Source organism: Pseudomonas huaxiensis (genome assembly GCF_003231275.1).
GTDB lineage: Bacteria > Pseudomonadota > Gammaproteobacteria > Pseudomonadales > Pseudomonadaceae > Aquipseudomonas > Aquipseudomonas huaxiensis.
On record NZ_QKVL01000038.1, the window covers coordinates 1 to 54205 of the forward strand.

54 protein-coding genes are annotated in these 54205 nt (G+C 56.5%); 7 read left to right on the forward strand and 47 right to left on the reverse strand.

Annotated elements, in window-relative coordinates:
- Positions 1-185: 185 nt before the first annotated feature.
- The 5 genes from DM374_RS26345 to DM374_RS26360 all read right to left on the reverse strand — a co-directional run bounded on the left by DM374_RS26345 (position 186) and on the right by DM374_RS26360 (position 7301).
- Positions 186-2663, reverse strand: a complete 2478-nt coding sequence (locus DM374_RS26345; protein ID WP_225422593.1) for a hypothetical protein — start codon at positions 2661-2663, stop codon at positions 186-188.
- A gap of 343 nt (positions 2664-3006) precedes the next feature.
- Entirely contained in the window at positions 3007-3402 is a 396-nt protein-coding gene (locus tag DM374_RS33275; RefSeq protein ID WP_157969750.1) for a HEAT repeat domain-containing protein, read from the reverse strand.
- A 236-nt stretch (positions 3403-3638) separates the two neighbouring features.
- Positions 3639-4649 (reverse strand): S1C family serine protease, encoded by a 1011-nt coding sequence (locus DM374_RS26350; protein ID WP_110972514.1) that lies wholly within the window; start codon positions 4647-4649, stop codon positions 3639-3641.
- Positions 4650-4661: 12 nt separating this feature from the next.
- A complete protein-coding gene (locus DM374_RS26355) occupies positions 4662-6308 on the reverse strand; it encodes an NlpC/P60 family protein (RefSeq protein WP_110972515.1) in 1647 nt (548 codons plus the stop codon).
- 300 nt (positions 6309-6608) lie between these two features.
- Positions 6609-7301, reverse strand: a complete 693-nt coding sequence (locus DM374_RS26360; RefSeq protein WP_110972516.1) for an SOS response-associated peptidase family protein — start codon at positions 7299-7301, stop codon at positions 6609-6611.
- A gap of 99 nt (positions 7302-7400) precedes the next feature.
- On the opposite strand from DM374_RS26360, the gene DM374_RS26365 reads away from it, so the two are divergent.
- Together DM374_RS26365 and umuC are read left to right on the forward strand one after the other, a co-directional pair.
- Positions 7401-7829, forward strand: a complete 429-nt coding sequence (locus tag DM374_RS26365) for a LexA family protein (protein WP_110972565.1) — start codon at positions 7401-7403, stop codon at positions 7827-7829.
- Positions 7819-9096: a translesion error-prone DNA polymerase V subunit UmuC gene (umuC, locus tag DM374_RS26370; protein ID WP_110972517.1), complete on the forward strand. Its 1278-nt coding sequence runs from the start codon at positions 7819-7821 to the stop codon at positions 9094-9096. The genes DM374_RS26365 and umuC overlap by 11 nt, the downstream gene beginning before the upstream one ends.
- A gap of 72 nt (positions 9097-9168) precedes the next feature.
- On the opposite strand, the gene DM374_RS26375 is transcribed toward umuC, so the two are convergent.
- The 6 genes from DM374_RS26375 to mobH all read right to left on the reverse strand — a co-directional run bounded on the left by DM374_RS26375 (position 9169) and on the right by mobH (position 14693).
- Positions 9169-10014 (reverse strand): GNAT family N-acetyltransferase, encoded by an 846-nt coding sequence (locus DM374_RS26375; protein ID WP_110972518.1) that lies wholly within the window; start codon positions 10012-10014, stop codon positions 9169-9171.
- Positions 10015-10272: 258 nt separating this feature from the next.
- Positions 10273-10989, reverse strand: coding sequence for a hypothetical protein (locus tag DM374_RS26380; RefSeq protein WP_110972519.1), 717 nt, complete (start codon positions 10987-10989; stop codon positions 10273-10275).
- Between the two features lie 310 nt (positions 10990-11299).
- On the reverse strand, positions 11300-11668 hold the full coding sequence (locus tag DM374_RS26385) for a histone-like nucleoid-structuring protein, MvaT/MvaU family (RefSeq protein WP_110972520.1): 369 nt from the start codon (positions 11666-11668) through the stop codon (positions 11300-11302).
- 251 nt (positions 11669-11919) lie between these two features.
- Positions 11920-12171, reverse strand: a complete 252-nt coding sequence (locus DM374_RS26390) for a hypothetical protein (RefSeq protein ID WP_110972521.1) — start codon at positions 12169-12171, stop codon at positions 11920-11922.
- Positions 12172-12461: 290 nt separating this feature from the next.
- Positions 12462-12761, reverse strand: a complete 300-nt coding sequence (locus DM374_RS26395) for a hypothetical protein (RefSeq protein ID WP_110972522.1) — start codon at positions 12759-12761, stop codon at positions 12462-12464.
- A 114-nt stretch (positions 12762-12875) separates the two neighbouring features.
- Entirely contained in the window at positions 12876-14693 is a 1818-nt protein-coding gene (gene mobH, locus DM374_RS26400) for a MobH family relaxase (protein WP_191985320.1), read from the reverse strand.
- Between the two features lie 143 nt (positions 14694-14836).
- Between mobH and DM374_RS26405 the strand changes: the two genes are divergently transcribed.
- Complete coding sequence (locus tag DM374_RS26405; protein WP_110972524.1) at positions 14837-15196, forward strand: DUF3742 family protein; 360 nt, start codon at positions 14837-14839, stop codon at positions 15194-15196.
- Positions 15197-15201: 5 nt separating this feature from the next.
- Here DM374_RS26405 and DM374_RS26410 read toward each other — a convergent pair whose 3' ends face one another.
- Genes DM374_RS26410 through DM374_RS26425 form a run of 4 tightly spaced genes read right to left on the reverse strand, consistent with a single transcriptional unit; the run spans position 15202 to position 19374 of the window.
- Complete coding sequence (locus DM374_RS26410; protein ID WP_110972525.1) at positions 15202-16704, reverse strand: conjugal transfer protein TraG N-terminal domain-containing protein; 1503 nt, start codon at positions 16702-16704, stop codon at positions 15202-15204.
- On the reverse strand, positions 16701-17051 hold the full coding sequence (locus tag DM374_RS26415; protein ID WP_110972526.1) for a hypothetical protein: 351 nt from the start codon (positions 17049-17051) through the stop codon (positions 16701-16703). The genes DM374_RS26410 and DM374_RS26415 overlap by 4 nt, the downstream gene beginning before the upstream one ends.
- The gene (locus tag DM374_RS26420; protein WP_110972527.1) at positions 17048-18424 is read right to left on the reverse strand and encodes an integrating conjugative element protein; all 1377 of its coding nucleotides are present in this window, start codon (positions 18422-18424) and stop codon (positions 17048-17050) included. Before DM374_RS26420 ends, DM374_RS26415 begins: the two co-directional genes overlap by 4 nt.
- The gene (locus tag DM374_RS26425; RefSeq protein ID WP_110972528.1) at positions 18421-19374 is read right to left on the reverse strand and encodes a TIGR03756 family integrating conjugative element protein; all 954 of its coding nucleotides are present in this window, start codon (positions 19372-19374) and stop codon (positions 18421-18423) included. Before DM374_RS26425 ends, DM374_RS26420 begins: the two co-directional genes overlap by 4 nt.
- Positions 19375-19799: 425 nt before the next feature.
- Here DM374_RS26425 and DM374_RS26430 point away from each other — a divergent pair, with 425 nt between their 5' ends.
- The 3 genes from DM374_RS26430 to DM374_RS26440 are packed head-to-tail and all read left to right on the forward strand — an operon-like array spanning position 19800 to position 23478.
- Positions 19800-20294 (forward strand): SMI1/KNR4 family protein, encoded by a 495-nt coding sequence (locus DM374_RS26430; protein WP_110972529.1) that lies wholly within the window; start codon positions 19800-19802, stop codon positions 20292-20294.
- Between the two features lie 39 nt (positions 20295-20333).
- Positions 20334-21887, forward strand: a complete 1554-nt coding sequence (locus DM374_RS26435; protein WP_110972530.1) for a hypothetical protein — start codon at positions 20334-20336, stop codon at positions 21885-21887.
- 1 nt (position 21888) lies between these two features.
- The gene (locus tag DM374_RS26440; protein WP_110972531.1) at positions 21889-23478 is read left to right on the forward strand and encodes a coiled-coil domain-containing protein; all 1590 of its coding nucleotides are present in this window, start codon (positions 21889-21891) and stop codon (positions 23476-23478) included.
- Positions 23479-23695: 217 nt separating this feature from the next.
- On the opposite strand, the gene DM374_RS26445 is transcribed toward DM374_RS26440, so the two are convergent.
- The 32 genes from DM374_RS26445 to DM374_RS26600 form a co-directional block, all read right to left on the reverse strand.
- Complete coding sequence (locus DM374_RS26445) at positions 23696-24190, reverse strand: JAB domain-containing protein (protein ID WP_404821383.1); 495 nt, start codon at positions 24188-24190, stop codon at positions 23696-23698.
- Between the two features lie 230 nt (positions 24191-24420).
- Entirely contained in the window at positions 24421-27270 is a 2850-nt protein-coding gene (locus DM374_RS26450; protein WP_110972533.1) for a conjugative transfer ATPase, read from the reverse strand.
- Position 27271: 1 nt separating this feature from the next.
- Positions 27272-27691, reverse strand: coding sequence for a TIGR03751 family conjugal transfer lipoprotein (locus DM374_RS26455; RefSeq protein WP_110972534.1), 420 nt, complete (start codon positions 27689-27691; stop codon positions 27272-27274).
- Positions 27672-29060: a TIGR03752 family integrating conjugative element protein gene (locus tag DM374_RS26460; protein ID WP_110972535.1), complete on the reverse strand. Its 1389-nt coding sequence runs from the start codon at positions 29058-29060 to the stop codon at positions 27672-27674. The genes DM374_RS26455 and DM374_RS26460 overlap by 20 nt, the downstream gene beginning before the upstream one ends.
- Positions 29050-29901, reverse strand: coding sequence for a TIGR03749 family integrating conjugative element protein (locus DM374_RS26465; protein WP_110972536.1), 852 nt, complete (start codon positions 29899-29901; stop codon positions 29050-29052). Before DM374_RS26465 ends, DM374_RS26460 begins: the two co-directional genes overlap by 11 nt.
- On the reverse strand, positions 29898-30569 hold the full coding sequence (locus tag DM374_RS26470) for a PFL_4703 family integrating conjugative element protein (protein WP_110972537.1): 672 nt from the start codon (positions 30567-30569) through the stop codon (positions 29898-29900). Before DM374_RS26470 ends, DM374_RS26465 begins: the two co-directional genes overlap by 4 nt.
- Complete coding sequence (locus DM374_RS26475; RefSeq protein WP_110972538.1) at positions 30566-30964, reverse strand: TIGR03750 family conjugal transfer protein; 399 nt, start codon at positions 30962-30964, stop codon at positions 30566-30568. The genes DM374_RS26470 and DM374_RS26475 overlap by 4 nt, the downstream gene beginning before the upstream one ends.
- 8 nt (positions 30965-30972) lie before the next feature.
- Positions 30973-31311 (reverse strand): TIGR03745 family integrating conjugative element membrane protein, encoded by a 339-nt coding sequence (locus tag DM374_RS26480; protein WP_110972539.1) that lies wholly within the window; start codon positions 31309-31311, stop codon positions 30973-30975.
- 16 nt (positions 31312-31327) lie between these two features.
- On the reverse strand, positions 31328-31561 hold the full coding sequence (locus tag DM374_RS26485; RefSeq protein WP_110972540.1) for a TIGR03758 family integrating conjugative element protein: 234 nt from the start codon (positions 31559-31561) through the stop codon (positions 31328-31330).
- On the reverse strand, positions 31558-31845 hold the full coding sequence (locus DM374_RS26490) for an integrative conjugative element protein, RAQPRD family (protein ID WP_263854302.1): 288 nt from the start codon (positions 31843-31845) through the stop codon (positions 31558-31560). Before DM374_RS26490 ends, DM374_RS26485 begins: the two co-directional genes overlap by 4 nt.
- 147 nt (positions 31846-31992) lie before the next feature.
- Positions 31993-32730: a TIGR03747 family integrating conjugative element membrane protein gene (locus tag DM374_RS26495; protein ID WP_110972541.1), complete on the reverse strand. Its 738-nt coding sequence runs from the start codon at positions 32728-32730 to the stop codon at positions 31993-31995.
- The gene (gene traD, locus DM374_RS26500; RefSeq protein WP_110972542.1) at positions 32723-34861 is read right to left on the reverse strand and encodes a type IV conjugative transfer system coupling protein TraD; all 2139 of its coding nucleotides are present in this window, start codon (positions 34859-34861) and stop codon (positions 32723-32725) included. Before traD ends, DM374_RS26495 begins: the two co-directional genes overlap by 8 nt.
- A gap of 1 nt (position 34862) precedes the next feature.
- Complete coding sequence (locus DM374_RS26505; RefSeq protein ID WP_225422596.1) at positions 34863-35246, reverse strand: integrating conjugative element protein; 384 nt, start codon at positions 35244-35246, stop codon at positions 34863-34865.
- A 32-nt stretch (positions 35247-35278) separates the two neighbouring features.
- Positions 35279-35833 carry a transglycosylase SLT domain-containing protein gene (locus tag DM374_RS26510; RefSeq protein WP_110972544.1) on the reverse strand — a complete coding sequence of 185 codons (555 nt, stop codon included), beginning with the start codon at positions 35831-35833 and terminating at the stop codon, positions 35279-35281.
- Positions 35818-36519, reverse strand: coding sequence for a TIGR03759 family integrating conjugative element protein (locus DM374_RS26515; RefSeq protein WP_225422594.1), 702 nt, complete (start codon positions 36517-36519; stop codon positions 35818-35820). Before DM374_RS26515 ends, DM374_RS26510 begins: the two co-directional genes overlap by 16 nt.
- Positions 36520-37172: 653 nt before the next feature.
- Entirely contained in the window at positions 37173-37679 is a 507-nt protein-coding gene (pilL2, locus tag DM374_RS34530; RefSeq protein ID WP_110972547.1) for a PFGI-1 class ICE element type IV pilus protein PilL2, read from the reverse strand.
- A gap of 94 nt (positions 37680-37773) precedes the next feature.
- A complete protein-coding gene (locus DM374_RS33280) occupies positions 37774-39006 on the reverse strand; it encodes a hypothetical protein (protein WP_157969751.1) in 1233 nt (410 codons plus the stop codon).
- A 169-nt stretch (positions 39007-39175) separates the two neighbouring features.
- Entirely contained in the window at positions 39176-39481 is a 306-nt protein-coding gene (locus DM374_RS26530) for a hypothetical protein (RefSeq protein ID WP_110972548.1), read from the reverse strand.
- 112 nt (positions 39482-39593) lie between these two features.
- Positions 39594-40067, reverse strand: coding sequence for an STY4534 family ICE replication protein (locus DM374_RS26535; protein WP_110972549.1), 474 nt, complete (start codon positions 40065-40067; stop codon positions 39594-39596).
- A gap of 257 nt (positions 40068-40324) precedes the next feature.
- A complete protein-coding gene (locus DM374_RS26540) occupies positions 40325-41407 on the reverse strand; it encodes a DNA cytosine methyltransferase (RefSeq protein ID WP_110972550.1) in 1083 nt (360 codons plus the stop codon).
- A 534-nt stretch (positions 41408-41941) separates the two neighbouring features.
- Positions 41942-42226, reverse strand: a complete 285-nt coding sequence (locus DM374_RS26545; protein ID WP_110972551.1) for a HigA family addiction module antitoxin — start codon at positions 42224-42226, stop codon at positions 41942-41944.
- Positions 42227-42236: 10 nt separating this feature from the next.
- Positions 42237-42515 carry a type II toxin-antitoxin system RelE/ParE family toxin gene (locus tag DM374_RS26550; protein WP_110972552.1) on the reverse strand — a complete coding sequence of 93 codons (279 nt, stop codon included), beginning with the start codon at positions 42513-42515 and terminating at the stop codon, positions 42237-42239.
- A gap of 411 nt (positions 42516-42926) precedes the next feature.
- Complete coding sequence (locus DM374_RS26555) at positions 42927-43319, reverse strand: single-stranded DNA-binding protein (RefSeq protein WP_110972553.1); 393 nt, start codon at positions 43317-43319, stop codon at positions 42927-42929.
- Complete coding sequence (locus DM374_RS26560) at positions 43316-43834, reverse strand: DUF3158 family protein (RefSeq protein ID WP_110972554.1); 519 nt, start codon at positions 43832-43834, stop codon at positions 43316-43318. Before DM374_RS26560 ends, DM374_RS26555 begins: the two co-directional genes overlap by 4 nt.
- Positions 43831-44616, reverse strand: coding sequence for a PFL_4669 family integrating conjugative element protein (locus tag DM374_RS26565; RefSeq protein ID WP_110972555.1), 786 nt, complete (start codon positions 44614-44616; stop codon positions 43831-43833). The genes DM374_RS26560 and DM374_RS26565 overlap by 4 nt, the downstream gene beginning before the upstream one ends.
- Before the next feature lie 170 nt (positions 44617-44786).
- Positions 44787-45962: an STY4528 family pathogenicity island replication protein gene (locus DM374_RS26570; RefSeq protein ID WP_157969752.1), complete on the reverse strand. Its 1176-nt coding sequence runs from the start codon at positions 45960-45962 to the stop codon at positions 44787-44789.
- The gene (locus DM374_RS26575; RefSeq protein WP_110972557.1) at positions 45959-46525 is read right to left on the reverse strand and encodes a DUF2857 domain-containing protein; all 567 of its coding nucleotides are present in this window, start codon (positions 46523-46525) and stop codon (positions 45959-45961) included. Before DM374_RS26575 ends, DM374_RS26570 begins: the two co-directional genes overlap by 4 nt.
- 15 nt (positions 46526-46540) lie before the next feature.
- Complete coding sequence (locus DM374_RS26580; protein WP_110972558.1) at positions 46541-48004, reverse strand: ParB family protein; 1464 nt, start codon at positions 48002-48004, stop codon at positions 46541-46543.
- Positions 47985-48851 (reverse strand): ParA family protein, encoded by an 867-nt coding sequence (locus DM374_RS34105; protein ID WP_110972559.1) that lies wholly within the window; start codon positions 48849-48851, stop codon positions 47985-47987. The genes DM374_RS26580 and DM374_RS34105 overlap by 20 nt, the downstream gene beginning before the upstream one ends.
- A 10-nt stretch (positions 48852-48861) precedes the next feature.
- Positions 48862-49080, reverse strand: coding sequence for an AlpA family phage regulatory protein (locus DM374_RS26590; protein ID WP_110972560.1), 219 nt, complete (start codon positions 49078-49080; stop codon positions 48862-48864).
- A 306-nt stretch (positions 49081-49386) separates the two neighbouring features.
- Entirely contained in the window at positions 49387-50316 is a 930-nt protein-coding gene (locus tag DM374_RS26595) for a LysR family transcriptional regulator (protein WP_110972561.1), read from the reverse strand.
- Between the two features lie 636 nt (positions 50317-50952).
- Positions 50953-52815: a hypothetical protein gene (locus tag DM374_RS26600; protein ID WP_110972562.1), complete on the reverse strand. Its 1863-nt coding sequence runs from the start codon at positions 52813-52815 to the stop codon at positions 50953-50955.
- Between the two features lie 308 nt (positions 52816-53123).
- Here DM374_RS26600 and DM374_RS26605 point away from each other — a divergent pair, with 308 nt between their 5' ends.
- Positions 53124-53750, forward strand: coding sequence for a hypothetical protein (locus tag DM374_RS26605; protein ID WP_110972563.1), 627 nt, complete (start codon positions 53124-53126; stop codon positions 53748-53750).
- The last annotated feature ends 455 nt before the right edge of the window (positions 53751-54205 follow it).

Sequence of the window (54205 nt, forward strand, 5' to 3'; positions counted from 1 at the left end):
ACCCTTACCGGACATCCGCGAAAGCCCGCAGTTGGCCAAAAGCGGACTGTCCTCCATTGTGGGAAATTGGCTTTAACCAAAACGGCTGTTTGGGTAGATTTGGACAGAGCTCGACTGTCAGCCTTGAGTTATGGCAGATAGCAAGTGATTACCGCGCCCTGTCTATTACAGGATTACCCTCATGATCACCTGCCTCGCCTGCTGTCGCGCGGCAAGCCAGGTGAAAGGTGCCTGGCAACCGTTTGGAAGGTTTCATCCTGACTGATTAGCAATGCAGAGAAGTCAAAGTAGTTGACCGTGAAGTTTGCGGCATGCCATTGGCTTTCGAGATAGTCTTTAAAGGCCGCTGTTTTCTTGTACCTGTCGGAGATAGCAAAAGAGGCTGCAAATTTTGAGACCTCTCCCCGGGTTGCTTCATCAAAAATCGGAGTGTCAGTGGACATGGCGTCAAGGAAGGCGAACGAACCTGCCCAGTACCTGATGTGATAGATCCCGATTGACGTTGCCCTAAAATAGAAGTTTTCAGGGTCTTCGCTGTCCTGAACGTGAATTTCTCTGTAGTGACCATGCGGTGTTTCAATTAATCTGCGCTTTGCCAGTCCTTTCAGCGACTTCGCAATTTGGTCGCTGATGAAGCCTTGAGTTGCGACTTCAGCACCGATTGTCCTCCCGCTTACGAAGCCATCGTTGTCAGCTACCCCTTGGCTTGAAGCTAGATAGGCGACAATCAGCGATGCTAGAAAGTGCTCTCGGGGATCTGCCGTGCTTTGAATATCAAATAGGTTGCAGGCAACAAACGAAGACTGTGCGTTGAAATATGCATATTCACCCAGCAAGGCGTGTTTGGTGAATTCGTGCAACGGTATTCGATAGTTTCCTCGTTGCTCTTCAATGTCGATGATCTTCTGCGAGTCGACGTTGGGGCTCCCAAAAAAGCCAGTGATCAGCTCGATCACCGAGCGGGTATTGCCACCTGTGACGTTGCTCAGAAATGTTTTGATCTGATCGTTTGCCCGTATCGAGCGGAGCGTGGCGTTTAAGAAAGCCACAACGCTAGTCAGGTGCACCCTTATATCAGTCAAGGTCGCTGGAGCAACGCTCCCTTCCGCGACACGGCCAGCAAATATCAGACGTTTCTGCACTACCTCGTCAGCGGGCGGCGGGGAGATCGTCAACACTTTGTTTTGATACCCGGACAGCGCCCCCGTCGTCTTCGAGAGAAAAAAAGTGCTCGGGCGTAAGGCCACAAAAACAAGCAAATTGCGCGTCGAAGCGAATTCCTGTGCGATCAGGAAGGTTTCCTGCTGAACCTCGAATGATCGCTGATCAGCATTGTCGAGGACTAGAATTATCTGTTTTCCTCGCCCTCTTGATAAATGACCTAGCGATGCGCGCAGGTGCATATCCGTTTTCTTGGTCAAGTCGATCAGAAAGCTGGCGCGTTCATCGTCATACTTGGCGCGATTGGTTTCCTTAAGTCGACCAGGCGTTGTTTTATCGAAGTCGAGCAAGTCACGATGATAAATGGACTCAACAAAGGACGCTTCGTAAATATCTAATGCGTAATGTTCTTTCAGGGCGCGCGGTATTTCTGACAGCAAAAAATCTTTGACCGAAGAGCTGAGTGTCGCCTTGTTCCCTAGGTTAAGGTTCAGAAAGTAAGTTTGAGCCCGCTCTGATATGCTCAGGCTTTCGTAGAGGTTTTCAAAAAACGAGGTCTTGCCGACCCCTACATCGCCGATGATCACAATCGGCCTTGATCCAGCTGCGGCCAATGAAGGGTCGCTGAATTGCAGGTTGCCTCCATCCACCACCGCTATTTCGTCAAAGGCGGAAGGCGCCACCCCGAGTTCTCCGGCGCGCCGGTAACGGGCTTGGATAACCTTCCTGCTCAGCAGCAGGTGGCGGTTATTTGCCTCTAGCTTGATGTAGCATTCCTTGTAAAAGTCTGCCTTCAGCTCTGTGTTATCCTCGATCTCTTCAAGCAAGAGCGAGGATAAGGATCGCAAATTTTCCTGAAAACGGTTTCGGTACCTGTATTTGAGTGGTTCAGGTATTACTGTCGATGCCTTTGGCGGGATCCGTGGATGACGATGATGGGCCAACTCACGATAGGCTCGGTTTTCGGCAATGCCTTCCGGAGACATCAGTTTCCAAAGCATTGCAAAATTTGTTACATAGGAATCGAATCCGTTGAAAATATAGCACTCGCCATCCAAAGGCTGGTAACCAGGTGATATCGCTTGAAAAATCGCCAACTGCGGTCCATTGCAGACGATCGCGACGGAGGCGCCATTGATTGCACAGTATGGAATTACTTGCTTGACCGCAGCGTCGAATGTTTTTGAAGCCAGAATCAAGGAGGGCATCTTGCGTAACAGATTGCCGCCAATGGAAGGGAAATCGAAATAAGCCGATTCGCGTTTAGCCTCTAGTATGGCTTTCGCTGGTTTTCCAAAAATGTAGTCTGCACGACCGCCCAGCTCGTCAGTTTTCTCTACGCTCACATTCGGGTGCGCCCACCCTAGGCACTCGAAGATCAACCTATCAATAAACTGAAATCTGTTCTGTGCTTCGTTCCAGTGACTGCTGTCAGTTGGAAGTTCCGCAAGGATTCGTTTTAGATTCTCCAACCCTTCAGACATTTCTATAAGTGCCTGCATCAAGCCTCCATGCTGTGGGAACTCAAGATCAGATAATATCGAACCGTCGAGGCGCTTCAATAGAAATTTCTGCGTGGGCCTAGGCCCCATTACTGTCTGTCCTACAGCGTTACAGTTTTGGTCGATTTCTTGCTGGTGTCAATCGCGGGCGCGACTTGCGACGGCTGTTGGCCGGCTACTGTCCTTCGTGAAGGGTCGCTATCGACCGAGGGTGTGAAACACCGAGCCGAGGTGATTTTCCAAAATTGGTTGGGGTTCACACAGCTTCGGCCTAGGGCAGACAACCAACCACTAACTTGCTAGGTAAGTCGCCCGCCGTAGCCGGCTCTGCTTGATGGGCGTGCTAGGCTAACTTGCGGCCGGCACGACCTAAAGCAGCCAGAGTCTGTTCTTTGTATGTAGTATGAGATTGATAGATACTCATGATCGCCTTTACTGCTTCCTCCCCCCCAGCCTCACCAAGAGCATGTAATGTCTGCTCTTTGTAAGTAGTGTGAGACTTGTAAATGCTCATGATTGCTTCTACCGCTGCATCGCCTCCCGCTTGACCAAGAGCCTTGAGGGTTTGCTCTGTATAAGAAGTATGAGATTTGTAGATTGCCATGATTTTAGATACAGCTGAGCTCATAAAAATACCGTTTTCTTGGAAGTGATAAGGTTCGGCTAGATTTAGATAGCGCGCAAAAATGGTCGTCGACGCTACAGGAATTAATCTATCCGTAAAGATAAAAGTGAGCAATAGCAAAAAACTAGGGAAACTAAATATTTCGACAGTGGTGCTTGTTGTGAGCCGCAAAAAGCCAGTGATGGAATCACTGCTTTTTGCCGACTTCAGCCGTTGCCGAAGGTCTTCAATAGGTCGAGCGCGTTCAGTCGCTGCTGGCAGCTACCGGGCAACAGCGGCCAATCGACTAATTCCACTTCCCTAATCTCACTTCGGTATTTCTGAGAGTACCACACTAGCCTTGCCAATATTTATTGCAGGCAGAATTCGGAGTGCGCAAGCTTGTAAATCGGGTCTTCGAGCCGCTGGAACTTGCAATAGTAAAGATGCTCGCGTTTGTGGCCGTTCATATTCGTGTACTGTCTGGACTGCAGGTACGTGAACTCGGACTTCGGGAATTGCGATTGTAGTTCGGTAAGAAATGTATTGCAGAACTCTGGGCTGCTGGATTTCTTGGTTTGCCACTCGCCTAGCTTTTCGACTGTTACATTCAGGTCGTAACCTTCAATGCCGTGGATCTTCCTCCTGCATGCAGGGTAGGTGGCACAACTACCGTATGTGACGGATTGTGCACCGGCTTGGTCAAGGAACGGCTTGGCGTAGTAAATAGGGATAACGTACGAGACCAGTTGGCTAGATCTTTTGTAGGCGACAGAGATGCCGATGACCGTGCCATTGCTGCCGAATACGGGCCCGCCACTGTTGCCCTCGTTCAGTGCCAAATTGGTTTGCCACCAAGGCTTGTAGACGCCGTCGACTTCGGCCAGCTCCGCTGTTTTCATACCGTTGGGTATCATTGCCAGCTCCCAGCCGGCATATCCCAGAGCCATCAACGGGGCAGCAATAGGCGTCGGCACTGCCGTGCCGATTGCAACGCTCTGCCAGCTCTCGCCATCGCCACGCGCGGACAATTGCAGTAACGCGATATCGTTAGCCCGGTCACGTGCAACAACCGTGGCCCTCACGCTGCTGGTTCGCCTGTTACCGATCTTGACATCGATTGTTTCGGATTCGACTGTGACATTTCCTACAGGGCGGATGACGTGGTCGTTCGTGATGACCAGCCCGGATTCGGAGACGATAAATCCCGAGCCGTTGCTTTCACAATTGCCATCGCCATTGGCCAGGATGCAGGTGTAGTGGATGCGTGCCGTCGCGTCTCTGTTGTTTTCAAACAAACAACTATCTTCCATTGCGTACGCGGTATCGAGAGAAAAGGCCGCCATCAGCGTCGCAATCGTGGCTTGATTCGTGCTGTTCATACTTAGCCTCCTTCAGGGCGTGAGGTCCAGTCGCGAGAGAGGCTTGTAGCCAGCCTGCATCAACTCAGCTTCGCTGTACGACCGCCGGCAAACGCCGCCGCAGGACGCATTGGCCGCTGATTCGATCACGGTATGGAAACGTCCTTTTGGGCCGTTTGCGGTGCTTTCGAGAAGCCGCACATGTGACCCTGACTTGTTGACGATGTCGCCGGGCCGTAGATTCTCCCAGAGCACGGCTGCGCTTACTTTGGCATCCGGCAGACTACGTGTTGTGTAGTAAGCCCCTGTTTGCCAGGCGTAGGAGACAAAGCCTGAACAGTCCAGACCCGTTGCGGCGGGATAGACGCAATTGGAGCTGCGGCATGTGCAATCAGAGCCCGCCAGCCTGCCATCACTGAGGTGCTGCCTGAAGGTATCGAGTGAACTAGCATAACCGCCCCAGCGGTAGGGAATGGCCGTAACTTCCTTTTCCAGCAGCGCATCCAGACGGCTTGGGCGGTGCCAGATATTGGCCGAGGGGTTACAGAGGTTGGGTACTCCGGTGCGGCTGTAATTATTAGCATGCATGACCCACTTCAGTTCCAGCGCCTCACGTGCTTTTTTCAAGATGCTCTGGCGGCTGACCTGTTGCAGGGCTACTAGGCCGACAGCGCTGGTTCCGTTCAACTGCTCCAACTGCTTGAGTATGTCCTGTTCCGATGCGATCAGCGCCACATCTGTGGGGCGAGCGATAACCACCGGCTTTGCGGTGCCGACTTTGGAAAAAACCACAGGCTCAACGGTGACTTTCCCATTCTTGGCAAATGAAAGGCTGACAACCACGCCGTTGGTCAATCGCGCGAAAGGGCGGCGGATATTACAAGCGTAGGCATCTGGCGACATGTATGCCTCCGCGGTAAGCGTGCCTTGCACATCGGTTGTGATAAGGCGCACAAAGCTCAGTTCTTTGGGGGCTTTCACGGTTTCCTGCGTTGCAATTAGGGCGCCTTCATCAGCGCTCGCCCAGAGCATGCGCACATCGACCAAGCGTCGCTCCGAGGAAACGCTCGTCTGCTTGAACCCTGTGGTGGAGATCGCGTTCCTGCCCACTGCAAGGGTGGGCTTTTCCAGCTTGAAATCAAAGAATGACGCGGCCACCTGGCCTGGATCGGCGAGCGCCCCCAATACCTTGCTGTCGATATCGATGGGCACCTGTTTGCCGGCGAGGTTCTCAAGCGTGAGCTGACCGTCCGACAGCACCACAAGGCGGGGCGCGCCTGACTCGGGGTCATAGCGGGTGAATGAGCGCGCGCTGACCCTGGACGTCGCTGAAACAAGAGCCACGTCGCCAAGCGCGCCGACTACCACATACCCAGACGTCGTCGCGATCAAATCGACGGGGTCGAGCAAGTCGGGGGGCAGCTTGATTTCTGTGGCGGCCTTTGTACCGACGATCAGGATCTTTTGGTTGACGCTGTCCAGAATGGCCAACTGGCCATTGGGGCCAGGGGCGATGGTGGCCGGCCCCCTGCATTCTTCGTTGGGAATGCGCTCAATACCGACCTGACCGAGGCCATTGCCTATTGGCAAGTCAAACGGGCCGGTGATTTGAGCTTGAGCAGCGCTGCATGGAGGTATTGTTGCTAGCAATAACCCCCCTAAGCAAAACCTTGCGAGCATATAGCCTCCCCTGGCTGTAGCGTAAATGTCTTTTACCGCCGGCGCATAATGTCAGTAGGCTAGCATTGCTTCCGTTTTCCTCAAGGTGAGTTAGCGGGGGTCATGTAGTTTCGAGCGATGTTCGATTACATAGTCAGGGTAGTACGGGGCAATGAGTGCAGGTTCCCAACCCAAGACTTCGAGTTGAGGGCGACAAGTCAATGTCCACGTCTGGTGGGTTGCAGCCAGTAGCAACTGGCTGCTTTGAGTCGAGCGGACGTTGTGGAGAAAGTTGGTATTAACAGTGCTTTTAGCTCTGCTTCAAGGATGAATGGTATCCAGCAGCCCTGGGCCCTGATTCCGCACATTTCCCACTTGCTTGCCGACTGGATACCACTGAAAGGCATCCGCTGGCCTGCAGCCACTGGCCATAATTTCAGCAGCGCGCTCTAGCGATGTCTCCGTATCAATCCATTCCCTAGCCAGCTCAGGGGTTAGCACCAACGGCTTGCGATCATGTATGTCGACCAGTCCCTGATCTGCAGCCGCTGTGACGATCACAAACCCGTCCCGCTCGTCCGGCTCTAGCCCTTGATGTACTTCGGCCAGCGCTGCGAAGAACAGTGGTTCACCGTCGGCGCCGGTGATGTAGTAGGGTTGTTTGCGCTTCGGGTCGGCCGGGTCCGGAATCCACTCATACCACCCGTTCGCCGGCGCCAGCGCTCTGCCTGCCGGCCAAAGCGCCTTGAAAAACTTGCCCGCCGCTATCGTCTCGGCCCGCGCATTGATTGGATCAGGACGCTTTCCCTTCGCCCAGAAAGGCGACCATCCCCATTTGACGCGATCCACTGCCAGCCGATCTCCCAGTTGTCGAATCACTTCAACCCGGGTCGAGGGCGCGATGTTGTACCGATTGATTGGTTCATGGTCGTAGCCATTGATTACGACCAGGTCGAGCGACAGCTGCCGCAGGTAGTGGTCCATAGACTCGTAGAGCGAATACCGTCCGCACATTTCCCACCTCGTCTGTCAGAAATTTCCTGCTCGGCATTGACCAGGCGTCTGATGCTGGATTAACTGTATATGCATACAGTTTGCATTGAGCCCGTAATCATGAACATCACGCTCCTGGGTGCGCCGACCGGCGGCACCGAACCACTCCCGTTGTACTCCTTCCATGTCCCGGCCGGGTTTCCATCGCCTGCGGCTGACCATCTGGAAGGTCATATCTCGCTCGATGAGTTATTCGACCTTCGAGCGCCCCATGTGTATCTCATCAAGGTAGAGGGCGACAGCATGGAAGGGGCAGGTATCTATTCCGGCGATCTGGTTATTGTGGACCGAGGGCGAGAGGCGGAACACGACGATATCGTAATTGCCGCGGTCAACAGCGAGCCGGTATGCAAACGGCTACACCGACGTGATGGCGTGGTGATTCTCAAGTCGGAGAACATCAAGTACCCGGCACGACACATCATGGAGGGCGACGAATTGGTGATCTGGGGCGTTGTCCGCTACAGCGTCCGCGATCATGCACAGTGACCAGGTGTTCGCACTGATCGATTGCAACTCGTTCTATGCATCGTGTGAGCGCGTTTTCCGTCCAGACCTGGCCAGGGTGCCGATCGTTGTGCTTAGCAACAACGATGGTTGCGTGATCGCTCGAAGCTACGACGCGAAGCCGTTTGTGCAAATGGGAGAGCCTTACTTCCAGGCAAAGGAAAAAATGCGTCGTCACGGAATCATGGCGTTCAGTAGTAACTATGCGCTCTACGGAGACATGAGTGAGCGAGTGATGACGGTGATTGAGTCGCTGGTCCCGGCCGTCGAGATCTACAGCATTGACGAGTGTTTTGCTGATCTGACAGGTATCCAGAGTGATCTCACTCAGTTTGGCCGGCAGATCCGATCGCGGGTGCTGCAGTGCACGGGCATTCCGGTCGGCATCGGGATTGCGCCCACCAAGACGCTTGCCAAATTGGCCAACCACACGGCAAAGCGGCTGCTGTCTCACACAGGTGGAGTGGTCGACATCTGTGATCCGTTCAAGCGCGACTGGGTATTACGCAATACCGAGGTGAAAGAGGTGTGGGGCATAGGCAGGCGTATGAACATGCACCTTGAAGGCATGGGCATTCGGACTGCCATGGGCCTGGCCCAGGCGGATCCCCGGACTTTGCGGCAGACGTTCAGCGTGGTCGTCGAGAGGACCGCTCGCGAGCTTGCCGGCACGCCATGTCTTGAGTTGGAGGAAGTGGAGCCGCTTAAGCAGGAAATTTGCTGCAGCCGGATGTTTGGCAAGCGGCTGACCGAGCTGGAGCCCATCCGGCAGGCGGTGGCCACCTATGTCGGGCGTGCTTCTGAAAAGCTGCGTGCCCAGGGCTCGGTCTGCAAGCGAATGCGCATCAGCATCCGCACCGGGATGTTCAACCCTGACGAAGCGCACCATGCCCAAGGAGCGCTGGTCGAGTTACCGTACCCCACCAGCGATACGTTGTTGATGACGCGGCTTGCCTCCAGGGCGGTGGCGCAGATCTTTCGGCCAGGCTACCGCTACAGCAAAGCGGAGGTGCTGCTGATGGATCTGCGACAGCCGGGAGAGTTTTCGGGGGACCTGTTTACGGCCAACCAGCCGGTGGAATGTGATCGGTTGATGCAGGTAATGGACAGCATCAACGTGCGCTGGGGCAGGGGGACAATGCGCTCCGCCAGCGTACCTTCGGCGCCGGACTGGGGAATGAGGCGGGATATGATGAGCCAGTCGTATACCACCCGGATTGATCAGCTATGGACGGTGCGATGCAATTGAAGTTGACGCTGAACCAGCTCTCCCATCGGGTCCATGGATAAGACCCTCGATTCTATTGAGCTCAGGTGTAGCTCAAGCATCGCTTAAGTCATTCGGAAGATAGATTTCGTCCAGGTACCAACCCCAGCCGTTCGGTGTCCTTGTCAGGCCAACCTCTTCAGCCGCCCTGTATTTGGCCTTGGTCCTTCTGAGGATGGTAAGTCCACTGACCGTGATTTCCACGACGGGGTCATTGAGGACCTGTTCATTAGCAATCGCGACGCGGCGCGCGAGTTGGACGACTCTATCTTGCGAGTGAAATCTGCCCATCACGTAGTGCACTCGATCAGGTTGAATTTGCCGAGAGGTGTATAGAGCTGCTTCGGGGTAAACCAACACGGAAACCATCTCCCAATCGTCGCCGCGGACGTCTTTACTGGGACGAGTGGACAGGCGCTGCATGAAGATTGGACCTTGCGAAAGACAGGCGGCACGCTGACGGTGGGTTTCGAAGCCCATCTGGATCCAGAACTCCACTGACGCACGTGGCTCACATTGGACTACGAGCACGGCGTTGTTGGCAGCTTCTTCCAACTTGATAGCATGCCCAACTAAAGCTCGCCCAATGCCACGTCCTTGGTACTCGGTTTGAACCTGCAGGATCGTGTCGCAGGAGAGGCCGTTGGTGAGAAAGGCAATGGGTTCATTAGCCTCACTCCAGACAAGCATCCGGCCTTCAGCGCAAGTGCTCTGGATGAGTTCCCAGTTGTGAATGAACCCAAATCCATCGCGCGCCTCGAGGGTGAGCCAAATATTAATAGCTAGCAGGTCTGGCGCAGTGGCCGGCCGAATTCTGCTGTCGCGTTGGCCTGGCAGGTACGGTGCATTCATCATAATCATCCCCGGTCGCAGTTCGCTAAAAAAGGAAACGGCTGCCATTCTCTCCAAAATTGGGCTGTTGTTGTACTGTTCCTTTGAAAGTGCAACTTTCTAATGGGGTAGGTGCAATACAGGCGCGAGGGGAGGTTGCTAAAATAGTAGTTTTATTATCTAAGTCGATCCGCCATTTTTGAAAGCTTGACTTCTTTGGGGTCAGTCGCGGTGACATAAATAATGTATGTCGAGTCCTTGAGGCTTAGTAGTGATGAGTACGATACGCTTTGTATTCGGCCATGCCCAGTATGGCCATATTAATGGCTATGAGTCAGGGGGTGGTTGCGGAGCTTTAGTTTTACTCGAAAAGCCGAGAGCTTCAAGATCGTCAGCGAAAGACACTTTCTTCAGTGTGTAGTTCGAGACCCCAAAAAGCAACGCAATTAGGATCGCTAGCGAGATAAATAGGGCTGGAGCGTTGGCACTTAACCATCGATCTAGGGGTTCGAGTTGGTTAAAAGCCTGGCGCGCATAATAGCCGAGAGTGCTTGTAAGTTCTCCTGGAAAGAAACGCCTCATGGTGGTCAGGGTTAGTGAGCTAAAGAATAATAAAGCTAAACATATATTGCCTGATATGGCTGCGTAGACTTTGAATTGCTGCCAGTGCCTCCTGAATCTGCTGTCAATTGTCACAAATTCTATGTCGCGTATCTGCAAAACCTTTCCATGCGCTACCGTATCCTCTTTTTTCCAGGTTACGTCGCCAAAGGCTCTTGAGCGGTATTGGCCAAGGAATCGTTTATAAAAGGAGATGGTTTTGAGCGTGTGAGGTTTGAATTTTTCAGCCGCAGCGTCAGTGAAAAGTAGGGCACATTTGGGGGTGACGAATCTTGTGATGCTGCTATGTTTGTCTGTGTCCAAATCGAGAGTGTAGACGCGGCCTTGGGTTCTGACTTTGAAACGCCCAGTGTCTCCTGAGAAAGCACTGATGTCTGCTGTCGAGTAATGGATCAGGGCGCGTTTAGGTTTCTTATTCAGCATGCGATTGAGTCTAGGGTAATTGGGCGCGCTTTATAGCCAGATGTGGATGCAGGTAATACCTTCGAATGCTGGTAGGTTTGTTGTGGCCCTTTGGGTTCAAGGGACACTGTTTTTTTCAGATAAATTCAATTGATTTTTCATAGTTCCGTCTTTGGGTCGAGCCTCTAGCTGGAAATAAACGATTTCAAGATATGAGGCTCTATAATGCCCCGGTAACGGGCTTGACTAGAGTTCTTAATAGGAGTGCATTTGCATATGAGCCATTAAGGTTGGTCTGCATCCGAGTACGTACTGGTGTTAGAAATCAAGCTCATTGGGAAAGCCACGACTCAACAACATCTTGGCCATACTGGGATTTCCAGTCTTTGAGGGTCTTGTGATTGCCGCCCTTGGTTTCGACCACTTCGCCGTTATGTGGGTTTTTGTACACTTTCAAGGTTCGAGGTTTACGAGTTTTCGCTGCTTCTGGCTGGACCGCAGGGCGGCGTGCCGAGGCCTGAGGATCCAAGAGGGCGATAACATGCCCGAGGTTAAAGCCGTATTCAGCGAGAAGTGCACGCAGCTTGGTTTCGAACTCAAACTCCTTTTTCAGGCCCACATCATTCTTGAGGGTTTCGAGCTCAGCCAGTTGAGCGGCGAGCTGCTGCTCGAGTTTACGGAATTCTGCAAGACGGGACATAGCGCTTCACCTGGATGGTCTGAGAAATAAACAGAAGCTAGTGGATCGATTTTTCAATAGTAAGCTAATGAAGTTTGGAGTCAAACTAAATTCGCTGATCTGGCGCCATTAACGATTAAGAAGGTTTCATTTCGCAGAGATAGTCAGGTTGGCATTACGGACACTCAGTGAGATAGGGAGAGTTGGAGCGAGTGGTAAGCGAAAAACCACAACAGCCCCTATCTCAAAGGGCTGCTGCGGTGTAAGCGGTACTACAGAAGCACCTTCATTGCAGTCAACAAAATGCCGATGGTGGCAGAGAACATCATGCCCATCCTGATGGTGAGCTTGGTTTCCATCTGAGCAAGGTCGGTTTTGACCTCGGTACGGAGCGCAGCAACATCTGCTTTGGTAGCCAATAGCGAGAGCAAATCCGCCTCCAATGCTTCGATTACAGCGGTGATTTTCAGCTCAGGTACGTTGATCGCGGTCAGCGCTTGGTACAGAGCCAGTTCCATTTTCATAAAGGCCTCCAGGGAGTTAAAGGCCTGCCCTCGACGGGGTAGGCCCGTCGAGGGTTGAAGAGTGTTGCCTCCATCGACCTTGGGGGTCGACTGATCGCGTTATGAGGCGAGGCGATCGGTGGATCGGCCCGATACATCGAGCCACCGCGTTGAAGATCCAGGCGGTCGGGGCATGTTGCTGGCGACGCCAGCGGAACATGCCTCAACGTTAACCCGCGGGGACTCGATGTCAATTTATGAATACGCTACTTGGTCACACCATGTTTCGGGGTGTGAGCGGAGTGTTGCAGTTAGAAGCCGACGCAGAAATCCAGCTGCCCACTATCCTGAATGACGCCACTGGAAGCCTTGCTTCGATTCTTGATATCGATGACTACCATCGTGTCTTTTTCGCAGTCGAACGCGGTTGTCAGGCAGATCCATTCGCAAAGCTCGAGTGCGCTGTATGTAGCCTCAAGTGCATAGAAGGATGAGGTCTCATCCCAGTAATTCTCGGCGCTGAGTGTCTTCAACTCGCGGGTGAAGGAGTCGTAGCGGCGTTGGTAGTCTGTGTCGTGCTTGATGCGGTACGTGATGATGAAATTGTTCATGGCCTGATCCTTCAGGTGATGGGATGAGGGCTGAACAGTAATCCGTGTTTGTCGGTGGTGAAGGGATGTCCTTATTTCAAATTGTTCGCGTTGCGCAGGGTGAGCCCGGAATCGTTAGGCGTCGTCACCAGGCTTCGAAACATGCAGATGCAGATAGGGGTTGTTGAGCTTGAACTCGCCGATCAGATCGCCCGGGTCTTTGAGCAGGTAGCCGTGAAGACGACGTGATTTGCGTGGTCCTGTCACTTGGCATGTCCAGATGTTCAAGCCGCCTTCCTGCTTATGATGGACACGCAGTTGTTCGAAGCGTTTTTGCACCCATTGCCAGTCACCGACCTCATCTGCCCTGGCCAGCGCCGAGACGTTCGGGTGCTCCTGGATGTAGCGCTTGAAGATGCCAGGGCTGACCAGATAGAGCGTTTCCGCAACGGTGTGAACCAACGCCTTGGCATCGTTCATGATCAGGCGACGGGAGCGCAGACTCTGTTGTAGCCAGGCCATGAAGTGTTCGCCGGACGGGGTGTCAGGGATTGTTTCTGTGGTGGCCGCGGATATGAGCTCCTTCGATTCGGCTGGGGCGCAACGAACACCATTCGCGGGGCTGGAGTCGTGTGGTGCTATCAGCCCGAAGTCCAGGAAGTCCTCCATTCCGAGGTCCAGGTCAGGAGGGAGCATCAAGCCTGTTTTTGGCAACGGGACTGGTGTAGTGCCTTGTTTTTTCTCTTCGGGAACGTCGACCGTCACGGTGCCGGAAAAAGGTTCCGGTCGGGCATTGAGTTCCCAGATGAGCGCTGGCGATACCTTCAGAAACGTGAAGGTATGTTGCCAGCCGCTAGTGCTGCTGACTGTCGCTTTCCAGATGGCTTTGCCTTCGGGGCTTTCCTGAGCGATGCCGTGATCCTGTAGCACATCGAACACGGCTGTATTTCGTTCTGGAATGCCTTCGATACCTTGTGACAGCAGATGGGCGCGCAATTTGTCGGAGACGGTTTTGCTGACCAGCCAGAGGGTGTCCTCGGTAAGCCAGGCATCCGAGGCCTGCGGCTGGTTGAGTTTCAGCTCGTGCGTGAGGAGATAGCGAAGTCCGTCCAAGAGTTTGCGTTGAAGGGCGTGTTTTGGGGCGGCTAGGGCTTTGCTCGGGTCTCCACCCAAGGCTTGGGCTACGGAGGCTTGGTCAGCTCTGACCACAAGATCTCCGAGAAACCCCGCATGCTCGAGCTGGCCTGCCAGAACATACAGCAGTGAGGCCCAGAGTTCGGGATATGAGCTGATCCAGTCGAAAATTGGTGCAGCAAGCACCCGGTTGTAGAGCAGGCCGGTCGCTGCGCTGTGAAGGCGATATTGGCGACCTTTGCGGTAGTTCAGCCGATACGGCTGTGAGATCGGGGGATGCCAGGCGCTCCAGTGCTGGCCGTTGGCAAGCTCGATCTGGACATCAACGGCAAGCTTGCCAATGTCGTGGAGAAGGGCAGCGTAAGCACAGGCGGCCGTCCACGCTTCGGCTTGGGCTGCCTGTGTTTCGGGCGGTGCTCCGATTGGGAGCAGGTGGGACTGTCGCAGCTTGAGGGCGTAGGCGACTGTTTCCAGTCCGTGATCAAGCATGCCGCCCGAGTAGGCGTGGTGGTGGCTTTCAGAGGCGGGGGTGAGCTGGACCAGTTCTGCGTAGCGCTTGAAGGGTTCCAGGTAGAGCTTCTCGAACTGTGCCCGTGATAGGGACGTCCGCTGCCAGATCTGCTCGATGAGTAGTTGGCGTCGAGGCGTGTTCAGCAGTTGTTGTGCTGATTGCGGTGCTGTCCAGCCGGTGGGGGCATCGGGTTCTATGGAGGACAAGTGGGAACCCTGTGGATTGAGCAGGCGGTGGATCCCCGATCTGAGCCAGGTAGTGGCTGAGTAGGCCTTTTCCCTTTTGCGAGTAGAGCCTTTCCCCTTCATTTCCATTCCCTTGTTTTTCCCCTTTGGGTCGTTACCTTTTGAGACTGTGCTGGCGCCGGGTGGGACCCCGAGATCGGTGGTATGGCGCTGAGTTGAACAGGAATAAATCCAGTGCCCGCCGGATTGGGCGGAAGGAGCGATGATTGAATACCTCATCTGATTCGACCAGGGCTGAACGCCTCGGCAGGTGGCTCGGTAAGAAGTGGCGTTGCCAGCAGCGGCGGGAAGGACTTGTGGCTGCAGTACTCCAAGAGCGGGGTGTACCAATCCAAATCACGACTGTGCTGATCTGGATTCTGAAGCTCAGCGTATTGGGGGGGGTGGCGTACAGCTTTTTCTGGATAGCCTTCATTTTGGCGATAGTTATGCTGTTTGGATGGGGAATGATGAAAGCCAATGTCGATGATTTTGATGACCAACCTGAATGGCGGGACGGGTCCAGTGGATATGGGTTGTATCGAGGTGGAAATCGGGTTGATGTAGGGATCTCGGATGATGATTGATCCACTTACCTCACCACCTTGAATGCAACTCCCGTCCCTTTGCCTCCCGCCGATTTAGCATCGTCACTACCGGAGTTGAGCAACTGCGCGATGTTCCCAACCCGCATGCCAGCCCAAGCTAGGCTAGCGACCCAGAAGCCAGGTAAGACCACGAACATCGTTGCCATCACGAAATTGAGCAGCATGTCCCCGAAGGAGTTGTTCAGGCCCATTAGGGGGTTGAAGTTGCTGTGTGGGGAGTTCCAGCTGTAGAGGGCGTCGAGGATGGTGCTGTCGAGCCAGCGGGCGAGTTGGAACCAGAAGTCCACGAAGAACAGGGCGAAGTGAACGCAGGTGATGGTCATCGTGGCTTTGAGGTCGAAGGTGCCGATGACCAGCACTAGCGGGATGCAGATCACCAGGGCCATCTTCAGGAATGACAGCACCATGGGGAGCGCTTGCCGGACAACGTCCATGGCGGGAAAGAAACCCAAAGCGCCCACAGTCAATCCAAGGTCCCCGGCGCTGCGGGTTGCCACGTTTGCTTTACTCATGCCGATCTGGCCACCGTAGTCGGTGTAGACCTGCCCTTGGTTCAGCGACTGCTGCCGTGGAGATACCACCGTGCGGATCATGGCGTCCTCGGCACTCTCCTGGCTGAGGAAGCTGGTCCAACGTTTAAATTTCTGGAGCAGGTCTGTGTCGATGTGGCTCAGCAGCCGTGCTCTCAGTCCGATGTGGGGAGCCTCCCACCATTGGCTACACGTAGGGAATCCGCCGCTCTGTGTGGCTGGTAGTCCTGCATCACGGTTCGCATCGTAAGGCCAAGCGTTACGTGGTGCTTTGGCGCGGTAGGTGTCGTAAAAACCTGATGCCGTCAGGAAGTAGCGGGAGCCGATCCAGCTGACTTCACTCATCTGACCTTCGCTCAGTGAGGGGCGTTGCGTGAAGAGTTTTGCACGGGCCGGGCCATAGCAATCGTGGCTGAAGTCGGCGACCTCCTGAGCCAGGAGCGGGTCGTGGATTCGCGTGGCATCAATGTCCATCCGTAGCTGTCGCAGGTCAGTGCCGCAGGGGATGGCTGCTACGGCGGCACCCGTGACGGCCTTGGAGACGGAGTGCATGAAGAACCACCAGATCGGAACCTGTGCGCTCTGGTTGTTCAGGGTGCTGAAGCTGGTGGACCAGCGTGTTTCCTGTGGGGTGGCAACTTGGACCTGGCACTGTGAAGAGCGGGTGTCGTCGAACTGCAGGGTGTTGAGGTCGAGGGGAATTATGGGTAGGCCGGCGAAGAGGATGACGACACAGGCTGCCCAAGTGCGGTTTTCCACGCGAAGGGTGGACAGCACACCTTTATTGCCTTCGTCGGCGCCTTCGCTGCGAGCGCGCAGCCACTCCTGAATGATGATCACGCAGAATGGCAAAGCGATCAGGCCGGTACTGACCAGCATCTGCCATATGCCGTTATGAACGAGCCAGCCGAGGAGTGTGAGGTAGTACTCCAGGTAATCGCTCGTGTAGAGGGTCATGGGATGCTCACCGTGCTCAGGTCCAGGTAGAGCAGTTGGGTCTCCATCACAATCATCAAAAGGACTGCACTGATTTCAGCTCGGCGAAGACGGTTGCGCTGTGGCTGAGTCATGCCGCGGCGACGGAGGCGTTGACGCATGCGCCACCAGCCATAGGTGAGTGCCGTGTAAAGGGTGAGTCGCCAGATCCTCAGCAGTGAGGAGTGCTGGCGCAGCCAAGCCTGCCATTGCTCAACGCCCCCAGTCCATTCGATGGTGACAAGGCAGATGGCGAGAATCATCAAGACAGTCAGCAGCAGTATCAGCGCTGTGGCCGCTAGGCGTTTTGCTGTCTGCCAGCGGTTCATCGCGGAGCCTCCGGGGTTGTGGGGCGCTGGATGTGCTGGAGGCGATTGCGGGTGTCATCGCCTTGGTAGATGCCGCGTGAGCTGTTGCTGCGAGCGTCGTTGCGCTGGATCAGCAGAAGGGCGGTGTTGCCTGCAAGGCTGCGTCGTAGTTCCAGTTCAGTTTTGAGGTTGTTGATTTCCTGGGTCAGCGTTTCGTTTTCACTGCTCAGCGTCTGCTGAGCCAGTGCGTTGGCGGCGACATTGGGCTCCTTTCGGCCAATGAGTAGTGTGCGCTGCAGCAGCAGGGCTTTTTCCAGGACGGCTGACAACGCGACCTCTGAGGCCAGGCGCTGGGTCAGCACATCGCGGTCGGGTTCATCACGGAGTGCCTCGATCACGCCTCGGGTAATGGGAAGTGATTGGCTGCTGGCTGCCTGGAGGTTTTCGAAGGTAGTCGGGGTACTACCGCTGACCAGTTGCTGAAGGGCCTGCAGCTTGAGTTCGTGCTCGCGTTGGATTTCGGGTGTGAGGCCGGCGCCCGGTTGTGTCTGGGTTTTGGTGCAGGTGTCGCAGGTACGCTGCTCACGCTCGCCGAGCACCCGCGTGGCCCACTCCGAGGCTGCTTGTGGGGTGGGCCAGGTTTGGCAGCTCAGTTGGTTAGCGCAGTTGTTGAAGTTGGCGGGAGACGTGTCATCGACATGTCGTCCGTTCACAAGGTTATAGCCCGCGCGAGTGACGTCACTGACCAGTTTGATAGGTGGTTGACCATCACCGCCGGCCGGCTGGCCTCCGACCCAGGGTACGCCACGACTGCCACGTTGGGTTTCGGCCTGGTTGACTGCTGCGACTGCATCTTTGCTACCGACCGATTGGGTGAGGGCCATGCCCTCCGCCAACTGGTTCCAGCCCAACTGGCCACCTGCGATGTCAGCCATACGGTTGGCCATTGCCCGGCAGGTGTTCTTGGAGCGGTCGAAGTCCAGGCGAGCTTGGAGGATGCCGTTGGTGAGGAGGTTGTAGAGGCCGGGGTCGGCTCGCTGAATGATCAACGCGGGGAGGGACGCCACTGCGCTGGTAGCGTTCTGAATTACCGAGCTCATGATCGACTGGAAGCCGTTGGTGATGCCGTTGAGCTGGTTCTGCAGCGTCGTTTCCAGTCGCATGTCCCCGCAGATGAGGTTGTTGTTCCAGCCCGCGCCGACCCCGATACTGCTCATGCTGGCTGCGCCATTCATGGAAACGGCGTTGCCTCCACCAATGCTGTAGAACACGTCATCGCCCAGAACGCTGCCGCCTGCGCTGAAGCCACTGTTGAACAGTGTGGGTGCTCCCTGAACCAGTCCGGCAGACATCAGCAGTGCAATCAGCCAGGTACGGTGAGTGCGAAGGTTCATCGTGTCGCTCCTTCGAAGTCGGTACAGCCGAGATAGGTCTGACCCTTACGCTCACAGCAGCTGTAGGGTCTCCAAAGTGTCCAGGCGTAGTCGCCTCGTTGGGCTTGAACCTGAGGGTCTGTGTGGGGAAAGGTTGTGCAGGTTTTTGACAGGGTGGGCGTCAGTTCCTGCCACGTACCGCTGTTGGCGTCGCTCTCTTGCAAAGGGCCAGCAGGCCAGTACCCGTCCTTGGGTTTCGCCAGGAGTGGTTGGTAGACATGGGCCTGGCCGCGGCGAGTGACGATGTCGCCTGCTCGTTGGGCTACCACTGCGGCAGCCTTGTAGTCGTCGACCTGATGGAGGAAGCCGCCTCGTGGATAGATCGCTCCCCACAGATTTTGAGAACTGCGGCTACCGATCTCGCGCAGGCCTGGAGTCAGGGCTTCAGGGAAAACCGCTTCGGGTATGTTGAAGCGCCAGGCGATGCTGTCCAGCGTGCTCAGGTAGAAGGGAGTCAGGGGCGTCCCTGCGCCTGCGCACACATAGCCGGAGCGATTGGCGAACTGACTGAACATTGCGCCAGCGGGGTGGCCGATCACATCGGCATTCTTGAATTTGCTGAGGACGTTTTCGTAACTATGAGACGTGGTACCGCCACCGCCGCTGCGTGCATCGTTACTGACAGGACTGTAATGGCGGGCTGGCTGCCAAGGGTTCTCTCCCGTGGAGGCGTAGCTGGACACTACGGCATCCGGGACATAGTGGCTGACCTTTGGGGATTTTCGGACTTTACAACCAAACTTGGTGCAGAGAAGCCAATAGCAAACCCCGACAACGCGGTACTGAAGGCATTGAGGAGATGAGGCTGACGCCACAACAGTTCCCAGGTCCAGCGCCGACGCAGTGCCATGTCCGCTGATGAGAATCAGGAAAAGCCCATGTGACGGAAGGCGTTCGATCAAGCGTGACATGGACTAGAACCTACTTCAGGAGTGGGTTCATAAAGTCCGATATGTTAGAGGGGCAGAGCGACCAAAAACCAGGGATTGGTCGTGCCCGTATTTGAAAAGGTTGCCTTTGATAGAATGCCGGTGCGTTCTCCGCTGCCGGCGCTCCGGCTTCTCTAAATAGCCAGTTGCGCAAGAGTTAGGATTCCCTAGCTAAGGGAACACCACCGCTTGGCGACTCGTTACTGAAAGTTTGCAACAAGTTATGCTGCGATGCTCACATTGGCTTACAGGTTGCGGTGTTCACGGCATTACTTTACTAATAGTGCCTAACGCATCGAGTGATCTGCATTAACTAAAGACTCGATGGGCTCAGCCGATATACGCTGCAGACTAGAGCGCTACAGCTAATGCTGCGCTGAATATCTCTGCCTCCCAAGGAGTCCTCGATGACCCACAAATGGCACCTGTTCGAGGCGTCGTTGCAAGCGCACAAACCGGCACTTCTGGCCGACCTGAATCCCCCTGCAACAGGCAAAGTTCTTCAGCGATTACAAAGTGAACTGGGTGTCAGCTTGCCGGATGGGTTTCTCGATGCCTTGCGCGGGCACGATGGCCAAAAGGGTATCAGCGAGCCGCTGCTAGGCGCTTATCAATGGCTCTCCAGTGCCGGGATTCTAGATGCTTGGATTTTCTGGAAAAAACAGTCTGAAAGTGCAGGGTTCGATAATGGTGGTGCCGAGCCAGATCCGGGAGTGCAGGGTCATTGGTGGAACATCGGATGGATTCCATTCGCTTCCAACGGGAGTGGTGATTACCTCTGTTTAGATCTTGTGCCCGCCGCTGGTGGCAAGTCAGGCCAGGTGATTTCGGTATGGCACGACGACGGCGCGCGCTGTGTAGTCAGTGAAAGCTTCACGACCTGGTTTGCTCTATTTTTCTGATAGTCCCTGTTCGCCCACTATTTTATCCAAGGAAAAGGTATGGAACTTACCCTTACCGAATTGAAGGAACAGCGGCTGCAGAAGTTGTTCAGCGATTGTCAGCAGCAGGTCATTGCCCAAGTAATCGGGCCGTTCGGCCTTTCTACCGCCATGTTCGAGGATCGCAATGGCGGCAATGTCACCACCGTCCATAACTTCGAAAACGCCAGTGCCGATTACGTGGCGGAGAAGGACCAGAAAACCTATACCGCTTCCCGTGAGCGGTATGACCGCAGCAAGCTCAAGGACATCAAGCAGAGTGTCAAAGATCAGCTTAAGGCACCAGGAGTAGACGGTTATACCGGTAATGAGGTCGACCCTGCACACCTAGAGGCCGATCATGTTACAGCCCTGAAGACGATCTATAACGGCCGAAAGAACCATCTGGCCTACAACACAGGTGAGGGCCTAGATCGTCTTAGCGATGTGGCGAACAGCACAGAAAACCTGGTCGCAACGCATCGGGATGTGAACAACCCCAAGCGAGCCAAAGACATTCTTGAGTTTGCTGATGAAGTGGTCGATGGCAAGACTCAGGCCGAACGCCTAGGGCTTGATTCGGAGCGGATGAGGGCGGCAAAGGACCGTTCCGAAGAGTTCCTGGAGGGCACCGCGAACCGTGCGATCAGAGTCAAGCAAACCGGTGAACTGCTTAAGACAGGCGCAAACCAGGCCGCTCAGATGGGCCTGCGCCAAGCTTTGGGTGTGCTGCTCAATGAATTGGTCAATAGCCTGTTCAACGAGATCAAAGCTTTGATCAAGCACGGGGTAGAACAGGGTAAAACCTTGTTCGAAGAGATTCGTCAGCGCTTGGCTGTGGTGGTAGAGCGCGTGCTCAAGAAAATTCCCGATGCAGTCTCCCAGATGTTCCAGGGAGGCATCAGTGGCTTCATGAGCAATTTGCTGACCTTTGTGCTTAACGGGTTTCTGTCTACTGCCAAGCGCTTTGTCACGGTCATTCGCGAGGGGCTGATTGGATTATTCAAGGCTTTCAAGATGATTCTCTTTCCACCGGCGCATCTGACATCTGATCAAGCGTTGCAGGAAGGCTTGAAGTTGCTGAGTGCGGTGGTTGTGTCATCGGTGGGTCTCCTGCTCCAGGAGACCGTAAAAACGTTCATCTCGAGTATGGCGTTTCTGTTACCTGTGGCCGATATCCTGTCCTCGGCATTGATAGGTACGTTGAGCGGTTTGTTGTCGGCGTTTCTCGCCTATCAGATCGACTGCCTGTTTGATCGCTATCGTCACGGCTACGACGAGCAATTCATGGATGAATTAATCGCGGACTCTCGGCGTCGGGAGGAGCTTGCACAAGGTTTGGTTGAACTGTCAGAAAGCTCCTTGCGGAATGTGAGCGCTTACAACCAGTCGATCATTCTTTATCAGGGTATTGGACATACTTTCGCGGCTTCGGGCCGAATGGCTGATGCGACCTTGGTAAGCCTCGAGCAGACGGTATCGCTAACCCGTGAGCAGGTTGCAAAAAGCGTGGCGATGATCGAGTACATCGAATCGAGTCAACGTGACATAGAAGATTTTCTGGAAACGCTTTGAGATGGAAATGAACGATCGTAGTGCAACGCGGCAAGACCTCCAGATCGTCGAAGCTTTCTCTTCGGTCAGTGTGCCGGAACAGATCTACCGCCAGAGCAATATCGGGGAGTTGGTACAGGGAATGACCGATGCCCAGGCGTCGGTTCAATCAACCACCAGCAAGTTGGAGCGCGCGCGTCGTGAGCAAAAGGAAGGTAACTTCTTCGGTAACTGGTGGAACGATCGGAGTGATGCAGTTCAGGACGCACAGCTTGACTTGAACAAGTCGATTGGCAGCCTGACGCAGAAGTCCTCGCAGCTTTTGATTGTTAATACAGCAATCTCCAAGATTCTGCATGATCAGCAGGGTGTTCTGTTACAGCAGCAGAATATTTTGAAAGGCCAGGCCGACACGTTGCAGACGCAAAACGGCAAGATCCTCAGTCAACAGAGGATTTTGGAGCAGCAACAGCGGGAAATTAATGCCGCCAATGAAGGGCTGATGCAGGCCAAAGGTATCACCCAGGAGCAGGCACAAAAACTTGTAGGATGTGTAGTTCGGGTGAGTGAGGCCGAGAAGGCCATTCACCTGGCGAACCAAGATTTGAGCCAAAGTGTCGATCTTCGTTTGAGAGAGTCTACGCAGGATTACCTAGCGCGTTTGCGCCAAGGGTTGGAGGAGCGGGATCAGCGTTGGTTAACTGCAGAGCGGCAGGTGCACGAGGCGTTCGAAGCGCAGAACAAACAGATTCAGCATGACCAAGCTGCGTTGCATGAGCATCTCGTGGTTCTTCGAGAAAGCTTGGAACTGAAGCTGCAAGTCAGTGAGCAAGCGTTCGAGTCACGCGCGACGGCGCAGCAGCAGGTCATCCGGCAAATGGAGGAGCTTTTTACGCTGCAGGTCGAAAGCGCTCAGCAGGCTGTTGTGGAGTCTTCCCAGCGGAGCGAGTTGGCTTTCGAACAGGTGCGTGAGACGGTCGAGTCACAAAATGCGCAACTGCAGAATCAGCATACTGCTATGCGTGAGCAACTGGGTATCCTTGACGAGAACCTAGAGCAGCAATTGCAAGCCAGCGTGCAGGCGCGTGAAGCATTCGAGGGGCAGAATGCGCGACTGCAAATGGAACAGACTGTTTTACGTGAGGAACTTGTTGTTCTTGAGGGAGGCCTAGAGCAAAAGCTGCAAGCCAGTATGCAAGTGTTGGAATCGAGTATGACTGCGCAGCAGGAGGCCATCCAGCAAATTGAGGAGCGCTTCTCGCTGCAGGTGGAAAGCGTTCGGCGAGCTATCGTGGCATCTGCCAAGCAAAGCAGTTCGGCGATCCTGAATACTCGGAAGATGATGACAGATACGTTCGAGTCGGTCCGGCAGGCAGTCAAGCAAGCTCTCCAAGCGCAAGAAATAGATTTCAAGCAGTCACTCGAAGATGTCGTGACAGGTCTGGAGGCGGCCCGGCAAGAGCTGATGACCCAGCAATCGCAACTGACCGATCTCCAGCAAGCGTTGAAGCAGAACCAAAAAAGGCAGCTGATCGGCCTGATTTCTGTCGGTTTGCTGGCTCTTGGTGCACTGGTATGGCAAGCCACCTATGTTTGGGGGACAGTTCTTTGATTCCATATTTTAGGCCGCGCAAGAGGGTTTTTGTGCGCACGCAAGCAGGGGCGCGCAGGTTAATTCGCCACTCAAGCAGCTAGGGTTTAGCTCAGTTGTGGCCAAGCGCGACACTTCTCTTTCCAATTTAACGTGGTTATAAAAATGAGAGGGGCTGCGGACGGTGTGGCAAAGAAAGTGTTGGCGGACCGCTCTCGCAGTACGCCAACCTGTAGGTTTAAATGAGGCCTGCTTCTGCAAACGAAAATGCCTCACCTGATCCCACGATGAAGTGATCCAGCACACGGACATCCACCTTGGCGAGGAGATCTACCAGTGCCTGGGTGAGCATCCTGTCGGCCTGACTTGGTGAAACATCCCCTGAAGGATGGTTGTGGGCAAGCACCATGGCTGCGCAGTTGAGCTCCATGGCGCGCTGCAAGACTAGCCGCGGGTAAATTGGCGCGGCATGGATAGTTCCATGAAACAGAATTTCGAAACTGATCACTCGATGACGGGTATCGAGAAATACGACGCCAAACACCTCATGTTTCTGCGGTGCGAGTTTCAACTGCAGGAACCGCTTGGCACTCGGCAGGCTGGTCAACTCAGGACCGCGCTGAAAAAGACGTTGTTCCAGAACCGAAATGGCCTCCCGAATCATGCAGTCTTCCTGCTCGATGGTCGCAGTGGCCGTTGTGGCTGGATAGGAATCGGACATGGGAACCTCCAGGGACGAACAAGAGGCTCCGGCCCCAACGGGACTGAACCCCGTTGGGTGGAATGGATGGGCCCGAAAGTGGGCGAGGAGTGGAGTCGTTCAACGCGGCATCGCTGCGTCGTAGCTTCAAGAACGTCGCTACCTGGGCGGGTTGCTGATCACATCAGCAGGCTCACGAAGGATTGTTATTGAAGCGCGTGTTGCTGGGGATGATGATTGCGCAGTCCACGGCGTCCGGATTGTCAGTCCCAATCGAACGGTAACGGCTCGATGCCGCGGGCCAGGTCAATCTGTTGCGCGATGCGAAGGGCGGCATCGAGCTCGCTGATTCCGTGTTCTTTCATCAGGGCATACCGTGCGGCTTTCTCTTCCGGTTCGGTCATGGCCAAGGCCAGGTAAAGGCTGGGCGGTACAGCCCTGAACAGGGCTTCCATTGACTTGGAAAGCACCACCCCTTCGGTGTATTTGCCGGCCTCTTTTCGGGCGGAAAGCATGAGGCGTTTTTGCGCGACGTTTAGCTCACGGAACCGGGCGATCTTTTCGACTTCATCCGGTGGCATGTTCAGGCATATCCACCATTCAATCATGTTCAGCATTGGCTCTGCGGCCTTGGGCAGGTCGTCGATGTTCTGCGTTGCTAGCCAGAACCATGCCCCCAGTTTTCTCCACATCTTGGTGATCTTGACGATGTAGGGAGAGAGCAACGGGTTTTTGGTGATGATGTGGCCTTCGTCGGTGATGTTGACGATGGGGCGGCCGAGCATCTGGTCACGCTCAGCTATGTTGTTCACGGTGTTGAGAAGCGATAGGTAGGCGATCGAGAGCTGTGCGCTGTAGCCCTCGCGAGCGAATGTTGCCAGGTCGACAATAGTAATGTCTGCTTCGGGCCAGGGTGTGCCGGCACGGTTGAACATCTCGCCGTCGAGGCCTTGGCAGAACATGTCCATGGCCTCGGCCATCTCGAGCAATCGGACGCGACGGGCTTCTGGCAAATGGTTGTCCTCACCTCGCCGACGCAGCGCATCGCGTATGTCTTCGGTCAGCACCGTTCGCCGAGTCGCCACACAGTTTTCGGCCGCCTGGATAATGCACTGGCGAATCAAGCTACGATCAGCGCGTGTCAGTCGTGCATCTTCCTTCTCTTCACCGCCGGTGATCATCAGCCGCGCCGTGATCTCCAATTCACCCAGGACATCACGTTGCTCATCGCCGCCGGTGATAGGCGTCTCATCCAGCAGTTCTGCGTCCAACGTCTGCACCTGACTGGGTGTTTCCACCAGTCGACGGGCATCGGCGAACGGTGCAAGACTGACCCCGGATCCTGGCGAAAGCTTGACCCGGTTAACGGTCATGCCAAGGCGTTGTGCGAATTCGCTGAATAGGCCGAATGAGTTACCCGCCTCGACGATGAAAAACCGTGGACGGTACAACGCGGCCACCTGATTGATCATGTTGTTGAGCGTCGCGGATTTTCCCGATCCTGTGGGCCCGAATAGCAGCAGGTGCGCATTCATTTGCCGGTCGAGGCGATTGAGTGGGTCGAAGGTCAGCGGGCCGCCGCCGCGGTTGAACTGTGTAATGCCAGGGTGCCCGGTGCCGTGGCTCCGCCCCCAGAGTGGGGCAAGGTTGGCCAGGTGCTGGGCGAACATCAGTTGGGAGTACCACTGGCGCTGGTCGAGGCTCGGATTGAACGCGCCAGGTAGGTTACGCAGGTAGCTGTTCAGTGGCGCAATCTCGTCGTCCTCACGCACGGGCTGTAACCCGGCGTTGAGCAGCACGTTGGCGAGTTGCACGCCGCGGGCGTCGAGCTCGTCCGGGTCTTTGCCACGCAGGTAGAAAGCCAACGAGCCACGGTAGAGTTTGTGAGCGCTTCCTATCAAGCCGCGTGCTTCATGCACGTCATTCCGGGTCTGTTCAGAGGCGAGAGTATCGCCCACGGCCTTCTTGCTCAGATGGTTGAGATGGCCTTCCAGTACATCCTGAGGTGTGACGACAACGGTCAGGCACATCAGGGTGTCTTCAGGCATCTGATCGAAGAGGGTGTTGATGGCATCACCCTTGCGCGTCTCTCCTGTCAGATGCCCTGTGCCGGGGGCGGTGCGCAGACGGTCCAAAAGGACGATCCGGTGAGGCATGTCGTCGAAGTGCCAGGTACCACGTTCCACATCGGAACGCGGCTGGCTGAAGAACAGGCGTTGTGCGAAATCGGTACCACTGGCTTGCTCTAATTCTTCCTGACCCTCATCGGTTTCTGGGTACCGGGCGAGTTGGTAAAAGCGTTCGCGATCCTCCGGGGAGGATCCCAGTGCGGACGGTTTCGGATTGAACCAGCGCAGTAACCAGGCGTGGATTTCGCAGCCACCCAAGCGGCGTGCCTTGACGCCGGCGTTGCTCAGGCCGCCGAGTAGCCGCTCGCACACGGTGGCCAAGGCTTGTTCCGGTTCCGGGTCACGGGAGGCCTTCGAGACCACTGGTGCTCGGCGATAGACGACCAGGCGGACCTTGCGGGTTTGCCCGCGCCAGGGAAGATGGGTAAGTGTCGTGTCCTCAAACAAACCGCCGGGCCTGGAGATGGCCTTGAGGTGGTGAGCGAAGAAGCGCAGGTAGAATTCGGTGAATGCTGTGCCTTGGGCGCGAGGTTGAACATAGCCCCGCAGCGTCCGGAGGTAGTCATCCCAATTGGTTTCGTCCTGAGCATAAAACTGCACTACCCATGGGTGCTCGTCCAGTTCGTCGAAGCTGTCCTGCAGGGCGTTTTCGAGGGCGTCACGGGCATGCAGTAACCAGGTGCTTTCGCGACCTTCGGTGCCAATGGGCGTGAGCTCAAAGAACGCGGCCACCGAGTGACCGTCCTCCAGCAGCATGCACTGGGCGTGAGGTAGGTACTCAACCCAAGGCAGATGGTCAACGAAAGAAGGTGCTACTGCGTACAGGCCCTGTGCATCGGCTTGAGTGGCGGGTCGCCGCAGGCCAGCGTTGGGTACGGAGGCGCCGTGGCGGGTGAGCCGTTTGACGTACCGCTCCCAGATATCCTGGTAATGCGGCTTGTTGTCGGGCTCGGGTCGCCGCCGCCAGGGGGGTAGCCAGGGCATTTCAATAGTCCTCCAGGCGTTCGCCGGGGAGGGCATAGTGAACCCGTGTATGCAGCGGGAACACGGTACTGTAGCCGGGTACCGGGACGGTCTCGGTTCCTGCCAGGTGCGGGAAGATGAACATCACCAGATCAGGGTTAGGCAGGCGGTGGAATTGACGTTGGATCTCGTTCTGCGCGGAGCGGGTATATCCCACGTTGTCCATCGCGATTTCAGCGTTGGTCAGCGGTCTTCGCAATGCCATACGGGCTTCGATAAGTTGGGTGTTGGCTTGGCCGGACGCTTGTAGCCCTGCCTCCTGGAACCAGATGTCCGCCATGGTCTGATTACCGTGGTGCAGCAACTTCTCTGCGTCGGTGGCGCACCCGGTGAGAAAGACACAAAATGCGAGCATCGCGAGTTCAGTCCAGGTCCGGGACATGGCGTTCTCCAAGGCTGTGATCGACTTTGCGGCCGCTATCGTCGTAGTCGATGGTGAGAGGCTGTTCAATGTGAACGGCGACCTGTGCCCCGGGCTCGACGTAGATCGCCGCGAAGGCCTGCCCGTAGAGCTTGTTGACCCATTGCGACATCTCCTGGACACCATTGCCCAAGACGCGCCCCATGGCTTCGCTGGCGGGAATGCCGACCTGGCCGATGCCGCCGGTACCGTTGGCGATGTAGGCGGTTCCACTGCTCTGTGACTGGATCAGCGTGGCCGTGGCTGCACCTGCGGCGGTTATCAAGGCCTGTGAACCGAGATACTCCTGAGCATTGCTGCGCCGTTTCCCAGCAATGCAGGGTATGCCGTGGGGATCGCTGATCCAGCCGAGACCGCCTTGGGTGGTTTCGGTATTTCCCGACCCATCACCCTGCTCCGGCAGGGTCCGAATGGTGCCGTCCTCGAACACGAAGGTGATCGAGCGGATCTGTCCGCGAACGCAGGACAATGTCCAGTCCCCTGAGGCGCTGCCGGTCACGACTGCCCCGGCCACCTGCGGCAGGTCGATGCCATTGGCAGTGAGGTTGGTCCGGCCAATCAAGACTTTGAAGGGATAAGGGTCGTTGACGGTGCCATCGACCGGCACACGCCCCAGCAGCGCTGTCATGGCGATCGAGCCCATCAAGGTGGCGTTGGCGGGGATGGTGTAAACCGCTTTCGTAGAGGGCTCAGCCTCTGTTCGGCTGAGTGGTTCGGTCGCGGTCTGTGCAGTGCCGAAGCGAGTGGGAAAGCTGAGGCCCTTGCCGTTGAAGCTGAGCGAGCTGTCTGCCGCGCTGCTGCCATTCGGTTCTATCCAGGTCAGCGTCTCACCCACCGAGCCCATCTCTTCGTCTGGCCGAAGACCGAGGCCGACAGGCAGGTCAACGGAGGGATCATCGCCGCCAAGACTGTTCAGCTTGCGTTGGAGCTCCTGGAGCATCCCTTGTGTGTGCTGCTGATCGTTGGCAACGCTTTCGCGCTCCTGTTGCAGGCGAGCGCGTTCACTGTCCCACGCGGTCTGAATGCGTTGATCGACGGCTTGTTCCCGCTGACGCAGCCGCTCATTCTCGTTGCGTTGATGCTTGTTGTCGGTCAGGGCGGTTTGCAACTCGTTGCGCAGTTGCTTCACCTGGGCGACGAGGGTTGCCACAGTGTCTCGTGGCGTGTCGCCTTCGATCCCAAGGCTTTTCATCTCTTCAGTGGTGAGCCGAGCGGGTTCATCATTTGGGGCAGGTCTGGTCGGTTCTTTGTTCGACAGGCGAAGACCAACAAACACCAGAAGCATTACAAGCGGCAACATCAGCCATTTCAGCAGTGCATTACTTCTCATCGCTAGGCTCCCTTGTCTCTGGTGGCGTCAGGTTTAGGGCTGCGTCGAAGCGACTCTGAAAAGGGGGCAGTGCACTGGCGAGATCCTGCTTGTGAGTGACCAGGTACAGCACGGTCGTGTCGGTGGCGGAACCCGCCGGCCCGAGTGTTGTGTGCTGAAAGCTTGCGGAAAAGAACTGTCCCTGCAGTTCCCTCGGGTCGAGATCGATAGTTGAACCTTGAGCATTGCGCAGGAGCAGGGCGGACACTCGGTAGTCGTCCAGCCGCCATCCCGCGAGGGGACGGACTAGAACGGGGTGACCGGGCAGCAGTCGATCAAGTGGGAGGTCCTTGGCCAATACTTGGAGCCGAATCCCATGCAGGGGGGCGATTGTCCGTAAGGGCGCGTACAGGTTCTGTGCGGCGTAACGGGTCAGCGCGACCGGTATAGGCGTAGGTCGGGATGCCTCTGCGGGTGAGCCGTTTGATTCGGGCGGCGGCGGGAATTGCACGATGCGGATGGGCTCAAGCGGCGCTTGATCGACTTCGCTCGATCCTGCCTGAATGTCGAGCAGAATCACTTCCCCGGTTTCGATGTCCTGCAACTGAATGCGTGATATCTCCAACGGTCCATTCGCCCGTAGATACACGGCGCCGGCGGCTGTTTGCACACGAAGGCGGCTGCCGACATTGCCTGGCACGCCGACGCGCACATTGCGGTCAACGAACACCACCCGCTCCTGGTCGATGACCAGCTGTACCGGCAAGGGCAACCGCTCCCAGTGCATCAGCTCAACTGCTTCGGCGAGCGTTGTGCTGCTTATCAAGACCCCACCCAGCATGCAGGAGATCAGCCTGTTCATGGCAGGGACTCTCCAGGCTGGTGATCAGAAGAAGAGGTGGCTGATGTGCTAATGCGTCTGGGGGCCTTGTCGTAGCAATCCAGGGCAAGGCCGAACGGGTTTTTCTCGGGGTCGATGTCGAGCCGTACTACTTTGATGGCGTAGCGCACCAACGCACGCTTCACCTGTTCCGCCCCGTGGTACTCGTCGGCGCTGAGGTCGAGGGTGACCACCCAATCACGTTTCGAAACGATGTGGACCCGGTCAGAGGGAGAGTCACCATAGCCGCGGCCAGGAATCTCATATACCCCGCGGACACGATCCTTCAACTCCCCGGTGCTGCGGCGATAGTCATAATCCTGCTGCAGGTAGGCTTTGCATGCAGGCGTCAGGTACTCCGACAGTGCGTGGAGATTCTTGGGGTAATCCGCTTCCCCATCGGTAGGCCAGCGGTGGAGCTGCTGGAAGATGTAAAAGGTGAATGCGTAGACGGATTCTGGCGGCACATCCCACCACTTTCGACTACTTCCAGAACGCAGATCGGGGGGAACATGCACGGTCAGATCTTTTGAGGCGGTCCACCAACCGATGGCCAGCCCTCCTGAAAGCGTGAGGGCGCCGATCAGCGCCCAGCGCAGGCTGCGGACGTGACCTTGCAAGTGCAGCACTTCATTGCGAAATCGGCTCATGGTCTACCTCGACGCGTGCTCCAGCGGCCGGAGCGAGTGATCAGCGGAGGAAGCCTCAGGGTTGAGGCCAGGGCAGGATGGCGGCGTGCGAGGTGCCAGTGCAGGCGGCGGTGCAGCCAGGTATCGGGACGGCCACGTTTCTTTCGGCGTAACCAGCCACCACCGAGAAACACACCCAGTGCCACCGTAGCGGCGGTGACGGTGGGGACGACCGCGATGCTGCGCAGCAACCAGGCCAGGGGAATCCCTGCTGCGAGCCCCGTGCAGGCAGACACTCCCACGCAGATCCACAGCTCATCGGCGGTCAGGCCCCTGACGACAACCGGCTGGCGGTTCAAACGGTGGGGGAGAAATGCAACCGTGCCGTCGGGGAAATAGTGGGTTGGCTCTGCCATGACGGGCCTCACAGCACGCCGGTGGCTTTGGTCAGCAGCCAGATCCCGATCACCAAGAGGACCGCGCCAACCGAAACGCTTAGGCCGAACTGCCCCCACGTTGAACGTCCGCTATGAATCTCCGAGTAACGCGTGTAGGCGTGGTAGCAGACGCCAATGAACATTGCGGCTACCACCACGAGGGCGATCAGCGACACGCCATCGTAGGCGTAATTTTGGACCGTGCTGATGATGTTCGTGCCGGCACCCCGAGAGGGGTTTTCCAATGTTGGAAGGCTACCGACTGCGTGAGCGGTCAGGGGGAGCAGGGTTGCAACGACAAGGGCTGGGAGCAGGGTGCGTTTCATGGGGGTAGTCCTCTGGTCAGGAAAGAAGCAGGAAGCTCAACAGCACATACAGCGCGATGACGCGGACGGCGACGCCGAGGAACTGGCGTTGGTTGATACGTTGTTCGGCCCAGCCGCTGTAGGCCGTGCGCAACGCCCAGGTTCCCCAGAGCAGCAGGACTGAGAACACCATGGACAGCAGCAGCGTTTGCAGGTCATCAGGGGAGATGCCGCCGCTCGCCTGGAAGGCGTTTCGCTGAGCGGCGGTCATGGCGAATTCCCTGATTCCTTTCGGTAGTCGCCTGACAGCGCAAACGGGTCGCGAGGCTGTGCACGTCGGGGGGTGAGGTAGTCCTGGACACCGAACCGGATACGCTCAAGGTCACTCTGAAAGCGCTCGTAGTCGAAGTGATAACGAGATGGTTGGGTTTTGGGTTGTGAGGCACGTTGCCGTGACTGCCGATCGAGTGCATCGAGTTGACGCAGCATCAGGCTCAAGTGGAGCCGCTCGAGGTCTTCGGCATTGGCGCAGGAGGGCACGGTGAGCAGTGCCAACAAGGCTGCTGCTGCGGTGGGTCGTAAGAAATGTGTGAGCCCTGCGGTCTTCACTGGCGTGATCATCCTGATGAAGGTGGATGCCACGATAGTGATAGGCGGTACTCGCCAAGGCTCGGATCAATGGGCGTTGGCTGAGCCCCGGATTTACAGGTACTTCTTGAAGCTGGCTGCGGCGATGTTGGTGGCTATGCCGAGCAGAACGGCTGCTGGCAGCAATATCAAAAGTGGACTCACACTGACGGGAAGAGCGAGGTAAATCACCCAAGGGCTGACGACCAGCGGCAGCAAGGTTGCTCGGGCGCGGTGGTAGACAAAGCCCGACTCTCGACCGGCGCCGAAGCGTCGAATGTCTCTGCGCACCAATCCATCGATGAACCCAACAAATGCCGCAGCGAAGAACAGTGGCACACTCAGGCACAACACGGATAAGCGAACGAGAAATACCAGCAGTGTGTAGGCCCCGGCTAACAGAAATCCTTCCAGGTAGCGGTAGGCTTGGCTCACGTACGTGAGCAGGTCGTGTCTCTCTGCGGAGCTCGCGCTCCTAAGCTGTTCCGACCAGGTCAATAGCGCACTGTCCACGACCAGGCGCTTCTGCACCCAGGCCACCAGCTCCCCGATGGTACGACCTGGCTCCTGTATCAGTACGCTTCGGGCAAAGTCTCGAGAAAATTGCTCCAATTCAAACTCGAGCATGCCTTGGGCATGGCGCCAACCTTGCTCTGGCCAGAGCCAGACCAAGCCAATCCACTCGATAACCAGGCTGATCAGGAGTGATCCGGCCAGCACGGCGAAGAGTCGAAACGGCAGGGTCACCAGCGCGATGATCAGGCCTTGCTGACGAGTCTGCTGCCTGCGAGCGGCGTCGGCAGGATCACTCATTGTCCGTGGCCTCGACGTGCTCGGCCGTATCAGGTTGGACAAGATCATCCGGGAGTGGGGCATCGGGTGCTGGGGCTGATGATTGCTGCCACCATTCCCCTGCTTCGGTGTAGCGCTGGCGCATGTAGCTCGTTAGCGTTTGCAGGTCCTTGGGGATGTCCTCGTCCGGATCGGGCGCGGGCAGAGGCATACGGATCTTCCAGAGTTGACCGCCCTCGATAAGCGCGAAAGCTTGGCCTTTGGGTAGCGCCACGACGTGGGCTGGCTCGATCAAGGGCACGCTGGTGCTGGAGACCCTGTCCTGGGTGCTGGAGGTGAAGGCTGTATTCCCATTTGGATCGGAGCTGTCGGTAGCGCCGCTCATGAGCGTGGTGCTGTACACGTCGACCTTGGGCAACTGACGGGTCAGGAGCTCGGCCGTGGCGGTTTCGCGTACGCGGAGCATGAACAGGTTGTTGAAGTTGCCCACTACCTGGCCCGCCTTGGCGCGGTTCCCCAGTCGGGCCTCGATGTCGCTGAGGGTTTGTGTATACGCCGTGACCTGCAGACCAGCGCCTCCGCCCTTGTTGATCAGCGGAATGAACTCGTCCCCCATGAGCTCATTGAATTCGTCTGCATGGACATTGATCGGCGGTCGAGGCTCTTCGCCCGCGTCGGGGAGGCCATCGTTGACCCCGAACTTGTACAGTTGGCCGGCCACGGAGACGAGGTCAGCGAACATGGAGTTACCTACTGCGGCAGCCACCTCTGCGTCCGACAACGCGTCCAGACCGACATAAACCACGGCACGTTTGCGGATGATCTGCATCCAGTCGAAGATCGGGCGCGGGTCGTTGAGGTCGTTGTAGTCGGGCGCCAACAGTTGAGCGATTTTTCCGGTGGTGAGTTTTTCAAGCAGTGGCAGTAGCGAGGCAACAATCTTGTCGAAATAGGTCCGGTCATAGCGAACCGCCGATCGCAGGCCATCCATCACGGGATCGTAAATACGCTTCTGCGAGAGGTAGAGCTCAATCGCGACCACCCGCTTTTCACGGCTGGCCATGTGCCGGGGCGTGTTCTTCTCGTTGAGCTTGGCCTCAATCTGCACGATCGTCTCCCAGGCCTTCGGGTCTTTACGTGCGAAGAAGCTGGCGGCGTACTCGACGAACAGCGCGTCGATGTTGATCACATGACGGTGGATGAGCAGGTAATCCGGGCGCTGCCCAAGCTCCACCAGGGCGCGGGCAATGATGTTGACGAATCGCCATGCAAACTCACGGAAGGCCGCAGAGTTGCCCTCTCCAGAGAGCTGTCCTGCGATGCGTGAGGCGACCTCTGTGATGCGGCTGAAGCGCCCAATGGCATTGTAGCGGGCAGAAACGTCAGGCCAGCCGAGGTGAAAGACATAGAACTCGCCCTCGCGACCTGCGCGTTTCGCTTCGAGGTACATGCGCTTGAGCAGGTCAGCATCGCCCTTGGGATCAAAGACGATGCAGGTTTCACCGCGGCGAATATCCTGGGTGATGAACAATTCTGCCAGGCGGGTTTTGCCGACTCGAGTCGTGCCCAGCACCAAGGTGTGGCCGACGCGCTCACGCAGAGGCAGGAAGACATCGACCTCGTTGGGTTCGATGCCATGCAACCGGGGTAGCCCGCCAACGGGGGGCAGAGGGCGGACAGGGTTGAGCGAGTGGTCCCAATCTGCCAGGTTCGGTACGAGGCTCAGGGGAAATGGCGCGAACTCCAGCTTCCCGGCGATATGCCGAGCACTACGGTAGAGCCAACTGGGTTCGACATAGCGACGGAATTCGGGGCGGTAGGTCTGAAGCAGCCGATGGGTGTGCCGCTGGTCCCAGCGAAACCCTCGACCGATGAACAGCCGGGTCTGGCTGACCGGTACCTGTCGACTGGTCATGACATAGCGGGGCAAGCGACGCAGGCGCCGACGGTACCCAATGATCGTGGCAGCTTGGCGCAGTCGAATGGTTCCGCAGCCGGCGAAGACCAGAGCGCTGGTCGTGCCAAAACCCGGTGATAGCGCAAGTGACCAAGGTGCTGCCAGACAAAGCATTGCTGCGCCCGCGCAGGCCGCGACACTGTAGAGCTCGACCGCAGGCCGCAGGAGTACCTCGATGGCATGCTCCTGGCTCACGTTATTGCTCGATGGCTGATCCGCTGATCAGCACGGGGTAGTGTTTCAGGCCCAGGCGCTGGGCCAGGTCGTCCGCCGATGCGGGGGAAAGCGTGAGCCCTGGAGCCAGCGCACGCAGGTCTTTCAATGCTTTGGTCGAGCTGACTTGCACGACGATGCCCACGGCGTTCAGTCGTTGCAGGGTTGGCAGCCTCTGCTTGAGCCAGGACCTCGAACGAACGTCATCACCGACCAGGAAGAATGCCGGAAGGCCGGGCATGTGGGAGGCCCGCGCTTTAACGGGGCCTGGTGTCAGAAGTGCTGAATGGACGGGCAACATGGCGCCTTCGTCGAAGCGCTCCGACAGATTCTTCGTTTGGGCCTGCGCCTGTCCGGTGCTCAACATCACCCACAGCAAAGCGATCGCGACGGTCCGGCTCATTGCAATGTCCCTTTTTGCAGGCGTGAGAGGTATTCGCTGACACGGCGTTGGTAGCGTGTTGCAAGAGGGCCTCCCGCCGGCCGGTGGTATCGGCCGATTGCCGGCAGCCAGTCCTCTCCAGCACGCCGGTGCCGCCGCAGGATCGACGCTGCGATGGTCAGGTTGTGCGCGGGGGAGAGCAGCTCACACGGTGCGGAGTAGTGTGCTCGTTGATATCCGAGGTTGAGCTGAGCAAGGCCTACATCAATGCGAGTGGCTTTGACCCGGCGCGCTGCGTACTGAAGCGCGGCACAGGCTTGGGTGCGAGAGCTGTAATACTGACTCTTGCCCGCAACATTCAACGTCCACGGCCATGGACGCCGCCGGCCCCGTAGTTCCAGACCGCTTTCCTGTAGCGCGATGGCGTAGAGCACTTCGGGTGGGATTTCCGCTGCCTGCGCGGCGTACTGGTAGGCGATAGGCGGTACCGCTGCTGACGTCGCTGTTGACCAGAGTCCGGGCGCCATCAGCAAGTAGGCAGCCAGTGGTCGGAGCACTACTGACGTATCCATTGCCCATCGACCTCCCGTACCAGTGCCGGTAATTGACCTGCAAGTCCCAAGGACTCCCAACGTCCCGCGTCGTGGTTCAACGTGATTCGGCGTGCTTGGACTTGAGCCGGATCGATACCCACTTTGCGGGCCCAGCCACGTATCCTCTGGTCATCGTTTCCGCTACCCACGAGGTACAGGTCGAACGGAGTGGATGAAAGCTGCAGGCGAATCACCTTGTGCTCACAGGGCGGGCAATCGGCCTGGACGAAGAGCGCCAGCCGGTTGGGGCGAGGGCTGGAGATGGGCGTGTTGTCGGGTAGCTCAGCGCGCAACATGCCGGGGAAGCGGGCTTGCCAGGCACGGTCGTAGGCACGCTGATACGCCAGCAGTTTCTCCACCCGATGGGCCTCGGCCTGCACTTGCAGGTCCGCGTAACGACGCTGGTCTGCCTCGGACTCTGCTTCGATGCCGAGCGCAGTCAAAGGATCGATGTTAGGCGAATAGACGCCCAGGGGGCCCTGCATCAGCGCTCGGTACCGGCTCAGTTCCTCCGGTTGCAGACCCCAAGCCTCGGCCAGCTGCTTTTCCGAAAGCGAGAGTGCTCTCGAAATCTGGACACCACTTTTGCGCTCAGTCATATCGCTGGCAGAGGCGGTCTGTTGTATGACGAGCAATGCGGCGAATAGCACTATTCTGGGCATCAAAGGCTCCTAGGGCAGAGGCAGGATGCGTGTGTTCCCGTGCACACGGAACTCCGCACCATCAGGGGTGACCCGGTTGAGTTGCCACGCTCCGATCGCTTCTCCGATGCGCAGCAGTGTGACGTCAGCGATCGAATGTGAGCCGTTGGCGAGGAGGGTGAGGAACTGGTGCCCGCCGCGCAGTTCCGGTCCAACTATCTGGAAGGGAGGTTGAGCCTCCTGCGACGGCAGGTGGAGTGCGGGCCGGCGAGCAGGGCGGAATGGGCGAGAAGGCCGAGGACTTGGGGTGGCTTGTGATTCAAGGGCATGGACACGGCCCCGTAGCCTTTCCAGATCAGCGTCGGATGGTTGGAGTCGAAGTGCGTCTTCGATGGCAGTGATGCGCTGCTCGAAGGTAGCCTGGCTTAGCTCAAATTCTGATTGGGCCGCATGGGGTGGTTGGGTGCTTAGGTGTTCCAGCGTTCTTTCAAGTTTCTCTACGTTCGCTTGCAGGTCTTGAGCCTGCCCCAGAGGCGATCGAGCCAGTAGTTCGACTTGTAGCTGCCCGAGACGATGGTACTGATGAACAGACATGCCTAGAGCTAAGGCGAGGCTGATCCCGGCGACAACTCGCAACACAACGACGCCGGGCTTTTGGAGCGTCTTCGGAGCCTGTATCACGGCTGCTCTCCCGTTACCGGGCGATTCATTAACGGGTCCCGCTTACTGAAGCAGATGCGCCTTTGACTTTGATCCACTTCCAGCGACCAGGCTGGGCCGGATAGTGTTTCCAGAGCATCGCGTAATGCCATTGGTCCCAGTTTTAGGTGTACGGCGGGAACTGGGAGGTCGAGTAGCTGGTTTAGTTCGATGCTTGTGTTGCAGAGCTGAAAGCCGGACTTTAGAAGAAGATATTTGAGTGCTGAGCCAACGCTTTCAACCGGAGGGGTAGGAATATCCAACTCTATGATCTGTAGGAGCAGATTGGTTTGGTCGGCTGTTGGGCCCGGTCGAGCGCGCCTATATCGTCCTTGCAGAACAACAGCTTCTGATGGCTGTGCGCATTGCTGACCCGTGGCTGTGGTCTCCTCCTCATGCGAAGAAACGAAGGTCGCACAGCCGCTGATGAGTGTTATGAGAAAAACCCCTGTGAGGTAGGCGCATGAGCAGGGTAGATGGTTCATGGCGGTGCTCCGAACAATGTCGCTGGTCACCGTCTCAAAACAGTAGCTTGGATTCAGCAAACATTCCGAGAGGACTCATGTCCGAAATGCTTGCTCAGATTGAGGGCCCGGCCACAACGGTTTCAACACGTACAGGCCAGAAGCTCGAGATACGGATTTCGCCGGCGCATTGATTGTCCTCGAAGCTCTCGGTCAGTCTCGCTATCAAATAATTTGCGTGATAGCGCTCGAGTGGAAGCGAAAAAAATACAGCGTGATCAGTCAAACCAAGCACTCTTAGAACTGGTGCGACCAGAGACTCAGACACGGGGTAGTAATCGTGTTTCCAGCATTCGGTGTTTGAAATTCGATGTTCGCCTCTCCGAAGTAGTGCGTTGGGTATCATGTTGCCAGCGTGTTTTTTGCACGTGGCCTTACCATTTTTGAATGCACTGCTAGCGGACTTGGCAGCTTCCCAGATGGCGGCAAATATTTCACGCGGGGGTAACTTGTTTATCAAGGTTTTGAGGGCTGCGCGAGTGTATCGCTCAGTTGTTATATTGAGCCCTTCTCTTGAGAGCTGTTCTTGTAAGTATGAATACAGGTCGTCTTCCAATAGCTCGTGAATTAGGCTGATTATTTCAAGCTCGTTTGCTATTGTGAGATTTGAGTGGATGTCACACTGTATGGTCTCTATTAGCTCTGCGTCGGCTAGTTGGCAAACAGGTGTCGGAACTAATGCTGCATTGGTTCGCCATACGGCTTCTTCGGGATAGTATGCGATCAAATCGTTCAGGCTGCTCGACCACTTGGGCATATCAGCAAGCTTGATTATTCCCTTTATTCTAAGTTTGTTTAGATGTTTTGTCTTTGCTGAACATTCGACGTGTGAACGAAACCGCTTGCGTTTGGTGTTTTTGTTGTTGGGGTGTGAGAGTAGGGTTAATGTCAAAAGCTTGTCTTGAAAGTCAAGTTCACTATATTGTAGTGACTGACTTCCCCATTTGCCGTTCAGTCGGTTGATGGTTAACTGCCAGCAGTAAGCACATTGGCAGCCACGCTCCATGGTATGTTCACATGGCTTGCAGAACGGGGCTGATTGCCCAGTCGTCTTGGTTGCCCACTTCAATTGTAAAGGTGCTGAACAATTTGGGCAGGAAGTGTTCAGTAACGTGCGAAGAGGGAGTAGGGGATTTAGCTGTTTGGAGTTTGTGGAGATTTTATATTCAATGAGTAGAGGGGCGAGTTTCTCGCCATTGATAAAGCGAGAATGAAGCTCTTCGATTTGTGCAATGCTTAGGTGCGCAATTGAAGGGTGAAACGTGGCGTAAAAAATATTAGTTAGCATTTTCTATTTTTTATATGAGGCAGAGATCGGCAGTGTAGTCACTCTGGCTAATCGGTTCTTCATATTTTGTGTCGATTTATTTCTATTTGTTTGGTCTCGTACTAGCAGTGCAAAAAAACCGTATTTCTGAAAAAAAAAACGGCCCCGAGAGGCCGTTTGAGTTGCAGCGTTAATAGTCTTCGGGAAGCAGGATCGTGGTGACGCTGCGATCAGCTTCAGTGATAACCCAAATCTTCAGGTCAGGAGCAATCTGATACGACGACAGGATGCGATTGCCTAGTTCAACGGCCGAGGTATTGGCGTGCCTGTCTTCTTCGCAAAGATCGCCCCAATCACCGCTGACGTGGCGGCAGACATAGAGGAGTGGGTCAACACGACCCTCTCGAATCAGGGTGTCCACACTGGCAGTGCAGATCAGTGCCCCGATGGGGAACAGAGGAAGGTGTTGGGCGGATGAGTGGATGGCTGGATGCATGAGAAGATCCTGTGCAACCGGTGCCTGACACCCTACGGGGCAGGCGTCCCGGAGAGGTGAGAAAAGTCGAGCGCATCACTACTGGATCGCCAGGCTCTGGTGAGGATGTCGATCAGTACGAGTCGGCGGCTATTGGCTCCGCGACTGGAGCACTGTTTTCCACAGAGATTTGTCCTGGTTCATCGGTAGACTTCGGTTCGGCCTTGTACACCTGAACGTTGTCGACCTTGACCCAACTGATGAACAACAGGCGCGCTTTCAGGCTCACGCCGTACTGTCCCGCGCGGTCGCCGGTTCGGTACATGAAGGACTCCGCATAGAGATCACCAAGCCTGAAACCGATCAGCACTTTGCGCTGCTCCTCAACCGCCTTCTTGCACCGGCGCACCAGGTCCTGTGCTTCTGTGCCAGAAACCGTGACATCGAAGCGGCAGTATTGAACATTTGTACTGAGGCCTTTGAGCGCTACAACGTCGCAGGCGAGAAAAGGTTTGCCTTGTTTCGGCGTAACCTCACGCACGCGATTCAGATAACCAAGCCCGGTTATGTGCAGATCGAAATATGAAGTTTCGTTCGATGAACTCATGACGTGTCTCCATTATGAAAACGCGCAGGAGACGACCCGTACGGGGGCTCTCCCGCTTGGGTTATCGGATCGGTTGATCCGTAGTGAGGTGGGTACATCCGTCATCCTGGGATGACTGTTCGCCGAGGGATGCGTAGCGCGAACGGGTCAGTCAACGCGGAACCCGCGTCGTAGCCTTGAAGACCTTGGCTACCTGGGCATGACGCGATGAGTCATCGCAGTTCATGGTTCAACATTGTGGTGTTTCAATCAGAGCGTCAGCGAGAAAGACCATGGCGCTCGACTCCGCTTTCTCTCAACACCCACAGCAGCCGCTGCCCAACCCAGGCGATACAGGGCACGGCCATGCTGTTTCCCAATACCCGGTAGCGGGGTGCATCCGGACATGCCAGCGCTGGTTTGTTGCGCCAGGGAATTCGGGTATAGCCGCGTTCGAACCCTTGAATGGCTTCGCACTCGACAGGCATCAGGCGGCGCACTGCAGCTGCGTGCACAAGGATCGGGGCTTCATGGTTGCACGTGAGTGTGGGGGACCCATCCACCAGAACCTCTGCATTACCTTGGCCATGCGCAAGGCAATACGGCGTCAGGACTGGCTGCAGGCAAGTGAGATCACCGCCTGCATTGCGTGTAGTAAGGGTGCCGGCAACCGTCTTTTGTTGCGGGCTGACCGCCGCAAGATCCCGGCACAGGCTCGTACGCTCAAAAAGTACTTCAGTGGGATCGAACCCTTCTCGAGCACTTGCGATAAGGATGACTCGACGACGGCGTTGGGGCACTCCGAAATATTGAGCATCCAATACCCTCCACGCGATAGTTCTCTGGGGACCCAGCACCACACCTGCGTCCGACCAACTCTTGCAGGGTGGGCGTAACACATGGCATTCGCCAGCCAGTGCCGAGAGCAGGCATCCAAAGGCGTTGGTTCGATCGGAAAGCACGCCGGGGACATTCTCCCAGACGATGATCGACGCGGGTTTCTCCTCTTGTTTGCGGATGGTATCGAAGGCATTGGCAAGCTCCACGTAGCTGAGGGTCAGTGCGCCGCGCGGGTCATTCAGTCCTTGGCGCAGGCCGGAGATGCTGAAGGATTGGCAGGGTGTCCCGCCAACCAGAACCTCTGCTGTGGGAATTGCTCCCTTAAGCACCAGAGAGGCGAGGTGGGTCATATCTCCTTGGTTCGGTACGTGCGGGTAGTGGTGGGCGAGGACGGCACATGCGAAGGGGTCGATCTCGGCGAACCAGACGGGTTTCATACCCAATGGATGCCAGGCCGCGGTGACGGCCTCGATCCCACTGCAGATGCTTGCATAGGTGACGCGATGGGGGTGTCTGTTCATAACGCTGGACCTTGATCGTTAGGGGGGCTAGGCGAGATCAAGGTGCCGATGGCAGGTGCCATCGGCTGGAGCAGTGAAACCACGGCGGATTGCGTCAGGCCCGGTTGTCGTCTTCACCGATCCCCGATGAGTATTTCCGCCCGACCCGTGTCGTGGCTGGGGCCGGAAGCTTTTGGCACACATTCGCGCACAAACGGCGCCCTTTGTTGGCCGGCGGGCACCGGCATCGAGTACGGCTTACCCGGAAGGGTCTCCTCAACTCACGCAGGCATGAGTTCAGGGGACTCTTCCTTGAAACCTGAATCACAGAAATCAGTCTCCATTCGACAGGTATGAATTGGCGCAGGGACGCGGGCTGAACTCTGGCGCAACCGCTCAGGGGGCATGCTTCACCTGTGCTGTAATGGCGAAAAGAAGAGAGGGAAGAAAGAGCTCCGCTTTGTGCCGCGCGCGGCGCTCGGTGAACATCAGCGGATGAAAGCAGCCCCTGAATGACAGGGGCTGTGCGGGGAGGCTAAAGGCTTTGGACGAACGTCAAGCGTGCTGCAGACGCGTGATGGGAGGATGGCTTCGTTGCTCAGCTTGCCAGAGGTCATAAGCGGCTTGCATGGCCAGCCACATACGGGCGGTGCTGATACCGGCAAGCTCCAGGCGGTGAGCCAAGTCGGCGGATACAGCGGCGCGACCATTCAGTACCGTCGATAACTGGCCGCGGGAATAGCCCAGATGATGTGCCAGGTCGGTAATGCTCATGTTGAGCGCCGGGAGCACGTCACAACGAAGCGACTCGCCCGGGTGGGGAGGGTTATGCAGGGGCATTGAAAGCCTCCTAATGATAATCAAGGTAATCGACCAGCTCGACGTGGCCTGCGCAAAAGCGAAAGACCAGCCGCCAGTTGCCAGACACATTGACCGCCCAGTAGCCGGCATATTTGCCCTGCAGAGGGTGAAGTCGATTGCCTGGCTGGTCCATATCACCTGGACTCTGGGCCTGTTCCAGAAACGCCAGAAGGCGAATCAGTCGAACTGCATGATCCTGACGTACCCCGGATGTATCGCCCCGAAGGTACAGCGCTCTCAGGCCTTTGTGCCTGAAGCCTGTGATCATTGGAATTCAGTGTAAGGCCACACCTTACACCGATCAAGGGCAGAAATATTCGTGGACATTACGAGCTCCTGAGGGAGAGGGAAGTGGCATCGTCGCTACGGGATAGCGAGTGCCCGCGAAGAGATGCGGTGCGGACGGGGTGGCCATGACGCTAGAGCGAAACGCAGCTTTGAAGACCGGGGCTGCCTGGGTGGGGACTGACCAACGTCAGTAGCACCTGGCCCGAGAATGAAGGGGAGGAGAGAAGGTGTCGTGGATGTATGCGTACTGCCTGGCGCCCCTATACCGGTAGCATCGCCATGTGCCGCGCCAGCGGGCCTCAGTGAGCCTCGGCGGACATTGAATGGTGGTGCGACCTGGGGGCGCTCGATTTCGGGCGGTGGGTGGCCACCGCCCTGATGCTGGATATGTTCAGCCTTCGCTGGAACTGTCCGTAGCAGGTTTGGCGGCGATTGTAATTCCGTCGAGCCGATAGGGAAGGATGCCCACACGACGTGCTTCGATCTTGAAGGTCACTCTGACGTTCTCTTCGTCATCCTGCCATTCGTCACGCACGGTTCGTCCCTCGACAAGTACACGCATGCCTTTCTGGTACAGGGTGCTCCAGCGCTCTGCATCCTTGTGCCAGATTTCGACGGGCGCCCAGTAGCCCCCACGGTCCTCATAACCATCCTTCACCGGGACAGGGTTGTCGAAGTAGACGTTGAGACGCAGCAGGTGCCGAGGCTCACCGTTACCTTGCCCGAAGCTACGGTGCTCCGGCACTGAGCCAATATTCCCTTCACCGAAAAAATGAGTGCTCATTGGTGTTTTCCCTTCGTTGGAATGGAGTCGTGGGTGAGCCGCCGGACGAGCACGGCCTCCGCGTGACCAGCTTTGTTGGCGCATTCCTCAGCTTGCTTTGCCATGGTGTGAGCCAAGCTGATGAGCATGTTGAGGTGGATGCGATGCAGTTCCAGGTCGTAGAGATCGACCAGCAGTTCCTGGGGCGTCGATGGGCTGGCGATCAACTGTTCCCACAGACCCACGCCCATCGCGCTGCGATCGAGATTGCGCCAGCGCAGAAACACGGTCCCCGCTTCAGTCGCCTGCTGGGCCAGTTGAACGGGTAGGAGACTGAATGGTGCGGAACGGGCCTGCGCCAGTACTCGTCTTGCTGAAAGACGAATCAGGTCGTCCCGTAACTGTCGACATTGACTGGCCCAGCCTTCCAGACCTCTTTTACCTTTAAAAGGTTGTAAAAGGCCTTTTAGGGAGGCTGTCTGTGCCAGAACATCAAAGTCTTCCTGGGTAAGCGGTATGAATGACAAGACCTTCATTGAGGATCCTCCTCACCTAGCACCGCCTCTTTGCTTTCGTCACCCAAAGATGAGTTCGGTGTTTTGTCGGCAACCTCACCAGCCATTTCAGGGACAACTGTGCGCTCAGAGCCGTTACGCCGAACGATAGGCGGAGCAAACCGCGATCGCCGCGTTCCCTCCAGGACGTCGTGCGCCAGCTCTCCGAACTTCTCTCGCGCCGATCGCGCCGCTGCATTATTGGCAGCGAAATCATCGCGCTGGGTGCCAGAAAATTTGTATTGCTGGGCCAGGCTGAAGAGGCTGCGGAGCGCATGAGCCCCTTCATCCAGCCATCGTTCAAGGGTGTGCCTGTCGATGAGGGCGGTGTGATGGGCCAGGATCAGTCGTCGGGCGAGGTCGTCGAAGTCAGCCAGAAGATAAACTGCGGCGAAGCCCAGTTGAGCGTTGATAAAAAGCGGCAGGGAGACAGGTTGAACATTCAGGTTCTCGCCAAGGCTCAATGCCCTGGGAATGTCTGCAAGCACGAGATCGACTTGCTCGCGCAGTTGCTGCAGTCGGGCTTTCGTGTCTTCCAGTTTGGCTTCTATACGAAGCATCCAGTTGTCAGAGTAGGGATCGTCCTGCTCTGCGCCGCGCTTCATCTTGTTCATGATCGCGAGAAACCCGTTCAAGCCGATGATGGCGGCGCGACCGTCACCCGATGCTCGCCCATGCCAGATACGTGAGGCATGGTGGGTGTGAAGGGTTAGCTGCATGCTGCTGCGCAATGCGCCCAGGTTCAGTTGCAGGTCATTGCTCATGGTGGGTGCTCTTGTGGAAGAGATGAGCACACAGGGTCGAGTTACCGATACCCGTTGTCAGTGATCAAACCGAACGGTGTCGGGGCCTGATTCTGATGGCTCTCGGTAATGCTCGGGTATGGCGCAAGCGGGTGATCGGAAACCTATCCCCAGGGGATAGATCAGCCCGCTCAGCCAGAAGGCAGGGCAGGGGTCGGTTGAGTGCCGATGTTGAGCATCGCGCGAAGCTGGGCCAGGTAAGCGCGAGCGAGCGTTGGTTGCTGGCGCTTTGTGTCATGCCTTTGGCGTGGTGGGGCCAAGACTGTGAGGGTGGAGGCTGCGGGCGATTGCTGCCTGGCGGCCCAAGGTTTGAACTCGCCGCGCAACGCCTTCTGCAGGAGGCCATATAAATATCCCGCCGGGCTACGAACCTGCTGCTTTTGGCATCTGACCGACCATTCGTCCAGCACGGCTTGTCGCAGGTTGCCCGGCACCTTGGACATCGTGGTCTTGATCTGCGATTGCTGATCGACCTTCAACTGGATGAACAACGCCGGATACCGTAGTGGTTGTGCCAGCTCGGGCTGTTCGAGCGGTTCCGTACTTAGCTTTTTCTTGTCTTTTAAAGTACTACGGTTCGACTTCGGATTCAGATCGTGCGGGGTGGAAGCCTTGGCCCTGAGGGTGTTTGGTGTGTACCGCGGTCGAGCGTCCTGTGGATAGGAGTCCGGCGCAGTGACTTCGGAATTAGCAACATGCACCACAGTGGGCGTGTGCTGGTCGATTACGTCGTGAGCTTGACCAGTCAATCGCCTTAGCTCTTCCGGCAGATCGATGATGTTGAATAGAGGGTCCAGCAAGATGTCCTGAACAACTTGGCGAGCCACTCGTTGTACCGCCTTGCTCGCGTGCTTTAGAGAATGACAGACCAGCGTCAGGTAGGAGGGGTCCAGCTTCGTGGCTTCATAAGGTGTGAGTGGATAATCGTGGAGCACGTAGAGGTTGGTGAGCATGCGGCCTGTCTTCTTGTCTCGACGTTTCTGAAACAATGTCATCCATCGGCTGAGCCGTAGTAGGGTGAGGGCTCGCGCGATGGTTTCATGTGACGCTTTCGCGCCGCAGGGCATGGTTGTCATGTAGGGCTGCAACTGCTCGTAGGTGGGCAGCGGTGATATGCCTTCGCTTGCCAGCGTCATGCGAAAGAGCTGCCATGCATTGCGTTCCAACGGTGTCAGTCGATTATCGGTGAACAGCTGTCGAGGCACTGGTCCGTGAGTGTCACCGCTGTACAGCAGTCCCTCGTTGAGTAGCGGACGGGTGTGAGGTGGCGCGAAAAGGTCACAGGTAGCAGAGGCTTGTTCAGTCATGATTTCACCAGCCCTTCGTCAATCCAGCTGCGAACGGTCGCCCAGATCACCGACGCCGGGTGCCCGAGGATCTCGGCCAGGTCCAGAGTGAGGGCGAGCAGAGCCAAGTCATCGTTGATTGCAATGCGGCGCGCATCGAACTCCGGCTTCCAGGCTTCCCAGAGCTCGGTGTCTTGGGCTTCGCTCAGCACAGGGTGTCGACCTTTGCGCTTGGGCAGGCCCAGGATGTCTCGTCGTAGCGCAATTTCCTGATGGGTGAGGCCATAGAAGCCTGCCACCATTTCTGTGCTCGCCCCCAAGCGAAGCATGCGGTCGACATTGGCGATCTCCTGCTCAACATTATCCAGTTGTCGAAGCAGGCGACGAAGCACCTCATGGTTCACTGTTACGGTGCACCAGGACACCGATGCGTTGAGCAGTACGCTGACTTGAGAGGGCTCCTTCAGCGCAGCCAGATCATCATCGTCGAAGCCCATGGCTTTGCATCGTCGCAGCTGGCCATTGCGCATGTCGTGCAACGCTTGTGCGATCACGGCTTGATTCAAGGGATGCGGTGAAGACATCTGAACCTCCTGGCATCAGTACATCGAATCGTTGCCCAACTCCTTCAGACGGCGTGCAAGTCGGATCAGTTGGAACAGTTTGAGCAGATCTGGATCACTCAGGCGTTGAGTACCGCTAGACGGATCAGGCTCTCCCAGGAGCAGTTGCACCAGCGGTGTTGGCGTGGTCGAGTTCAATGAGGAAATGAACGCAAGCAGAGGGCTTTGAGAGGCGCCAGCGCTGCACTGCACGCCGATGCCGCGGTCTGTTATCGCCATGTGCTCGCGCTGTTCACCTGCCAATTCAAAAGCCATTTGGCCGGTCAGCTCGCGCAGCCGTGCTGGTTGGTCGACACCTGGAGGTAATGGCCATATCGACTCGAATACATCGGGTGAAGACCCTTCAGCTCCCGTGTGGCTGGAGACCAACTGTTCAATGGAGTCGTGGCGGGGTGGGGGCGGGGTATTCGCGGTGGATAGGTCAGTGGTTCCGCACACGCTGGGCAGGGCTGGTGCCGGAAGCGCAGTGCCTTGTGGAAGCTGACCACCCGCAAGTACGGAGGGTGCTGGCTCGGGAGGCTCGGGGTGTTGGTGCAACGCTGTCTGCCGAGCTTCGTTGGTCTTCAGGTCGAAATTGAGGATGTCGTAATCGATCCCCAGTGAGTCAGCCATCCGCCCGACGAGTTCGTCTTGAAGTCGCTGCTGCAAAAAGCCCGAGAGGTCACCGTCGAACTGCGCCAGCACTTCCTGAAATAGCTCCGTGAAGTCAACATTGGCCGCTCTGCCCTTGGCATGTTCATCCCAGATACGGTGTCCGGCATTACGCAGTACCGCAAGTTTCTCGACTTGATGTCGACCAAGCCCCGAGAATAAAAGTTTGGGTATGCACGGCAGCAGGTACTGAACCGCTTCGCGCATTCGGCTTACGTGAGATTGCGGGGTAGGGTAGCCATCCGCCGTCAGGCGCCTTGCGAGTTCGGACTGGGAAAGGGCTTTGCCACACTCACTTTCATAAAGCGCACTGGCATCTTCGACGCCCAAGGCGCGCTCAATGAAGGTCAGGTGGCCGCGCATGTCGTTTTCCGCCAGGTGCCCTGTTAACACCACGATGTCGCCGCGTGCTGGCCATGGCCGGAGCAAGCAGGATATGCGGAAGAAACGCTCCTCCTTCGTTTCGGTCCATAGCTCTCGCAAGATGCTCAGCCGTGTTGTCCCGCCGCTATAAATCCTGAAGCCAGACTCGCCTGGACGCTGCGTTATCCCAGGGGGGGCATCCAGACCGCGTTCGCGGATAGAGGCCTTAATTTCCTCATACTTGGGGTTGCGGATCTTTCTTGGGTTCCGGTCGTATGGCAGCAGTTGATCCAACGTCACGCTTACGGGCCTGTCCGCTAAAGGACTCTTCAGCTCAACATCATTCTGACCGGAGTGCTGGAACACTTCTGCTTTGAGCAAGGCTGTTAGCGAAGCGTCTGTCTCATCACTGCTGGAGATCGCCATGCCCGCCATCCTTTTTGCCTGTGTCTGTAACGGCTTCGAACCGTTGCCGCCAATGCGGGAACAGCTCGATACAGAGGTCCCTGAAAGTATCCAGTGCAGCAGGTGCTTTACGCTTCCAGGGTTTCCTGGGTTCTATGTAATGCGCCGGCAGGCGCTCGCTTGCCGAAACGGGGTACGCCTGGACCGCAGGGATGAGTGTGTCGAGTATTTGGATCTCCATTTCCTGTTCGAAAACTTGTCGTAGGGCGTGTTGTACGGCACGGGCGTTGCGCGAGATTGCAGGTACACGATTGAGCAGCAACTGAAGAGTCGGTGGTTCAACACCTAGCGCTCGGAATGGCTGCATATCATGCATTAGTTGCACCGTGCCCCGGCGAAGCTCTCGTGCTGCGAGAATCTCCGGTGTCACGGGCGACACCGCACGATCTGCCGCGAGCACTGCGGACTCAAGTAGGACACTGCGAGCGCCCTGCGTATCGATGATGATGAGGTCGTAATGAGCTTGGAATATCTGCAGTTGCCCTCTGAGTCTCAAGCGGCCATCGGGTGCATGCATCAGCAGCGTGTTGAGCTGGCCTTGAGCATCATTTGATAGAACCAGGTCGAGTCTTGGGATTATGGTTTTCGAAACGAGGCGTTTCATGTCGCACTCGTTGAGTGCGAGCATTTCATAGATGCCGGCGGGAGCCTGGAGGCTGAGCGGAAAATAGCTCGAGAGTGTTGGTTGAGTATCGAGGTCCATGAGCAGAACCCGCAAACCCGCGTCGGCCGCTAGAGCACCCAGATTAACGGCGATGGTGGTTTTTCCAACACCGCCCTTGGTCGAGAGAATCACCAGTACAGTCATGCTCACTCCCTCAGACCCTGTCTTTCAGGCGCTCGCTAACCCAGTGGGCGATTTCGGCTGAATCCCAGCCAATGGCGCGTATGCCGATGCGTAGCGGACGAGGGAATCGATCGAGTTTGATAAGGTTGTAGATGTGCGTACGTTTGAAGCCGACGGTCTTTTCAACCTCAGCAAGGCGCATAATTCGGTGCTCTGGTTCAACAACCTGGATCATGCTTTCTGTGGTCATACGACACTCCTTGGCCCTCACTGGGCGCCACTGTGGGATGTGTCGGGTATTCAACGCTGATGGTTTGGAACCACCATCGACAATGCGCGATACCCGTTGACCCGTTTTCCTGGAAAGCTCACGGGGTTTATCGCATTGCAGTTGAATCGACCTGCTGTGAACAACATTCGAATGAGATTGAGTCCTTTTGTACAGACCGATCTGGTCTCAACCAATGGACAGAACGCAACAGCCCTAAGACGTCGCCCTCGGAACTTCGTTGTTTGCGAAGCGATGGCCTCGAGTGATGCACAGAAGGTCAGACGCTCACTCGATTTTGCATCCTCTTGAGTGAGGCGTAGGTTGATGCTCGGCCGCTACGGCCATTGCGCGTTCTATGAAGCGGCTGATGTGCGGCGGAGAAGTTTGGAGTGATGGGCTTAGCACATAAGTTGTCAGGTAGGTTGGCTGGCCGGCTAAAGGTCGCGTGACAATGTCCCTCGCATCACGTAGCGCCATTTCCTGCTCACAGACCAGGCCTACCCCATAGCCAGCGGTAATCAGCGTTATCATCAGCTCCAAGCTTTCTACGCTCTCCACCACATTAGGTGGGCAGCCTATCGCGTCGATTAGCTCATCGGTTTTATGGCTGATGCTGGTACGGCTACGCGGCAGGAAACGGACCATTGGATAGTCCAATGCCTCTGCCAAGGGTACGTAGGCGTACTCCAGCAAAGGGTGTCTTGGTGGCATGGCAACCACCAGTTGCGTTCTCCACAATGCCTTGGCCTGGATACCTTCTGGCACCGTACTCGTACCGCAGAAACCTATGTCGTAGAGGTCTTGGGTGAGTCCTCTCAACTGATCGACCAAGGGCATTTCAAAAAGCCGGATTTCGATATCAGGTTCTTGTTCTCTACTCAGAGCCAGTATCGAAGCCAAGCGGTTGGGGAAAATTGCGTCTGACAGTGCGACGCGCAGAGTGCTTCGATGCCCAGAAGCAACTGCCTCAACGCTTCTGCGTGCTTGCTCCACCGCGGTAAAAATTCGAGGGACGGTTTCCAGCAACGCTCGCCCTGCTGAGGTCAGTCGCGTACCTCTGACACAACGATCAAACAAGACAGCGCCAAGATCAGATTCAAGATCCTTGATGCTGCGAGATAGGGGTGATTGTTCGATGTGGAGGCGTTCAGCCGCGCGGGCAAAATGTAGCTCTTCAGCTACCGCCAGAAAACGGTGTAGATGGCGTAAATCCATGGCTGTGAAAGGCCGATCCTATGGCAATTGAGGCGGTAAATCATAATTCCCGTTCTGCGATAGTTGTTGGGTGGGCTCCCAAATCAGAGTGGTCCTACAGATGCAGTGAAGACCGATTCCTGAAATATGGGAAAGTGGTGCACCTGCATGAAGGGCCGCTCCAGTTCCAAGCCGTAAAAAAGCTCCTGCAATTGCGTGCCTCCCTGATCGGAGATGTGAGAGGGGCTGTCCAAATGAGCTATCAAGGCGTACGAAAAATCCAGGGTGGCTCAAACCAACACTCCGTGTCGACCCTAGCACTTGGCTCGATTTCAGGCGCGGCTATTGGCGACCAAGGTGATTTGGCCGGATGTCCACCGGTAACCGGTAGGCGCTGCAATTGCGTGTGCGCCTCGCCACAGTCCGAAAATGCTGGCCAGTCCTCCGAGTACTTCGTCATGAGACGGCCTGCACGCAACACTTCCGACGTAAGCAGGACTTCGAAAGCAGAGAATACCTGCCAGCAGCAGCGAGAACGGGCCCCCCCGGCTTTCGCCGCCACGCCAGCTAACGGACCTTCTTGACTGAGCAATCCTTGGCGGTCCCCCAGCGGAGGTATACGAAGACGCTGGTCGTACTGCGGGTGCTGAGCCTTGGTCAGCGGGAGTATATGGTGTTGTCGCGCAACGTCGCCTGCACCTCGCGGAGTGTTTCCTCTTTCTCAGCCTGCTGTTTAGCCAGGGAGCTTTTAGGGCCGGTGAATGTGAGGATTACAGGTGTACTTGCTCCGTCGGTGGCATTGCGGGGCAGGTAGGACACCGTCCACTCGCCGTTCGCGACCGCGAGGACTTGGGTGTCGCCTTCGACCTGGACCAAGGGTGGATAGCCTTGGGCAGCCCGCATTTCGTCCGTACGTGAGGTGATCGCGGCACCCCACTGGGCTGGTAACTTCTGCATGTCGCCGAAAGCGTCTTTCATGTGGCTTATCTGCAGCTCGACTTCATCCGGGTCGCCGTCGAATATCTTCATGTAGTAAAGCTTCCCGGCGTCGCTCGCTTCCTGCCGGAGCGCAACAGCCAGTTGTTCGACTTCGTCCTGGACGAGGATCTGTCCACTAGCTGCAACCGCATCAAGAACTGCACGCTCGTTGCCTCCTGACGCTGCGACGGTCAGTGCCGTGATGGCGGCCACGGTCGCTGCCTTCTTAACCTGCCGCATCTGCTCGGTGGGCAGTTGCTCGGTGATGTTGTTGGTAACGCTGGTGATCAGCGAGGCGCGGATGGCGCTTTCTGCGGATTGCTCGTCGAAGGTCGTGACCATCGCCTTGGCACCGGCTATGGACGCATCTGCGAGGGCTTTCTTGAGTGGCGTGTCTTTGAAGTTCGGCGGCAGATCGATTAGGCCTTGGGCTGCTTGGGCGCTGATCTGTTGGTAGATCGCTCCCCGGATTGCTTCTTCGCTTCCCGCGCCGGAGGCGGAAGCCTGCGCCGCAGCGAATGCGGCTGAGGCGCTGACCTTCTTTGCGACTTCTGTGGTCGTGCCACTGGGCATGTCGGCGATGCCGCTACCGACGGCCGACACCACCCCACTCAGCACGCCCTGTTTAAGGGCGAGCTCGGCGTCGCCAGTGGCCTTGTAGGTCAGCCAAGCCGTGTATGCAGCGCCGCCCGCCGGACCTCCATAGGTCGTGGCGGCGAGTTGTCCCGCGGATGCGATGTATTTGTTTTCCAACGCGGCCTGTGCGGCGTTATTGTCGGTGTTCTGGTACTGCTCAATGTTGAGGCCCCAGATAGCATCGACCACCTTGCCTTCGCGAAGTCTGCGCTCGGCGCTTCCAATTGAGTCGCCGATCCCGCTGATCTGCCGGCGGTTGAACCGTTCGATGGCCTTGGCGACATCCAATGCCTCGGACGCCGTTTGCTCGACAAGTGATACTTGCTGGTTAAGCAGGTCCTGCTGGAGCTTAAGAGTAGCCAGATAGGTCTTGCTGGCTTCGGACAGCACTTCTGTGACGGTGCGCGTGCCGTCCTTCAGGATCTGTGTGACAACCTTGTTCCCGTTCGCAAACACTTGGGTGAAGATCTTTGTGCCATTGGCGGTCTCATCGAAGACGCGAACATAACCATCGCGCAGCGTCTCGGTTATTGTCTTGCTTCCATCGGCCAGCAACTTTGTGACTCGCTTTTCGCCTTCCGGGAACGTTTCCGTGATCAACTTGACACCTAAGTCCAGGTCTTGTGTGACCTGAGTCACCCCGTTCGGAAACATCACAGTAACCAAAGGCGCGGCACCTGGGATCTGTTCGGTCGCTACCTTAACGCCGTTTGTGAACTCCTGCGTGATCCGTTTTTGACCGTTGGTGAGGATTTCGGTCGTAGTATTGACGACATTCTGAAGCGTATCTCCCGTATCTCCGAGTGGTTTACGGAAGAAAGAGTTACTGCCTCCAAACAGATCGCTTTTGGCCGGCAGCGCGCAGGTCAATGCAGCCAGCAAGATCGAAATCTGAATTCGGTTCATGGCTATGCACTTGTCATGTTGAAGAACATTAGTGCTTATAGAGCTTGGCCGGCGGAATTACAATCCGATGAGTATTTATGTGCAGCCACGGGTCGTACAGAGATAGCGGGCCTGCTGCACCTAGGGGCGCGCGGGCGAGCAGGGTGGCGAAGCCGGTCGGTGAGATCGAGGAAATGTTACCGCATCAGTGGGGTCCGGCCTGCCTTGAGCGAGTTTGGCGAACGCTTCGCAGGTTCGAGTGAGAATCTGCTAAGGAATAGACTTTGGACCATGTGGTCTTTATAGAATGGACGCAGGATTTAAGCTAAATGAAAAACCTTTTGGCGTTGGCCAAGCGACTAGGCTCTTTGCGCTTCTGGATCAGCACGTTGCTTCTTGGGGGGCTTGCCTTTTGGTGTGGGCGCAAGCTGGTCGATCTGAAACTGACGGAGAAGTACCAAGCTCTCGACCCTTCGATACAAGAGTTGCTGTCGGTGCCGGAGTGGTGGCTCGAAACGCTTGCCGGCGCGTGCATCCCCATGTTCGTGATTTTCGCGTTTCAGTTTTACACATTGAAGTTGTTCACTGACAGCGACCTCAAGGAAAAGTTAATAGCCATGCTGCCGTTCTTGCCGAAGCTTGGCTGGCTGGCCGGAAAGCCGATCATGTTCATGCTGATGACCGGCACATTTCTCATGGGCATGGCATCCCGTCTTAACGGTCTGGCATTAACCTTATCCGGGGGCGCGGGGCTGCTCATCGTGATGCTGGGGTTCGTAGTCAAGTACAACTACAATTTATTGCTTAGTGGCCGTAACTTTGGCAAGTGCACATCCTCCTTGGCTATTTGGCTTGGCCATCTATGTCTACTCATAGCCATCGGCTGTTGGCTATACGCAGATGCTTGGGCACCCTTCAAACAAGTGCTCTGGCTGGCGAAGAAGCTCGCAGTCTGAATGCGCAGTCGGAGTGTCCCATACCCCGCGCGTCCGCTCAGATCAGGAGCCGGTAAGGTCTTGAAGTGATACAGCACAAAATCATGTAACTGAGTGGAAAGTTTTCTGTGAAAGCCCCAACGAAGCCCTTGGCCCTATTGTCCAGCCTGTAACCAGCTAAACCAAGGGCGACTCATTCTTAAAGGAACCCCAAAACATAGATATAGGCTCTGTACGAAATGTATTCGAGCGAAGGCCAGGCAAGGCGAAAACAGGCGAGGAAACGGAGTTGACTAGTTGTCAATGAGCATCCGAGCCTGTTTTCAACGCAGCATGGGCGAGGTCGGATGTATCTCGTACAAAGCCTGGAGGCGAAGTCCGCCGGTAGCCACGTATTTCAAGTGCACCGAATCGGGTGCCTGATCCCGTGGGGCGCTGAAGCGGATTTGCGTTGGAATAGCTTGGGTAATGTGACG

Excerpts from the sequence above, each read along its gene's own strand:
- DM374_RS26440 (WP_110972531.1), top strand. The coding sequence starts at position 21,889 with ATGGAAATGAACGATCGTAGTGCAACGCGGCAAGACCTCCAGATCGTC.
- DM374_RS26570 (WP_157969752.1), bottom strand. The coding sequence starts at position 45,962 with ATGACTGAACAAGCCTCTGCTACCTGTGACCTTTTCGCGCCACCTCAC.
- DM374_RS26430 (WP_110972529.1), top strand. The coding sequence starts at position 19,800 with ATGACCCACAAATGGCACCTGTTCGAGGCGTCGTTGCAAGCGCACAAA.
- DM374_RS26420 (WP_110972527.1), bottom strand. The coding sequence starts at position 18,424 with ATGAACCTTCGCACTCACCGTACCTGGCTGATTGCACTGCTGATGTCT.
- DM374_RS26560 (WP_110972554.1), bottom strand. The coding sequence starts at position 43,834 with ATGAAGGTCTTGTCATTCATACCGCTTACCCAGGAAGACTTTGATGTT.
- DM374_RS26435 (WP_110972530.1), top strand. The coding sequence starts at position 20,334 with ATGGAACTTACCCTTACCGAATTGAAGGAACAGCGGCTGCAGAAGTTG.
- DM374_RS26425 (WP_110972528.1), bottom strand. The coding sequence starts at position 19,374 with ATGTCACGCTTGATCGAACGCCTTCCGTCACATGGGCTTTTCCTGATT.
- DM374_RS26565 (WP_110972555.1), bottom strand. The coding sequence starts at position 44,616 with ATGAGCAATGACCTGCAACTGAACCTGGGCGCATTGCGCAGCAGCATG.
- DM374_RS26480 (WP_110972539.1), bottom strand. The coding sequence starts at position 31,311 with ATGAAACGCACCCTGCTCCCAGCCCTTGTCGTTGCAACCCTGCTCCCC.
- DM374_RS26395 (WP_110972522.1), bottom strand. The coding sequence starts at position 12,761 with ATGAACAATTTCATCATCACGTACCGCATCAAGCACGACACAGACTAC.
- DM374_RS26605 (WP_110972563.1), top strand. The coding sequence starts at position 53,124 with ATGAAAAACCTTTTGGCGTTGGCCAAGCGACTAGGCTCTTTGCGCTTC.
- DM374_RS26600 (WP_110972562.1), bottom strand. The coding sequence starts at position 52,815 with ATGAACCGAATTCAGATTTCGATCTTGCTGGCTGCATTGACCTGCGCG.
- DM374_RS26460 (WP_110972535.1), bottom strand. The coding sequence starts at position 29,060 with ATGAGAAGTAATGCACTGCTGAAATGGCTGATGTTGCCGCTTGTAATG.
- DM374_RS26510 (WP_110972544.1), bottom strand. The coding sequence starts at position 35,833 with ATGGATACGTCAGTAGTGCTCCGACCACTGGCTGCCTACTTGCTGATG.
- DM374_RS26575 (WP_110972557.1), bottom strand. The coding sequence starts at position 46,525 with ATGTCTTCACCGCATCCCTTGAATCAAGCCGTGATCGCACAAGCGTTG.
- DM374_RS26590 (WP_110972560.1), bottom strand. The coding sequence starts at position 49,080 with ATGACCACAGAAAGCATGATCCAGGTTGTTGAACCAGAGCACCGAATT.
- DM374_RS26555 (WP_110972553.1), bottom strand. The coding sequence starts at position 43,319 with ATGAGCACTCATTTTTTCGGTGAAGGGAATATTGGCTCAGTGCCGGAG.
- umuC (WP_110972517.1), top strand. The coding sequence starts at position 7,819 with ATGCACAGTGACCAGGTGTTCGCACTGATCGATTGCAACTCGTTCTAT.
- DM374_RS26450 (WP_110972533.1), bottom strand. The coding sequence starts at position 27,270 with ATGCCCTGGCTACCCCCCTGGCGGCGGCGACCCGAGCCCGACAACAAG.
- DM374_RS26385 (WP_110972520.1), bottom strand. The coding sequence starts at position 11,668 with ATGTCCCGTCTTGCAGAATTCCGTAAACTCGAGCAGCAGCTCGCCGCT.
- DM374_RS26345 (WP_225422593.1), bottom strand. The coding sequence starts at position 2,663 with ATGCAGGCACTTATAGAAATGTCTGAAGGGTTGGAGAATCTAAAACGA.
- DM374_RS26595 (WP_110972561.1), bottom strand. The coding sequence starts at position 50,316 with ATGGATTTACGCCATCTACACCGTTTTCTGGCGGTAGCTGAAGAGCTA.
- DM374_RS26580 (WP_110972558.1), bottom strand. The coding sequence starts at position 48,004 with ATGGCGATCTCCAGCAGTGATGAGACAGACGCTTCGCTAACAGCCTTG.
- DM374_RS26410 (WP_110972525.1), bottom strand. The coding sequence starts at position 16,704 with ATGACCCTCTACACGAGCGATTACCTGGAGTACTACCTCACACTCCTC.
- DM374_RS26360 (WP_110972516.1), bottom strand. The coding sequence starts at position 7,301 with ATGTGCGGACGGTATTCGCTCTACGAGTCTATGGACCACTACCTGCGG.
- DM374_RS26380 (WP_110972519.1), bottom strand. The coding sequence starts at position 10,989 with ATGCTGAATAAGAAACCTAAACGCGCCCTGATCCATTACTCGACAGCA.
- DM374_RS26495 (WP_110972541.1), bottom strand. The coding sequence starts at position 32,730 with ATGAGTGATCCTGCCGACGCCGCTCGCAGGCAGCAGACTCGTCAGCAA.
- DM374_RS26545 (WP_110972551.1), bottom strand. The coding sequence starts at position 42,226 with ATGCCCCTGCATAACCCTCCCCACCCGGGCGAGTCGCTTCGTTGTGAC.
- DM374_RS26505 (WP_225422596.1), bottom strand. The coding sequence starts at position 35,246 with ATGTTGAGCACCGGACAGGCGCAGGCCCAAACGAAGAATCTGTCGGAG.
- DM374_RS34105 (WP_110972559.1), bottom strand. The coding sequence starts at position 48,851 with ATGACTGTACTGGTGATTCTCTCGACCAAGGGCGGTGTTGGAAAAACC.
- DM374_RS26550 (WP_110972552.1), bottom strand. The coding sequence starts at position 42,515 with ATGATCACAGGCTTCAGGCACAAAGGCCTGAGAGCGCTGTACCTTCGG.
- DM374_RS26485 (WP_110972540.1), bottom strand. The coding sequence starts at position 31,561 with ATGACCGCCGCTCAGCGAAACGCCTTCCAGGCGAGCGGCGGCATCTCC.
- DM374_RS26415 (WP_110972526.1), bottom strand. The coding sequence starts at position 17,051 with ATGAACCGCTGGCAGACAGCAAAACGCCTAGCGGCCACAGCGCTGATA.
- pilL2 (WP_110972547.1), bottom strand. The coding sequence starts at position 37,679 with ATGAACCATCTACCCTGCTCATGCGCCTACCTCACAGGGGTTTTTCTC.
- mobH (WP_191985320.1), bottom strand. The coding sequence starts at position 14,693 with ATGAAGGGGAAAGGCTCTACTCGCAAAAGGGAAAAGGCCTACTCAGCC.
- DM374_RS26530 (WP_110972548.1), bottom strand. The coding sequence starts at position 39,481 with ATGCATCCAGCCATCCACTCATCCGCCCAACACCTTCCTCTGTTCCCC.
- DM374_RS26535 (WP_110972549.1), bottom strand. The coding sequence starts at position 40,067 with ATGAGTTCATCGAACGAAACTTCATATTTCGATCTGCACATAACCGGG.
- DM374_RS26350 (WP_110972514.1), bottom strand. The coding sequence starts at position 4,649 with ATGAACAGCACGAATCAAGCCACGATTGCGACGCTGATGGCGGCCTTT.
- DM374_RS26355 (WP_110972515.1), bottom strand. The coding sequence starts at position 6,308 with ATGCTCGCAAGGTTTTGCTTAGGGGGGTTATTGCTAGCAACAATACCT.
- DM374_RS26470 (WP_110972537.1), bottom strand. The coding sequence starts at position 30,569 with ATGAGCCGATTTCGCAATGAAGTGCTGCACTTGCAAGGTCACGTCCGC.
- DM374_RS26540 (WP_110972550.1), bottom strand. The coding sequence starts at position 41,407 with ATGAACAGACACCCCCATCGCGTCACCTATGCAAGCATCTGCAGTGGG.
- DM374_RS26475 (WP_110972538.1), bottom strand. The coding sequence starts at position 30,964 with ATGGCAGAGCCAACCCACTATTTCCCCGACGGCACGGTTGCATTTCTC.
- DM374_RS26455 (WP_110972534.1), bottom strand. The coding sequence starts at position 27,691 with ATGTCCCGGACCTGGACTGAACTCGCGATGCTCGCATTTTGTGTCTTT.
- DM374_RS26375 (WP_110972518.1), bottom strand. The coding sequence starts at position 10,014 with ATGGCAGCCGTTTCCTTTTTTAGCGAACTGCGACCGGGGATGATTATG.
- DM374_RS26390 (WP_110972521.1), bottom strand. The coding sequence starts at position 12,171 with ATGAAAATGGAACTGGCTCTGTACCAAGCGCTGACCGCGATCAACGTA.
- DM374_RS26365 (WP_110972565.1), top strand. The coding sequence starts at position 7,401 with ATGAACATCACGCTCCTGGGTGCGCCGACCGGCGGCACCGAACCACTC.
- DM374_RS26465 (WP_110972536.1), bottom strand. The coding sequence starts at position 29,901 with ATGAACAGGCTGATCTCCTGCATGCTGGGTGGGGTCTTGATAAGCAGC.
- DM374_RS33280 (WP_157969751.1), bottom strand. The coding sequence starts at position 39,006 with ATGCTAACTAATATTTTTTACGCCACGTTTCACCCTTCAATTGCGCAC.